Below are 57,671 nucleotides of genomic sequence, written 5' to 3' on the forward strand. Positions count from 1 at the left end.
GCAAGATTAAACGACAATGAGATAAGTCGTTATACGCCTTACAAAACTGTAAAGCGTATATTGCAAGAACGGACTGATCGCTATAAGTCGGAACTGACCGACTCAGGCTCTAGTTACACGCTTGGCAACAAGACATTAACAGAGTGCGAATTAGTCCTTGAGTATGTTTGAATACATTTTAAGGAACAGATAAGCCCTCTCTCTAACTCTCTCCCAAAGGGAGAGAGGACAATTGTGGGTTCTACTTTTAAATAGCAGCCAATATACTTACAGCAATGGGGGCAAGGACTGACAATACAAATCCACTGACCATTGCATGTGGAATAAAATCATTACCACAGGCTTGTTTGACCATGGGTAAAGTCACATCCATTGCTGTTGCACCTGCAGCTGAAATTGCAGCACGTGGATAACGCCAGCCAAGTGCATACATCAACAATATTGCAAAAATCTCTCTGAATAAGTCATTCATTAACGCAATGCTACCCAACTCAGGTGTACGTAGTTCAGATACGACAATGCCACTCATAGAATAAAAGCCATAACCTTGTGACAACATCAGTAAATCTTTGAGCTGGATGGGTAGCCATAGTGCACAAAGTAACACGCCAGCGACAGAACCCATGATGCATCCAGCAGGAACCAACAATATTTTCCAATTCAACCAAGCGCGATCCAATGGTGAATAGGCAAGATCGAGTCCAATCATCCACATAAAAAATAACAGTAAGTACCACGTTTGTATCTGTGCTTGAAAATTCAAGCTATCTGTAATTTGATGCAGTGCATAACCAGCAAACAACACTAGAAATGCATAACTGATGTTCAGGCAGGATTTGCGTAATAAATGGAGTGACACTTTACCGTGTGTGGTTTGTATTCCAATACCTTTAAATAAAAGATAACAGCATAGAAATGCACCCATTGAGGTGGCAAATGCAATTTGCATCGCCGTAGATAGAATCTGCACGGGTTGCTGTAGTGTGCTAAATGTCTGTGCAAATTCAAATGCAATTGCAACGAGTAAGATATAGCTAAAATATGGCAGTAATTGAAATACAATTTTTTCAACGATAACGGGCAAGCGTTTAGCGAGTACAAAGCCTAAAAATAAACAAAATAATAATTGGAAAATCAGCCAAAGAGATTGCATGACATCAACAGGTGAGAAGGTGGATTGAACACCTGTTGATTATGCCTATTCAAATGACAAAGCGGAACTTTATGCTGCTTTACTGATTAATCTAAAATCACTTGGATGCAGGGATTTGGTTTGAAGCCAGTATTTCCAAGTATAAGTTGGCCAAAGCGCAAAGTTTTTGCCACCATCTTGTTGATACCAACTCACACAGCCAGATTGCCAAACGGTGTTGTTTAGCATTGCTTCAACTTTTTGATTAAATTGATCTTGCACTTGATCTTTAACCACAATCGCCTGAGCATGTGATTGATTCACTAAATCTATCATTTGCAAAATATAATCGACTTGCGCTTCAATCATAAAGATAACTGAGTTATGTGCTAACACTGTATTTGGTCCAAGTAACTGGAACAAGTTTGGAAACCCTTTGTGGCTAATGCCGTAATAGCTTTCTGCGCCATCTTTCCAAGCATGTTTAAGATCAATGCCATGCTCGCCAATACAACTAAATGGCTGTAAATAAATACGTGGGTCGGTAATAAAACCTGTGCCATAAATCAAACAATCTATTTTACGTGTTTGACCATCGGCAGTAATGATACTGTCCTCAGTTAACTCTTGAATGGCATCAGTGACTAGCTCAACATTTTTACGGTTAAAGGTCGGAAAGTATTTGTTAGAGACCAAAATGCGTTTGCATCCCATAATATAATCAGGGATGAGCTTTTCTGCCAATTGTTTGTCTTTGACCTGATAACGGATATACGCTTCTGCTAGCTTCTGAGTGTATTTCATCACACTGGGTTGCATGATTGGAATTGCACGTGATTCATTTGACCAATATAAACGAGCGCGATGCAGCTTTCTAAACCAGTCTAGTCGCTGAAAGATTTTTTTCTCTAAAGCTAAATACTTACGTTCATCCCTCGGAATAACCCAAGCTGCGGTCCGTTGCATTACATACAATTGTTTGACTGTTGGTGCAATTTCGGGAATATACTGAATGGCGCTACCGCCTGTGCCAATAGAGGCCACCACTTTGCCGTTTAAGTTGTATTGATGATCCCATTGCGAGGAATGAAAAACTTTGCCCTTAAATTTTTCAATGCCTTTAATTTTAGGAATTTGCGGAACATGCAGTGGGCCAGAGGCCAAAATTAAATATTGGCAACTTAATTGTTTGCCATCTTTTAAAGCAATGTGCCACACACAGTCTTTTTCCTGATATTCGGTATGCACCACTTCGCTATTGAATTGACAATAGTCACGTAAATTAAACTGTTGCACCACATCCTGAATATATTGAAAAATTTCTGGTGCTTCTGCGTAGCGTTTGCTCCAGTCGGTTTTTGGTGCAAAAGACAATGAATATAGATGCGATTGCACATCACAAGCAGCACCAGGGTATTGGTTTTCACGCCAAGTTCCGCCCACTTCATTGGATTTTTCTAAAATCACAAAATTTTGAATATTGCGTTGTAATAGACGAATCGCCATGGCTAAGCCACCAAAGCCTGCACCAATAATTGCGACTTGATAATGAGCTACTGCATCCTGCATGAAGACATCCTTATATTTATTTTGTTTGACTCAGGATAGAATAACCCGATGCCTGACAACATGATCGTGCTGACATAAAAATTGATATTTTCGGCAATTTCTATCTGTGGGAGAATCAGGTAAAAAGGATATTCTATTTCGCACTGTTCATTTTATGAAAAGATCTATACTTGGCTTGATGTATTTAATACAAGGCATGCGTAAAGCAGGCGTTGATGTCGATGCAAAATTGCAAAGTATCGGCTTGCGTGCAGACGCATTGGACACCAGTTCGGTGATTCATCCAAGTCTGGAATGGGATATTTTAAAAGTCATTGGAGCGGATGTTGAACCTGAAATGGGGCTGTTTATTGGACAGCATTATGCCTTGGCAGGTTATGGTCCTTTGCTGATGTTATTGGTGACCAGTCCTAATATTGCAACAGCATTAGAAAAGGGGATTCAATATCAGGGCTTGACCCATTTGAGTGGTCAATTGAGTTTGCAGCATCAAGCACAACAGATTGCACTGTGCTATCAACCGAACGATCTGCACAGCAGTTTAGGGATACTACGCGCACAATGTGAAATTTCAGGCACATTTAAGTTTATTCAAGACCTTTATAAAATGATGGGCTTGAGCGCACCACGTATTCGCATAGAATTACCCTTTGCACAGCCGCAGCAAAGTGAAGTGTTGCAAACCTTTTATGATTATTATGGCCAAGACATTGTCTTTAATCAGCCTCAAGCCGCATTTTGGTTTGATGATGTAGTGTTGAATGCACGTATTCCATCTGCAGATGCAGTAACGTTTAGTAGCTACGAAGCTAAATGTATTGTAGAGCTAGACCGCTTAAAATTAGAAGACAATACGCCTTCAGTGGTGCAACGTGTTAAAGATTATTTAGAGCTGCAACAGGGCAGTATGCCTAGCATGGCAGAAACAGCACAGGCCTTACAAATTCCAGAGCGGACGTTAAGGCATCAACTGCAACAATTGAACACCAGTTACAAACAAATTCGTGAAGATTTAATCAAAGATAAAGCACTGCGTTTAATTGAATATCAGGAGTATTCAATTGAAGTGATTGCAGAACTGTTGGGTTATTCGGAGCCTGCGGCATTTAACCATGCCTTTAAGCGCTGGTTTGGCCAAAGCCCACGCCAATATACCAAATAGCCTGTGTTTAGCCGAAGTATTCAGCAAACCTATGCCAAAGTGTTATATCTCGTGATTCGATCTTCGTTATAATCTATTTGCCCAAACAAGTATCCATGAATATGTCTGATTTTAATTCACCACACAATACAGCCTTTAATCCACTGTCACCTGCAGAGCGTTATGCGCAAGCGATTGCATCTGGGCAGTTCATGCCAGATGATGCACAGGCGCAGGCTGTACACGAACTTGACCGTGTGTGGCAGGAATTAATTCAACGCTATAAAGCTTCAAAAAAAGCATTTCGACGTTTTCGTCGTCAGACTGCGCCACAAGGTGTTTATATGTGGGGCGGTGTAGGTCGTGGTAAAACATGGTTGATGGATCAGTTCTATGATTCAGTTCCGTTTCGTCGCAAAACCCGCATGCACTTTCACCATTTTATGCAATATGTGCATCGTGAACTCAACAAACTTTCAGGGCAGCGTAATCCCTTAGACTCTGTTGCAGATCAAATTTATAAAGATGCAGTGGTGATTTGTTTTGATGAGTTTTTCGTTTCAAACGTCACCGATGCGATGATTTTGAGTGATTTATTCCAGAAACTGTTCCATCGTGGGATTACTTTGGTCGCAACTTCAAATATTGCTCCAGATGGTTTGTATAAAAATGGCATCCACCGTGACCGTTTTATTCCAACCATTGAAATGGTGAAAAAGCATTGTCAGGTACTCAATGTCGATGCTGGGGTAGATTATCGTTTACGTGTATTAAAACAAGCTCAGTTGTTTAAATCGCCACTCAGCCATGATAACCAAAACTGGATGGCGCAGCGTTTCAGTGCATTGACCAATACCCAGCAGCATTCATCTGAACCGATTATTATTAATCAGCGTACTGTAGAAACCATTGCACATACTGAAGATGTGTTGTGGTGTGAGTTTTCTGAACTGTGCTTTAAGCCACGTAGTCCTGCAGACTTTATTGAAATTGCCAATATCTATAATACAGTATTGGTCAGCAATGTACCGCATTTGACTGATTTCTTGTCTGAAGGCACACGTCGTTTTATTTACTTGGTTGATGAATTCTATGACCGTGGGGTAAAACTGTTATTGACCTCAGAAGATTCAATTATCGAAATTTATCAGGGCGAAAAGTTAGCATTTGAAATTGAACGCACGCGTTCACGTTTATTGGAAATGCAATCCGATGACTATTTAAATGCAGAACACCGCCAAATACAGGCAACAGAAGCCGAACAGCAAATGAGTTGATTTTAAAGCGCCTAGAATTAGGCGCTTTTTTATGTTAGAAATTCAGTGACTGCTGGTTTTATCGACATTTTGTCATAAACATGGCTTAATCTTGTGGTGTTGAAACAGGACTGTCGATGGTTTTTACAACAAAATCTGAACTTAAGTCTAATTTCGACATTTCAAAAACTTTATACACTGTGAAAGTGTATTTATATGAATAATAATGTCATGTTTCAGATCAGAATTTCAGGTGTTTATTGTCACTCATCTTGTAATAAATGATCGTTATTTTGAAATGTGATAATACTATTCAGCTAAATATAAATCAGTATACTAGAATCTCTTGTATAAAAAGTAGCAATATCAGGAAAGACAATGACTGCACGTATTCAAAAAGGCAAGTTAGCGATTGCTAAAGAACTTTACGATTTCATCGAAAATGAAGCACTACCAGGTTCTGGTTTAGACAGTAATGCATACTGGAAAAACTTTGAACAAGTCGTTGTCGATCTTAGCCCTAAGAACAAAGCGTTACTTGCAAAGCGTGACGAGCTTCAGGCTAAAATTGATGAATGGCACCGCAATAATACATTTGAATTAGAAGCTTACAAAGCTTTCTTGACTGAAATTGGCTACTTATTACCAGAAGTAGAAGATTTTCAAATTACCACCGAAAATGTTGATGAAGAAATCTCATTATTGGCTGGTCCACAACTCGTAGTACCTGTACGTAACGCACGTTACTGCTTGAACGCAGCAAACGCACGTTGGGGTTCGTTATACGACGCACTTTACGGTTTTGACGTTATTTCTGAAGATAATGGCGCAGAAAAAGGTAAAGGCTATAACCCAGTTCGTGGTGAAAAAGTAATTGCATTTGCGAAAAACTTCTTAAATGAAACTTTCCCATTGGCGCAAGGCTCACATGCCGATGCGACTAAATATGCTGTAGATGCAAACAAACTTGTAGTAAGCCTTAAAGATGGTTCTACAACAACACTTGCAAATGAAGCATTATTTGTTGGTTATAATGGCGAAGCTGCTGCTCCAACAGAAATCGTATTCAAAAATAATGGTCTACACGTTGTAGTTCAAATTGATGCAACTAGTCCAATTGGCCAAACAGATGCAGCTGGTGTAAAAGATGTTGTTCTAGAAGCTGCTGTAACGACAATTCAAGACTTAGAAGACTCAATTGCAGCTGTAGATGCTGAAGAAAAAGTTGAAGGCTACCGTAACTGGTTAGGTCTAATGAAAGGTACATTATCAGAGTCAATCGAGAAAAATGGCAAAACCATGACTCGTACATTGAACGCTGACCGTACTTTCAAAAACCTAGAAGGCGGTGAAACTAAAGTTCATGGTCGTTCATTAATGTTACTACGTAACGTAGGTCACTTAATGACTAACCCTGCAATTTTGGTTGATGGTCAAGAAATCTATGAAGGGATCATGGATGCATTGATCACTCCATTATTGACTTTTGCTGACATTCGCGGTGAAAACACGATCAAGAACTCACGTCAAGGTTCTATGTACATCGTGAAGCCAAAAATGCATGGTCCAGATGAAGTTGCATTTGCAGTTGAATTGTTTGAACGTGCTGAACAAGTACTTGGCTTGCCTGCGAAGACTTTAAAAATCGGTATCATGGATGAAGAACGTCGTACTTCTGTAAACTTGAAAAACTGTATTGCTCAAGCTAAAGACCGTACTATCTTCATTAACACGGGTTTCATGGACCGTACAGGTGACGAAATCCATACCTTCATGGAAGCAGGTCCATTCGTTCGTAAAGGCGAAGTAAAAGGTCAAATTTGGTTCCCAGCGTATGAAAACCGTAACGTGATGATCGGTTTGAAAGCAGGTTTACGTGGTAAAGCACAAATTGGTAAAGGCATGTGGCCAAAACCAGACATGCTTTTAGACATGTACAAAACCAAAACTGAACATCCTGAAGCGGGTGCAAGCTGTGCATGGGTTCCATCACCTACAGGTGCTGTGATTCATGCTATTCACTATCACCAAGTGAACGTAGCAGACCGTCAACAAGAATTATTGGCAACTGAGCCTTTATCTTTAGATGACTTGTTAACTCCACCATTGGCAAAAGACACTAACTGGTCTGACGAAGAAAAAACTAAAGAGCTTGAAAACAACTGTCAAGGTATCTTGGGTTACGTTGTACGTTGGGTAGATTTGGGTGTAGGTTGTTCTAAAGTTCCAGACATCAACGATGTTGGTTTGATGGAAGACCGTGCAACTTTACGTATTTCTTCACAACACGTTGCCAACTGGTTACGTCACGGTATCGTGACACGTGAGCAAGTTGAAGAAGTAATGCAACGTATGGCTAAAATTGTGGATCAGCAAAACGCTAATGATCCATTATATACGCCAATGTCTAACGACTTTGAGAACAACATCGCATTCCAAGCTGCGTCTGACTTAATCTTTAAAGGTGGTGAGCAACCTTCTGGTTATACAGAGCCACTTTTACACGCTGCGCGTTTAAAATTAAAAGGTTATACAGGTGACTAATCCTTTGGGAATGAATGTTCACTGATTGTGTAATACAAACAAATGAGCCTCTTCGGAGGCTTTTTTGTTGTCTGTATTTTGCCTATGGTTTATTGAAAATTTTGCAGCTGAATAGTTACAGGATGTACTCGCAGCTAGAAAAACATCAAGCTGCGGAGTAGAGTGAAAGCCATATATAAAAAGTATCGCAAGGACAAATACATGCCAGCATATCAGGGTTTGAATCAACAATTTATTGGTGGACATTGGACGACTGGCACATCAACCAAGACCATAACCAATAGCAATCCTTATCAGCAAACAGTCATTTTTGAGATGCAGTTTGCCAGTGTGGTAGATGTTGATAGTGCCTATAGTGCGGCACAAAAAGCCTTTGATGAACAAGTGATTAAATCTGCCGAAGTGCGTAAGCAAGTCATTACCAAATTACAGCAAGTCATTCAGCAGCGACGGGAGGAAATTGTTCAGTGGCTGATTGATGAGTCAGGCAGTACTCGATTAAAAGCCAATATTGAGGTGGATGCTGCACTAGGGGTTATTCAAGAAGCTGCACAATTTCCTGATCAAATGACGACCACACTATTAGAAAGTAAAGATCCTCATGTGCGCAGTTTTGTTTTACGCAAGCCTTTGGGTGTTATTGCAGTGATTAGCCCTTGGAATTTTCCTTTTCATTTATCTATGCGTTCGGTGGTCACAGCAATTGCTTGCGCCAATAGTGTAGTGTTGAAACCTGCCAGCGACACACCAGTCACAGGTGGAACACTCTTGGGTAAATTGTTTGAAGAGGCAGGTTTGCCTGCAGGCGTGCTGAATGTCGTGGTTGGAGCTAGCCGTGAAATAGGTGATTATTTTGTTGAGCATGCTACGCCTAAAATGATTTCCTTTACTGGTTCTACAGCAGTTGGGCAGCGTGTAGGGCAAAAGGCAGTAGGGGGAGAAACACTGAAACGTGTCGCGTTAGAACTTGGTGGCAATGCACCTTTGGTCATTTTAGATGATGCCAATGTCGATTTAGCTGTGGAACTTACGATAATGGGGCGATTTTTGCATCAGGGGCAAATTTGCATGAGTACCAATCGGGTTATTGTCGATGAGTCTATTTATGCTGTGTATATCGATAAGTTGTTAGCTCGTGTGCAGCAATTAGTGGTGGGTGATCCTAATGCACAAAATACACTTATTGGTCCAATCATTAATTCAGAGCAAGTGAAAAAACATCAGCAAATCATTCAAAAAGCAAAAGCTCAGGGCGCTGAATTAATTTATGAAGGTGGCATAAACGGAAATCTAGTGGCACCACATATTTTTGTAAATGTTGATGCCAAGGCTGAGATTGTGCAGCATGAAAGTTTTGGGCCAATATTACCAATTTTGCAGGCCGAAAATGAAGCACATGCTTTGCAATTGGCAAATCAGACCCAATACGGGTTATCAGCAGCAGTATGTACAGCAAATTTAGAGCGTGGCAGTGATTTTGCTGCGCAGCTCGATGTGGGGATGACGCATATAAACGGTATTACCGTTGCAGATCATGCGAATGCACCGTTTGGTGGAGAGAAGAACTCAGGTTTAGGTCGTTTTAATGGTCGCTGGATATTTGAAGGGTTTACTCGAACACATTGGATGACGTGTCCCGCTTAAAGATGGCTGTTTGCAAGCATATTGCGCTTAAACATGCTAGTGCATGGGTAAGCGATACTATGCGTGATATAGTAAATTTGTCTTTTTATACAAGTTAAATATGTGTGCCAATTTTAAACCGTTGAGCCTAACGCAGTTATCTGCTTTAGGTTTACCAGAAATACCTTTTGAATATCCTGACGAAGTTTATCCGAACAGTACTGCGCCTTTATTATTTAAGTCTGAGACGGGTTTGGAGTGGCGTTTGGTAAATTTTGGCCTGATTCCAAAATGGGCCGAAGACAAAAGCATTGCTTTAAAAACTTATAACTGTCGTAATGAAACTATACTGGAAAAGCCCAGTTTTAGCGAAGCAGCCTATAAGTGCAAATTTGGCGTAATTCCAGTATCAGAATTTTATGAGTCAAAATATATTGAAGGTAAAGCTCAGCGCTGGGGTGTACGACGTAAAGATGGGCAGGCATTCTTTATAGCAGCACTATACGAAATTTCTAGGCTAAATGTGGGGCAAGAAAATGAAGAGGTTGTACGCTCAGCCAGTATGATTACCATGGACGCAATTGACCATGACATGATGAAAGATTTTCATGTGCCTGGCCCTGTGAAGCGTTCAGTTATTGTGATTCCACATGCACGTTTGGATGAATGGTTAAGCCTGAAAACGCCCAATATACAAAGTTTTGTACAAGGCTTTCCTGTAGATGAGTTTGAATGTTCCTTTGTTCCAAAAGCAAAGATCGAAAAAGTAAGTCCCCAACTCAACTTTTTCGATCTTTAACAGTATTTCAATGGCTTGTGATATAGCTTCTTAGCGAGCTAAGTTGTTAAAAATTTGACGTAAGCTTTCCATCATTTTTTCAATTTGTAGTGGTGTCAAGCCATCAAAGGATTGCTCTAGCACAACACTAGTCAAATCATTGATTTTATTGGTCATGTCGTCACCTTTTTCTGTGAGTACAACACGAGTAATACGCGCATCATCATCACAGGAATAAGTTTCCACTAAGCCTTCATCTTTAAGACGATAAACAATTTTAGTGGTGGTTGACATTTTAGATACCACCATATCAGACAAGTCAGATACACTTGCATGCGGTTTAGAACGTAGCGCCAATAAAATACGGCGACGTGAATTGTCTAAACCATATTTCTTTAAAGCGTGATCAACATTTTGCACATATTGTGCATGCACTTGTGTCACCCAATAATATGGAAATTGTTCAAGATCGTAATGATCAGTTGAAGGCAGAAATTTAGAATATTTCTTGGACATTGCATATTCCTTGCATTGTTTTAATTGTATTTTTTGATATTTCACATTTTATGTGAAAACTCATGTGCTTAGCAAGACGTTTTTATTACTTAAAGTTAGTGTGAAGCTAAACTTAATAAAATAAAGGTCCAATAAATAAAAAATTCTTAAACAGATTCACGTAAATTTTGCGTTGTAAATGCAAGATCGTGATTGCCATTAGCGTGAATTCAGCATTGTTTTGAGTGTAAATTTTTAATTGTATTTTGGCGTTTGAACAGAAAGTTCAATGTTTGGTTGTAGCTTGTAGGTCTGTCATACCACATATTTATTAATCCTCTAGAATTTTTTTAGTACGGGGATTAGCAATTCATTGTTGTTATCTAGCAATCACATTGTGTGTGCCACAATGAATATTCATAATTAGGCAGCATTTTAGTCAAAAAAATACATTTGTACACTTCGCATTTCATTCAAAAGGTTGCGTGAATCTGATCATGATACGCAGAAGATATGGGTTCGAAATCTTAAAATATTAATATCACTTAAATAACAATAGCTTGTAATGTATTTGTTTTGAATAAAAAGTAAATTTTGCTCAAATGACTCATTCGTCAAATTTATTGCCTAAAATGGGTTTGACTTTTTATCTTATTTTTCAATGTTATGATTTTGTGCTAATCACTCCATATTTAGTTTATGGTTGAAAAATACAATAAAAAAGAAAGACCGATTGCTTTGTTTAGTTTTTTTCAAAATTTTCAAAAATATAATTACAAATCTTCAAGATTGTGCATAATTAATCTATCAATTGCTAAAAAGGTTACTTTTATGGATCCGTCGCCGTGCGCAGGTCTACTTTATATTTCGATTTCTGCTAACTTTCTCGGAGATTTAAACTAATGGAGTTTTTATTAGATCCGGGAATATGGGTTGGTTTAATTACACTTATTATTTTAGAAATCGTACTGGGTATTGATAACCTAGTTTTTATTGCTATTCTTGCAGAAAAATTACCACCTGAACAACGTGATAAAGCCCGTGTGATCGGTTTGTCTTTGGCGTTGTTTATGCGTTTAGGATTGCTATTTGCAATCTCTTGGTTGGTGACCCTAACCGAACCTTTAATTACCATATTTGATAAAACCTTCTCTGGGCGAGATTTGATTCTCTTGGGCGGTGGTCTATTCCTGGTCTATAAGGCCGTGGGGGAGCTGCACGAGAAGATGGAAGGCAAGCCTGAAGTCAAAGTCACAACCAATGTCGTGTACGCAGGTTTTGCAGCTGTTGTGGCTCAAATTGTCATTCTAGATGCTGTGTTCTCACTGGATTCGGTCATTACCGCAATTGGTATGGTTGACAACATCTATGTGATGATGGTGGCAATGGTTGTGGCAATGTTGGTAATGTTACTTGCATCTAAGCCTTTAACAGCCTTTGTTAACCGACATCCGACCGTAGTAATTTTGTGTTTAAGTTTCTTACTGCTAATTGGTATCAGCTTAATTGCAGAAGGTTTTGGCTTCCATATTCCAAAAGGCTATATCTATTCTGGTATTGGTGTTGCGATTGCAATTGAAGCGTTTAACCAGTTCGGTCAGCGCAATGTTGCAAAACATGAAGCAAAAATTCCATTACGTCATCGTACTGCCGACTCAATTTTAAAATTGATGGGCGGCAGATTGGAAACCAGCAGCCCAGATATGAATGTCGAAGCACAAGAAGCATTTGCTGATGAAGAGCGTTATATGATTGGCGGTGTATTAACACTTGCAGAGCGTTCTGTGGCTTCGATTATGACGCCACGCAGTCAAATTTCATGGGTAGACATTGAAGATTCGCCTGAACAAATCCGTGAACAGATTTTGTCAGTACCACACAGCTTATTTCCAGTGTGTCGTGGCAGTTTAGATAAAGTCATCAGCATTGTTCGTGCAAAAGAATTGTTAGATGTTGTAGATGATGAAGTTGAACTTAAAGCTTTAATTAAACGTCAGCGTCCAATTTACATTTTTGAAAAAATGAAAGTGATTGATGCCATCAATACTTTACGTACCTCTAAAGGCTCATTGGTGTTGGTTAGCGATGAGTTCGGTAACGTTCAAGGCCTCATTTCACCATTAGACGTGTTTGAAGCGATTGCGGGTGAGTTCCCTGATGCAGATGAACAGTTGGATTTAATTAAAATTAATGACAACGAGTGGAAAGCAACAGGCATGCTGGATTTGTATCAGCTTGAACTTGAGTTGGGTATGTTAGATTTAGTTGAAGAAGATGCGGGATATATTAGTGTCGCAGGTTTGATTCTAGATAAAACCCAAGGTGAAGTGCAGGTAGGTACACAGTTGGATTATCAAGGGGTGCACTTTGAAGTAACAGAACTTGATGCAAACCGCATTAAAACTGTGATGATTCGTTTGCCTTAATCAGCATCATCCCTAATTAATAAAAAGCTCTGCCAAATTGGCGGAGCTTTTTTTGTCATCTGAATGAAAATTACGACTACATGGGGGTGAGTTATTGTGTTAAAGAATAATCAACATCCATAAAAAAGAAGCAACCAAACAGGATTATAAATTTGGTTGCTTAAACTGGAACAAGCATCTACAGCAGTGTATATCCATCAATTTGTAGCTGTTTAAACCACCAACTGATCGGCAATAATTTCCCATAAGTTCTGATGTGATTTTTTAAACATTGCCATGTGTCCAATAGATTTATGTGAGAAACGATGCGGTTCTAATTCAATCATGCTAGTTGCAGCATTCGGATACAAGCGCAGTAAATCCTGCACATTGGCTTCAGTGGCAATTTCATCATCTGTAGTCCAAATGGCTGTAATTGGGCATTGAATTTCTGTGTGGAAATCACGCTGCACAGTTTTACCGACTGCGTTAATGACATAGCCAGGTTTACTGCAAAATTGAGCCCATTGTTGTGCGACATTTTTAGGTAAGTTCTCACCCATGCCAATTGCATTGGTTGGGCCATAACCATGGGTTAATCGGGCAATTGGGAAGATTAAATTAAACATGACAGGTGCGAGTAGGCGAGTACGTCCCTTTAAACCTTTTACGTGCCCTGTAGAGCCAGAAACAGCTACCACTTTGGCGACTTTATGGTATTCAGGATTAATTCCCAGAAGTTGTCCACCAGCGCTGTGACCCAACAAGATGACTTGTTCAGCCTGTGATTTTTGCAATAGTGAATTCACAGCGGCAGGAATATCAAGTTGTCCCCAATCGACAATACTGGCTTCACATTGTTTTAAGGGTTGATGCAAAGAGTCGCCAATACCACGAAAATCAAAGCATAATACTGCGTGACCGTGTTCGCTTAACCATGCAGCAAATGCATGATAGAAGCTTTTGGTTATGCCTGTTGCAGGGCAAATTAGTACTGGCAACCGTTGGGTATGGTTGTATTGATTTGGGTAATATCGTGCAGCTAAAGAATAACCGTCTGAACAAATAATATTTAAATTTTCAAAAGTACTCATAATGCTTTAACACAGTTTTGAATAAACTCACTTTACACGAGTTCCAAAAAGAAACTTGATATTTATGCTGACTCTAAAGTCAGATAAGTTGGCAGTGACTGTAGTTAAATAGCAGAATGAAAATAACAGAGTAACTTACATGGATGGTTTGTCTTGGGCAGTGCGTCTGGCCATTATTTTTAGTGGGATTTTTTTATGGGTGGGAATGCTGACAGGTGTCTGGAAATATTGGCAAATTAGGAATTCAGCTCAAGCACGTGCACATTATTATGTTGATATTGCACACCGAAGTAGTTTGCTCTATGCACCTGCAAGTTTAATTTTAGCGGTATTGGCTTATTTTTGTATTTGGGATACCACTGTTATTTTAGTTTGTGTGATCTTGAATTTAGCATTTTTTAGCTTTTCAATTTTAAGTTATATCTTGCATGGGCTATTAAAAGATACCACGAATCAATTTAAACAACCGCATCAGCTTGCAAAGTGGCAACTACCAGCGTGGTGTATGAGTTTGGCAATGTTGTTGTTAATAGGTGCGGAACTTGGAGGAACAAGCGTGTTATTGCTTGGTGCAATCTACGGATTATTATAGATTTATGGCTAGATCGGCAGCTATTGAATTTTAGAATTATTTTGAGAGTTGGCGGCAGTGGAATAATCCAACTGCCGCAGAATGTTAGATGATGGCTTAATTTTTAGCAGTGCAGGGCTAAAAATTAACGAGCTTCGGCGTTTTGGCTTTGGCGGAACTTTTGATCAATTGATGTCCAAATTGCAAAGGCAATACATACCAAAAAGGCATATAAGAAATAGGTTGGTTTCAAGTTACCTTGAATTGTACCTTGTAGCAATAAGGTTAGCATCAATGCAAAAGTGGTGCTTAAAAATGTGACTAAGTTTTGGTTAGCCTTCAGAGCGCTAATGAAGACTTGCGTATTGAAATGTGAAAACATCTCCATCCCTCCTTGTTATAAATCACTAAAATCAGAGCGTTTTAGTCAGATTGCTTTTAATGTTGTACTGCTTTATGAGAACTATTTCAAGCCCTTATGGTTATATTTCCTTAGAAAACGTCATTTTGTTGAAAAATACCTGATTTCCATATCATTTATTTACAAAATGAAACAAAGGGTGACATTTTTCAGCCCATGAAAAGTGCTTTTTGAATCACTTGCATATTTTATGCCAGCTAATTTTGCAGCAGACTATACGACTTTAGCGTTAATTTTTCTTAGGGTATAAAGTTGAATTTAAGCATAATTTTTGAAATTTTTATTTTAAAATTTGCTAATTCAGTTATTTATTTTAACTTTGTGAAGTCATGACTTTGCTACAACAACTGACATAAAACAGCATGCTTAATTGCACCATAAAACAATAAATGTCTGTTTGGGTAAAACCTGACAATTATTGTTTATTTGCGAACTTCCTTCACATCATATTTGGGTAAAACATGATTCTAAGGCGATCAAGTCTCTTATTTTTTTAAGCGATCACGAAATGTTGCCAGCAAAAATATTAGCAAGGCGGGAATTAGCCAAGCAAGATTTTGTTCGCTGAGTGGAAGACTGGTGAGTTCATTTGGCAAGTAAGAGCTTAGATTTGCAGCTTTCATGGCATCAATTAACCCGAAAAGTAAAGCGACCGCTGCAGTTGGAGCAATAACACGTGTGGGAATACGGAAAAACTTCCAAAAAAAGCTAAGTAGAATGACCACAATTGCAGGTGGGTAAATTGCACTTAAAATGGGCACAGATATAGCGATGAGCTTAGTAAGCCCCAAATTGGATATGACAAACGCAAAACCTACCAGTATAAAGACCCAGCGTCGGTAATGAATTTTAGTAATCTGTTCAAAGTAACCTGCACAGGCACAGGTGAGGCCAATTGCAGTCACGATACAGGCAATAAAGATCATAGCAGCAAGAAAAATAGCGCCAAAAGGACCAAATGCATGTTGCACATAGGCATGTAAAATAATCGCACCATTGCTGGCATTTGTTGCAATTTCATGACTGCCCATCCCCAGTTTAAACAGGCTAATATAAACAAGCGTGAGTCCAATACCTGAAATTAAACTGGCCCAAACCGCATAGCGTGTAATGAGTTTTTTATTGGTAACGCCACGTGAGCGGATTGCATTGATAATCACGATACCAAAAACCAGAGCACCCAAAGTATCCATGGTGAGATAACCATTAATAAAGCCTTCAGACACAGGTCGATTTATATAATGATCTACTGCTGGTGCAATTTGCCCTGTTGGGAGTAAAAAGGCACTTATACCTAAAATAAGTAATGCCAAAATTTTAAGTGGCGACAGCACATAACCCACAGTGTCTAAAATTTTGTGTGGGTAGAGTGATACCAACATCACCAAAGCAAAATAAATTGCGCTATAAATGAATAATGTCTGTGCAGAATCGCCCCAATAGGCTGAAAAACCAATTTCATAAGACACGGTTGCGGTACGGGGTGTTGCAAATAGTGGCCCAACGGCTAAGTAACAGATGATTGTTAAAATTAAACTTGCGGCTTTGCCTAAGGGTGAACTTAAAATTTGAATTGAGCCTTCTACACGCGATAAGGCCATGATGGTAATCACAGGTAAGCCCACAGCAGTGATTAAAAAACCGAATGCAGCCAGCCAAACATGTTCGCCGGCCTGCTGAGCAACAATAGGAGGAAAGATAATATTACCCGCACCAATAAATAGTGCAAAGGTCATAAAACCTAAGGCAATAATATCCCGTGTACGTAAACTGGTCATGGGAGAGTAAGCAAACAAAAGAAGCGATTCTAGTAGAACAAAGCATGATTTTCTAATTTATTTTATAAATAGTATAAAAAATAGTTATCATAATGCATGTAGTTTAATGGTTAGTCTGTGGTTCATATCATTATGATTTATCAGTTAAAAATTATACTTGAACAGCTGAGTGTATTCGGCACTTAAGGTTTCATTGGGCTATTTAAAATGTTATCTAAGTGTTCAGTTCTTATACATTGTTCCAGTGTTGAGCCGTGCCATAGGTCACACAAAGCTGATTTTAAAAGGTGAAAGGGCTATAATCTTGAACTTCAGATCAGGAGTTCACTATGCGCGCCCTTAAAGTCAGTTTAAAAACCGAGCAAGATATAGAAAAATTACGCGTTTCAGGACGCTTGGCAGCTCAGGTTTTGGCGATGATAGGCGAGCATGTCAAACCTGGGGTGAGCACAGAATATTTAGATGATTTGTGTAATGACTATATTGTGAACACACTTAAAGTCATTCCTGCCAATGTGGGCTATCACGGCTATACCAAAACCACTTGTATTTCTCCAAATGAGGTAGTTTGTCATGGCATCCCATCAGCTAAAACTATTTTAAAAGATGGTGACATTATTAATATTGATGTTGCAGTCATTAAAGATGGATTTTATGGCGATACCAGTCGTATGTACTATGTAGGGCAAGTGAAGCCAGAAGCTAAAAAACTGGTGGATACGACCTATGAGGCAATGCGTGCAGGCATTCATGCGGTTAAACCCGGCGCAACTTTGGGGGATATTGGTTTCGCTATTCAGAGTGTGGCACATCGCGAAGGTTATAGTATTGTGCGCGAATATTGTGGGCACGGTATTGGGCAGGTATATCACGAACAACCGAGTGTGTTGCATTATGGGCAACCTGGGCAAGGCTTGGTGCTTAAAAAAGGTATGGTGTTTACCATTGAACCAATGGTGAATGCAGGTAAGGCACGAGTTAAAGAGCTAAAAGATGGCTGGACGGTAGTGACCACCGACAAATCACTTTCTGCACAGTGGGAACACATGGTGGCAGTAACCGATACTGGTTTTGAAGTGTTATCACCATGGCCTGAAGGTACGGGAGATTATCCTGAAATTTAATCTTTGTATCATTCAGTGCGAAAGACTTATTGAAAAAACATCTTAGACTTTAGTTTTAAACTATTTGTTAAAAAATGAACAATCGCTATAATAATAACCACAGATACTTGCTGTAGTTTCTTTGTTTTATATTTCTTATGTTCTTATGTTTTTATTTTAGATTGTAGTTTTCAAAGCTTATCTACCTTAGATAAGCTTTTTTTTGCTTATTATTTGCATGATTAGTAAAACTTGTTTACTAGCGAATGGTGAGCTTTTCAACCAGATAATCAATAAATACACGTACTGCAGGTAACAAACCACGACGTGAAGGGTAGACGGCATGGAAAATTCCATGCGGCGCATGCCAGTCTGGTAACACACGCACCAATTCTCCAGAAGCTACATAATCTTCTACAATGGTGTCGGGGAGTAAAACAATGCCACAGTTTTGTCGTGCCAATTGAGCCAGCATCATTAAATCTGAACCCATGACAGTTGGATTAACTTTAACTTTTTTCGGTTGTTGCTGTTGGTCGTGTACCACCATGAATTGGTCTAAATGCTCATCTGCCATGCTTAAAATTTTATGCTGACTTAAATCTTCAGGTTTTTTCAAATCACCAAATTCATTTAAATAGGCTTGACTGGCGAATAAATGTTGCTCGATATGGCTAAATTTACGAATCACTAAACTTGGGTCGTCATCCAAATTTGAGCGAACACGAAGGGCAATGTCGAGGCCTTCATTGACAATATCCACACGGCGGTTACTGACAATTAGCTGCACTTTAATTTCAGGATAGGTCTTTAAGAACTCAGGCAGAATTTTGGCAATTTCATTTTGCGCAATTGAAACCGGAAGGCTGACTTTAATTACCCCACGTGGCTGAATACTTAAGTAATCAACCAGATCATGTGCAGCTTGGGCAGCATTCATCATAACCTGTGCATGACGATAGACGTTCATGCCAATTTCTGTCACCGCAAAATGGCGTGAGCTGCGTTGAATTAAACGTACACCTAAGCGTTCTTCCAGATTATGGACTCTGCGGCTCAGTTTGGATTTTGGAATATCCGTTGCACGTTCTGCAGCACTGAAACCACCGTGTTCGACCACTTGGGCAAAACAATAAAAATCATCCAAATCTGTGAGCATGACTAAATTCCATTTGTGCAACAATGTTTAAATTAAAGAGGCATCGTTGCATGATGTCAATTATTAATTGCACTTTGTTGCTGCGCTTTTTGCAGAATATCTAAAACTTGTCTGTATTCTTCTAAACGTGCTAAATCTCGTGTTGTTGGATGTGAGATACGCGCAAGATTCATATTGTCTTGCACATCCAATATTTTCACGCTGCGTGCGAGTGAATTACACGCCGTACGCTGTGCGGCTTGGATGCGGGTTTCATGTGGTTGTTTAGTCAGTGCTTGAATCGCTTGAATAATATGTGCTTGAAAGCCCAAGTTGTGCAGGTCTTCTGCCGTAGTGGAGGTATCTTCAAGGATATCGTGTAGCACTGCCACAATTTGTTGATCAGGGTGCTGTAATTGCAGCATTAAGCGTAGCGGATGCAAAATATAAGGTTGACCGCCTTTATCGACCTGACCTGCATGCTGTTGTACTGCCAATGTAATTGCGTTTTCTAGAGTGCTCATGATTTTTTGAAGAAAATTTTTGATGATTATAAGTGGCTGATACCACAAAATATAGCAATTGCTTGCTATGATGCGAACGATATAGCGTATTTTACGCATTTTATTTTTATTTTTGGTGACGACACGCTATGCCATATCAACTGATTGAATTGAATACACCCGCCACAGAAAATTTGCTTTGTCCACATTGTAAGAATGCCGTGATCAATTGGGCTGAAGAGCAATATATTCAGCCTTGTGAGCATACTTTATTTGTGGCAATGGACTTGGGTTTTGAATTCGTGGCAGATGTATTTGAACAGAGTATGCTGCGTAGTGTTGATGATATTCATGCACATGACGATCAGTTGGATATGTGGCAGGAATTGACATCTAGCCAATACCCGCAATATTTAATTTATAAGACTGACTTAGGTGTGCAGGATTTATCTCGTTATATTGGTTTTACTGCTGCCTAATTGACTTGATCTTAAAGCACATCTAAGCCTATAAAAAGGGAAACTCAGGCATTGAGTTTCCCTATGTGATGAAGCATCAGATATCTTTATTGCTGCTTATCTGATTTAGCTCTCAATTTCTTCTTCTACTTCATCATCGGCACTGTCCATACCTAACTCTTTGAGCTTTCGAGTTAGAGTATTGCGTCCCCAACCTAATAGTTCTGCTGCATGGCGTTTACGCCCACGGGTTTGTTGTAGTGCGGCATTAATCAAAGTACGTTCAAACATTGGAATGGCAATATCCAGAAGTTTCATCTCACCATTTTTGAGTTTTTGAACCGCCCATTGACCCAACAATTCATCCCAGTGGTGCATAGACACTCGATCTACCAAGTGCTGTGCAGGATGCTCACCTAATTTTTCAATTGGAATTTGCTTGAGTTCAGTGGGTAAGTCTTCAGGATAGACCTCACGACCTGTAATCATGACTGTTAGCCAACGGCAGGTATTTTCCAGCTGGCGTACATTACCTTGCCAAGGCAGTTGTTGCATGTATTCAACAGTTTCAGGACGCAATATTTTTGGACTCACGCCCAATTCTTTGCCCGCACGTGCCAAAAAGTGTTGCGCCAACATTGGAATATCTTCGCTGCGATGCGCCAGTTTAGGAATGTGAATACGAATGACATTCAGGCGGTGATACAAGTCTTCACGAAAGCGACCATCCTGTACCAGTTTTTCTAAGTCCTGATGCGTCGCTGCAACAATACGCACATCCACTTTGACAGGTATATGCCCACCAACACGGTAAAACTCACCGTCGGCCAAGACACGCAATAAACGGGTTTGAGTTTCAAAAGGCATATCGCCAATTTCATCTAAAAACAGTGTGCCGCCGTTGGCTTGTTCAAAGCGCCCTTGACGTTGCGTATTGGCACCCGTAAACGCACCTTTTTCGTGTCCAAAAAGTTCGGTTTCAATCAAATCTTTAGGAATGGCCGCCATATTTAGCGCAATAAATGGTTTGCTGCTACGTGGTGAGTGGCGATGCAGTGCATGTGCCACCAGCTCTTTACCTGTACCAGATTCACCATTAATCAGCACGGTAATGTGTGATTGTGATAATCGTCCAATGGCGCGGAATACTTCCTGCATAGCAGGCGATTCACCGATAATTTCTGTCGATTGAATTGGCTGTACTGTAGATTTTGCAGATTCTTGCTGTTGTAATTTGGTGATGTGCAAAATCGCTCGGTTAACCAATGCCAAAGCTTCATCAATATCGAAAGGTTTAGGCAGGTATTCAAATGCACCTGTTTGGTAGCTTGAAACTGCTGACTCTAAATCAGAGTGTGCAGTCATAATAATGACAGGTAGGTCTGGGTAGTTTGCTTTGACTTTGGCTAAGAAGGTCAGACCATCCACCCCAGGCATGCGAATGTCGGTCAAAATTACATCGGGTGCATCTTGGCTGAGTTCATCCAGTGCAGATTGAGCCTCTTCAAAACTGGTGACTTCAAAACCTTCTTCTCTAAAGGTTTTTTCCAGTACCCAGCGCATTGCACGGTCATCATCAATCACCCAAATTTTATTTCGCGACATGACTCGCCTCCCAAGGTAAATATAAGCTAAATATTGTTTTTCCTGGAATGGATTGGCATTCAATCATTCCGTTGTGTTGATGCATAATATTTTGTGCGATGCTCAAACCAAGCCCTGTACCGTTAGCTCGTCCAGTCACCAGCGGATAAAACACAGACTCTAAAATGTCTTCAGGCACACCAGGGCCGTTATCTTCAATATCAACACGCACCGTAGAGCGGTTCAGTACACCATTAATGGTGACTAAGCGCTGAATACGGGTTCTTAAAACCAATTCAGGTTGATGCTCGATAAAGAAATCAGCATTTTCAGTCATGGCTTGCACCGCATTGGCACAAATATTCAGCATGACTTGAATCAATTGATCACGGTCTGCCATGACTTCAGGTAAGGAAAGGTCATAGTCACGAATGATTTTTATTTTATTTTTGGTTTGATTGACAATTAAACTGCGTACACGTTCCAAAGGCTCGTGCACATTGACCAATTCATAACTTGGTAATTGGCGTGAACCGAGCATGGTGTCTGCCAAGTTTCTTAAACGATCGACTTCACTAATAATAATGTCAGTAAATTCGTCATATTTTGGGTCATTCAAGCTGCGTGCTAAAAGTTGAGTCGCACCACGGATCCCTGCAAGTGGATTTTTAATTTCATGTGCCACACCGCGAATAAGCTGCCGTGCTACCTGATGCTGCTGAATAAAGTTCTCTTCTTTGGAAATTTTGAGCATCCGATCAATCGGATTTAATTCAATCAGCAATAAGGGATGATAAGGCTTGCCTGAATTTAGCTGTGATGCGGTGTAGTCGACATGAATATCTTTAAAATTGACATTAATTGTTGCTTCACGGCGTGTATAAGGTTGACCCGTTTTGAGTGTGTTTAGAAAAGCCTCTTGAGTATTAAACTCATCATTAGGCATGTGCAGCAAATTTAAAACAGGTTGTCCTGATGCACGAATTAAACTGATGTCAAACAAGGCTTCACACGAAGAATTTAAATAAAAAATATTCAGGTCACGGTCAACCAATAAAATTGCAGTGCTTAAGTTGTCTACCAAAAGGCGGTAGTCAATGCTCTGGGTTTGATCCATTAGCGAATACTTCCTGTATTAAAATAGCGCAAGGGTATTATCATGTAGCAGCCATGTTCCAAATTTGGATCGAAGTGAGGCGAATTAAGCAAAATGCACGCCAACTTTAAGTTTTTAGTGCATTTATCTTCGCAAGTTCAAAAAAATGCGCTGCAACTGGACTGAATTTTCAAGATATAACGGATAACAGAAACACTGTAAATAAAAAATGCATTAAAATGGTGCGATAAATAAATCATTCAGCCTGAATGGTTGTATTTTGGTGCATTATGCAAAGAGTCGGCTATTTCTCTATTTTTATGCAAAGAAAAGTCATACAATACGCGCATTCTAGTGGAGTGCAGATTCTATGAAATCCCCCAAAGTCGGTTTTGTTTCTTTAGGTTGTCCTAAGGCATTGGTAGATTCCGAACGAATTTTAACTCAGTTAAAAACTGAAGGTTACGATGTTGCATCTGATTATGATGGTGCAGACTTAGTTGTTGTCAATACATGTGGTTTTATTGAATCTGCAGTACAAGAGTCCTTAGACGCGATTGGCGAAGCAATGAATGCCAATGGCCGTGTGATTGTGACAGGCTGTTTGGGTAAAGATGAAGACAAGATTCGTCAAATGCACCCGAATGTATTAAAAGTCACAGGCGCGGCAGCGTATCAGGAAGTTATGGAAGCGGTACACCAGTATGTACCTGAGCCGCCAAAGCATAATCCATTCATCGATTTGGTTCCTGAACAAGGCATCCGTTTGACGCCTAAGCATTATGCTTACCTTAAAATTTCTGAAGGCTGTAACCATCGTTGTACCTTCTGTATTATTCCAAGCATGCGTGGTGATTTGGTTTCACGTCCTGTGGGTTCAGTTTTAGAAGAAGCTGCTGCACTCAAACGTGCGGGCGTAAAAGAAGTACTTGTGATTTCTCAAGATACTTCTGCCTATGGTGTAGATACCAAGTACAAATTAGATTTTTGGAATGGTCAGCCGGTTAAAACCAAATTCTATGATATGTGTGAAGCCTTAGGGCAGTTGGGCATTTGGGTGCGTTTGCACTATGTCTATCCATATCCGCATGTCGATGCTGTGATTGACTTAATGGCTCAAGGCAAGATTTTGCCTTATTTAGATATTCCGTTTCAGCATGCCAGCCCGAAAGTGTTAAAGCTAATGAAGCGTCCTGCACACAGCGAAAACACTTTAGAGCGTTTAAAGCTGTGGCGTGAAAAATGCCCTGAGTTAGTTATTCGTTCTACCTTTGTGGTGGGTTTCCCTGGTGAAACAGAAGAAGATTTCCAAATCTTGCTGGATTGGCTCAAAGAAGCGCAACTAGACCGTGTGGGTTGTTTTACCTATTCACCAGTTGAAGGTGCCGCAGCAAACGATTTACCTGATCATGTGCCTGAAGAAATTAAACAAGAACGCTATGAGCGTTTTATGCAGGTTCAGCAAGAAATTTCTGCAGCCAAACTTCAAAAGCGTATTGGTCAAACTATGACGGTATTGGTTGATGATTTGGAAGAGGAATTTCCAGTGGCAGTAGCACGCTCTTATGCCGATGCACCAGAAATTGATGGCAACGTATTTGTAGAAGATATCGACAAGAATTTAATTAAAGCAGGTGATTTGCTTGAAGTTGAAATCACCGATGCCGATGAATACGACTTATTTGCCAAACTGATTCAGGTCAAGTCTGCTTAGGGTTTCTCTGACTAAGATTTCAAGTTGTAAATCAGACGAATTGTAAGAATTTAAAGTTTAGAATTTAGAATTGGAGTAATGACAATGTTAGATTCAAAAAAGCCACGTTATGCACGTATCTTGTTGAAACTATCGGGTGAAGCGCTTGCAGGCAATAAAGACATGGGGATTGATGCGCAAGTGCTCGATCAAATGTCTTTGGCTATTGCACACTTGGTTGGTTTAGGTGTGGAAGTTGGTATTGTTGTGGGCGGTGGTAACTTGTATCGTGGCAGCCAATTACAAAAAGATGGCTTAGTCGGTCGTGTAACTGGTGACCAAATGGGTATGTTGGCAACTGTGATGAATGGTTTGGCCATGCGTGATGCTTTGGTACGCCGTAACATCAAAACTCGTTTAATGTCAGCATTACCAATTGGCACTGTGGTTGAGTCTTACTCAAGCCGAGATGCAATTCGTCACCTGACACAAGGTGAAGTATGCGTATTTGTTGCAGGCACGGGTAATCCATTCTTTACAACAGATACTGCAGCTTGTTTACGTGGTATCGAAATTGAAGCCAACTTAATCTTAAAAGCAACTAAGGTAGATGGCGTTTACAATAAAGACCCAAGCAAATACGAAGATGCTGTGAAATACGACACCTTAACTTTTGACCAAGTTTTAGATGAAAAGTTAGGTGTAATGGATTTAACTGCAATCTGCTTGTGCCGCGACCACAATGTGCCGCTACAAGTATTTGATATGAATAAAGCAGGTGCGTTGCTTTCTGTAGTCATGGGTGAAAAAGAAGGGACTCACGTTACGAACTAATGTACGTGAGCCTGAAAGCTCTTTATACTACAGACTAATTTAACCCTATATTTTGACTCAAATTTTAGAATACAGTAAGGAAGATCTTATGATTAACGATCTTAAAAAAGACAGCGAAGAACGTATGAGCAAGACTTTAGAGTCTTTAGAACATGGTTTTGCCAAAGTGCGTACAGGTCGTGCACATCCATCTATTTTAAATGGTGTGATGGTTTCTTACTACGGTTCCGATGTGCCATTAAACCAAGTTGCTAACATTGGTGTTGAAGATTCACGTACCTTATTGGTTCAGCCATTTGAGCGTTCAATGGTGTCTGCAATTGATAAAGCTATTCGTGAGTCAGATTTGGGTCTAAACCCAATTACAGCAGACGCGATTCGTGTACCACTTGCTGCATTGACTGAAGAAACTCGTCGTGATATGCAAAAAGTGGCGCGTTCTGAAGCTGAAAATGCCAAAGTCGCGATTCGTAACATCCGTCGTGATGTATTGGGCGACATCAAAGCTTTATTGAAAGAAAAAGAAATTTCTGAGGATGATGAGCGCCGTGCAGCAGATGATATTCAAAAAATCACAGACAAATACGTTGCAGAAGTAGATAAGCGTCTTGCTGCAAAAGAAGCTGAGTTGATGAAGGTCTAATCAATGACCACATCTGAAGACTGTTTGTCTTTGCCAAAACATGTTGCCATCATTATGGATGGCAACAATCGTTTTGCAAAAAAAAATCAAATGCAAAAAGGGGAAGGACATCGCTCTGGCAAAGATGTGCTTGACCCGATTGTTGAACACTGTAGAAAAAAACATATTCAAGCTTTAACCGTTTTTGCTTTTTCGAGTGAAAACTGGAACCGTCCACAGTTTGAAGTGGATTTACTCATGCAATTGCTGGAAACCACAATTCATGAGCAACTTCCACGCATGGAAAAATTCAATATTGCCTTACGTTTTATTGGTGACCGTTCACGTTTGTCACCGCATTTGCGCGAGTTAATGTTGCATGCTGAACAAAGGACTGCTAATTTCAATAGCATGACACTCACAATTGCCATTAGTTATGGTGGTATGTGGGATATGGCACAAGCTGCGAAACAAATTGCAGCAGATGTTGTGGCAAATAAAATCGAAATTGAACAGATAGATACACATTTGTTTGGTCAATACGTCAGTCTGGCAGACTTACCACCTGTAGATCTTCTGATTCGTACAGGCGGCGATTTTAGATTGTCCAACTTTCTACTTTGGCAAGCTGCGTATGCTGAATTGTATTTTACCCAAACCTTGTGGCCTGAATTTTGTATAGAAGAATTTGACGATGCGCTGGCCGTATTTGGTGGTCGTGAACGTCGTTTTGGTAAAACTTCTGAGCAAATTCAGCAAGAGAAAATTGAGAATTAATACATGTTAGAGCGGATTATTACCGCATTGGTATTGGTCGCTGTAGTATTGAGTTGCATGTTTGCAACTCAGTCTCATTATCCAATGTTTATGCTGATGATTGTTGCAGCAGGGGTTGCGGGCTATGAGTGGTTCAAACTCATGCCAAGAAAAACAAATTACGTACTCAAGCCTATGGCTTGGGGCTTTGGTGTATTGACTGCCGCTTTGGCAGCGATGGCACTATATTTTAGTGATATTGCCTTATTACTTTGGGCAGCTTCAATTTTTACATGGTTACTCAGTATTTATTGGGTTAAATCTTATCCAGATTATGACGCATGGTATAACCCGAGCTTAAGCTTTATTGGTTTCATTTTAATTTCTGCCGCAGTCACCGCTATTTTTTCAGTTTGGGAAAGCTCACCGTGGTGGTTGATGTACCTATTCCTGTTGGTATGGGGTGCAGACTCTGGTGCTTATTTTGTTGGGCGTAAACTGGGCAAGAAAAAACTTGCACCGAATGTCAGCCCAAACAAGTCCGTAGAAGGCTTATATGGTGGTGTGTTCACTGCTATGCTAATCGTGATTGTGGTTGAGGTGGTATATTTAGACCTGACCTTGGCACAACACATCTTATTCCTGCTTCTTTCAGTCATTACAGTATTTAGCTCAGTATTGGGTGATTTATTTGAATCTATGATCAAACGCCGTGCAGGAATTAAAGACTCTGGACGTGTTTTGCCAGGTCATGGCGGTGTGCTAGATCGTATTGATTCTTTACTTGCGGCAGCTCCAATTTTTGCTGCAGGTATGTATGTTTTAAAACTTATTGGCGTAGATTTATAAATGTCACAAGCTGTTTGTATCTTGGGTGTGACAGGTTCAATTGGACAAAGCACCCTAAAAGTACTGCAACAACATCCTGAGCAGTATTCAGTTTTTGCAGTCACGGCCCATAGCCGAATTCAAGAACTGGTTCAAATATGCAAACAGTACCATCCTAAAGTTGTGGTTGTACCTGCCGCCAAAGTAGATGAATTGCATCAACTGTTTCGCCAAAATCAAATTTCAAATATTGAAATTTTAAGTGATGAAGTGGGGCTAATTGCGGTTGCTGAACATCCTGAAGTGGATGTGGTCATGGCAGCTATTGTAGGTGCTGCAGGCTTATTGCCAACATTGGCAGCAGTTAAAGCAGGTAAGCGTGTATTATTGGCCAATAAAGAAGCATTGGTGATGTCGGGTGATATCATGATGCAGGCAGCACGTGAACATGGCGCTTTGTTGTTGCCAGTAGACTCTGAACATAATGCGATTTTTCAGTGTTTACCTGAACATTATTTACAAGCAGAACGCAATGGACAGCCTAAATTGGGCGTATCGCAAATTTTATTGACTGCTTCAGGTGGTCCATTTTTAAAACATAGCCTAGAAGAATTACAACATGTTACTCCTGCGCAAGCCTGCAAACATCCAAACTGGTCTATGGGACAAAAAATTTCAGTTGATTCTGCAACCTTAATGAATAAAGGGTTGGAATTAATCGAAGCGTGCCATCTTTTTGCAATTTCAGAACATTTTGTTACAGTCGTTGTGCATCCACAGAGTATTATTCACTCCATGGTTCAATATGTGGATGGTTCAACTTTGGCGCAAATGGGTAATCCTGATATGTGTACGCCAATTGCGCATGCTTTGGCATGGCCGCAGCGTATTCAAACGCATGTACCACCATTAGATTTGTTTGTGAATCATCAGCTGGATTTTCAGGCGCCAGATACTACACGTTTCCCAGCCTTAAGTTTGGCACGTCAAGCCATGCAAGAAAGTGGTTTGGCTCCTGCTATTTTAAATGCAGCCAATGAAATTGCTGTCGATGCTTTTTTAAAGCAACAGATTCGTTTTACCGAAATTGCGACAGTGGTTGAGCATACATTGAATCAGATACAAAATTCAGCCGCTGAAAGCATTGAGCTGATTTTGCAGGCAGATCAAAACGCTCGTGCGATTGCACAGCATTTTGTATTAAATAAAGGAAGCTAAAGCATGAGTGCCTTATTTATTGTGGTTGCTGCGATTCTTTTGCTTGGCCCTTTAATTGCAATACATGAATTTGGGCACTATTTTGTTGCACGTAAGCTTGGTGTCAAAGTTTTAGTATATTCCATTGGCTTTGGACCAACTATTTTAAAATGGACTTCTAAAAAGTCGGGTATTCAATATCAGCTTTCGGCATTGCCTTTAGGTGGCTATGTCAAAATGCTAGATGAGCGTGAAGAAAGCGTTGCTGAAGAAGACCTACCTTATGCTTTTAACCGTCAGCATCCGTGGAAACGGATTGCAATTGTGGCAGCAGGGCCGCTCATTAACTTGGTTTTTGCCATTTTATTGTTTTGGGTTTTATTTTTACCTGCTCAAGAGCAGCTGAATACGCGCGTAGGTAAAGTATTGGCAGACACACCTGCAGCAGCTGCACAAATGCAAGTAGGTGATAAAATCACAGCCATTGATGGTACATCTGTAAGTACGTGGGAAAAACTTAACTTTGCTCTAGTTGATCGTGTGGGTGAAACAGGCAATATTCAGGTAAAGGCTGAACGTGCAGGTGAAATCAAAACCTTTAATCTTCCGATTCATAATTTTATTAACGATCAATCTCAGTCGCCTTTAGATGTACTGGGTTTTACACCTTATCGTCCACAAATTCCAGCTATTGTCAGCAAATTAAGTGAAGATGGTGCAGCGATTCGTCAAGGCATGAAAGAGGGCGATCAAATTGTGGCAATTGATGGCGTAAAAATGAATGACTGGTACGACGTGGTACAAGTGGTTCAGGCATCGCCAGAAAAATTACTGAAAGTTGATGTGCTCCGCAATAATCAAATACAGCAACTGGAAGTCATGCCGCAAGGTAAACGCGATAACATGGGTAATGTTTCGGGTGTATTGGGTGTGCAAAGCGATCCTGGAAAAATTGTAATTCCAGATGACTATAAGCAAACCATTCAGTATAGCCCAAGCGAAGCATTATTGATGGCTGTAGATAAAACAGGTCAGCTATCAAGCATGATTCTGAACTCTATTGTCAAAATGGTACGTGGTCTAATTGGTTTAGATAACTTATCTGGCCCAATTACCATTGCCAAAGTAGCAGGACAAAGTGCAGAGATGGGGTGGCAAACCTTCATTTCCTTTATGGCACTCATGAGCGTAAGCTTAGGAATTCTAAATTTATTGCCAATTCCAATGTTGGATGGCGGACATTTAGTTTATTATTTTATCGAGCTGATTCGTGGTAAACCTGTTTCTGAACAAATACAATTAGTTGGTTTGAAAATTGGTATGGTACTGCTTGGAAGTATGATGCTTCTGGCATTATTTAATGACATTATGCGTTTATAACAACGTAGATACGAAATAAATTTAACATTGGAAAAGACTGGCATGCAGCACACACATTTATTTATGCCCTTGGCACTCATCAGTGCAATGGCGGCAACACAACAAGTATATGCAGCAGATGAATTCATTGTACGAGATATAAAAATAGATGGTCTTGTTCGTTTAACGCCAGCCAATGTCTATGGAATGATTCCAGTCAATAGTGGTGATCGGGTCAATGAGGCCGTTTTAGCCAATGCGATTCGCTCACTGTATGCCACAGGTTTGTTTGATGATATTCAAGCTACGCGTGAATCAGACACGCTGGTTTTTAAAGTGGTTGAACGTCCAATCATTTCTAAAGTTGAATTTAAGGGCAATAAACTGATTCCAAAAGAAGCATTGGAAGATGGTTTAAAGAAAATGGGCGTGGCTGAAGGTGAAGTGCTAAAAAAATCTGCATTGCAAACTTTAGAGTCTGAGCTTGAACAGCAATATATGCAGCAGGGTCGTTATGATGCAGATGTGCGCGTCATCACCACGGCACGTCCTAATAACCGTGTAGATTTAACCGTTGAGTTTGTTGAAGGTAAAGCCGCTAAAGTGGTGGATATCAACATCATTGGCAATACGGTTTTCAAAGAAAGTGAAATTAAACAGGCTTTTGCGGTAAAAGAAAGTAGCTGGAGTTCAATAGTTACCCGTAATGACCGCTATGCACGCGAAAAAATGGCGGCAAGTCTTGAAGCATTGCGAGCTCTATACCTCAATAAAGGTTACATCAACTTCAATATTACCAATTCAAGTTTGAACTTGAGCGAAGATAAAAAGCATATCTTTGTTGAAGTGTCTGTAGATGAAGGTGAGCAATTTAAGTTCGGTGAGAGTAAATTCTTGGGAGATGCGTTATATAAGCCTGAAGAACTGACCGCACTGCAAATTTACAAAGATGGTGAAACCTATTCACAAGAAAAAGTGAATGCAGTAAAACAATTGTTGCTGCGTAAATATGGTAATGCAGGCTATTACTATGCCGAAGTCAATATTGTTCCGCAAATTGACAAAGAAACCAAACTTGTCGATTTAAACTACTACATTAACCCAGGTCAGCAAGTAACTGTGCGTCGTATTAACTTCGCAGGCAACAGCAAAACTGCCGATGAAGTTTTACGTCGTGAAATGCGCCAAATGGAAGGTGCATTGGCAAGTAATGAAAAAATTGACTTGTCCAAAGTGCGTTTAGAACGTACTGGCTTCTTTAAAACGGTTGATGTTAAGCCAGTGCGTATTCCAAATGTGCCAGACCAAATTGACTTAAATGTAAATGTAGAAGAACAGCACTCAGGTACCAGTACCTTAGCGGTCGGTTTCTCTCAAAGTGGTGGTGTGACATTCCAGGCAGGTTTAAGTCAAACTAACTTCTTGGGTACAGGTAATGCTGTTTCGATTGATTTATCACGTTCTGAAACGCAAGACTATTATAACCTGAGTGTGACTGACCCATACTTTACCATTGATGGTGTACGTCGTGGTTATAACATGTACTACCGCAAAACCAAGTTGGATGATGACTATAACGTTAACAACTATGTGACAGACAGTTTTGGTGGTGGTATTAACTTTGGTTACCCAATTGATGAGAACCAAAGTATTAGTGCAGGTTTAAACATTGACCAAACTGAAGTGACTACAGGGCCTTATGTTTCGACTTATGTGGCAGATTATTTAGAAAGAAATGGCGGGAAAGAAACAGTAAAAGGTGACCATTGTCCAGGTGCAATAGAGGCAACATCTGGGCAATGCGTAGATAAAGATGGCGTGCCAATTAAGACAATTACGTATGGTAAAGAGTTTAAAGGAGACTTCCTAACTTATAACTTAAATTTAGGCTGGTCATATAACACTTTAAACCGTCCGATTTTCCCAACCAATGGTATGTCGCATCGTGTTAATGCTGAAATTGCCTTACCGGGCAGTGATGTAGAATTTCAAAAAGTCACTTATGATGCTCAAGCTTACTTTCCATTAGGTAAAGATTTTGTCTTACGTGGCTATGGTAAGATAGGTTTTGGTAATGATTTGCCGTTCTATAAAAACTTCTATGCAGGTGGTTATGGTTCGGTGCGTGGTTACGACAACAGTACCCTAGGACCAAAATATCCAGGCGTATATTTCTCTGATACGGAACAATCAGATCTATCTCCAGAAGAAGTGGGTGGTAATGCCTTAGTACAATTTGGTACAGAATTGGCTCTACCAGTGCCATTTAAAGGGGATTGGACACGTCAAGTTCGTCCAGTGATTTTTGCAGAAGGCGCACAAGTTTTTGATACTCAGTGTAATGTTTCTGATTCAAATATTTTTGTGAATGGGGCTTCTGTGAATGCGAAGCAATATTGTAAAGACAACTACGGCTTTGACTTCGGCGAGATGCGTTATAGCGTGGGTGTAGGCTTTACTTGGATTACCATGATTGGTCCATTGTCACTTAGCTATGCATATCCATTGAATGATAAACAAGGCGATGACACCAAAAATATCCAATTTGAAATTGGTCGTACTTTCTAAGTACGACCCAAATTGGATCGTTTAAACACAGGATGTAGCACATGAAAAAAACAATATTGAGTTTGGCATTGTTTGGTTTGTCTAGCATGGCTGCTGTGGCGCATGCTGCAGGTTATGGTGTGGTGAGCTTGGAACGTGTTGTTGAAAGCAGCAGTTATCTCAAACAGCAAAATTTGGCATTGCAACAATCAGTTAAACCGCAAACCACTAAACTTGAGCAATTGGCCAAAGAGTTAGAAACCATGCAGCAGCGTGCGCAACAATCTAACAATTTATCTGATGCTGAAAAGCAGAAAATGAATACCCAATTCCAAGCCAAGCTAAAAGAATTTAATGGTTTGCAGCAAGTTGTACAAACCCGTGTTCAGGCAGAATTGCAGAAAATTAACGATGGTTTTGAAACACGTTTGAAGCAAATTGCTGAACAATTGCGTAAAGAAAATGGTTTAGATGTGGTTTTGAATAAAAACTCAGCACTTGCCTATGACCCGAAGCATGATTTAACTGATAAAATGATTCAAAAGGTTAACGCAATTAAATAATCAATGAGTTCTCAATATTATCGCTTAGAAGACATTGCTGCTCTAGTTCAAGGTCAATACATTGGACAGGCCGATTTACGTTTGCGAGGTTTGGCAAGCCTTGAGTGTGCTCAAGCAGATCAACTTACATTCGTAAATGGCGATAAGTATTTAGCACAAGCACGTAGCTCCCAAGCGGGGGCTTTTATTGTGACTGCTCAACTGCAAGCTGAGTTAGACAACCATCATAACTTTATTGTGGTGGATAACCCGTATTTGGCTTTTGCAATTCTGACTCATGTGTTTGAGCGCAAACATACTCAACGTGGTATTGAAAGCACTGCACAAATTCATCCATCTGCCATGATTGCCGATAGTGCCTATATTGGTCATTATGTGGTGATTGGTGAAAACTGTGTTGTGGGTGACAATACGATTGTGCAATCGCATTGTAAAATTGATGATTTTGTTGAAATTGGTCAACAGTGTTTTATCGATTCTCACGTGACCTTAACAGGTGAGGCTAAACTGGGGGATCGGGTACGTATTCATGCCAACACGGTAATTGGTAGTGAAGGCTTTGGCTTTGCGCCTTATCAGGGAAAATGGCATCGTATCGCACAACTCGGTTCAGTCATTATTGGCAACGATGTCCGTATTGGCTCGAACAGCAGCATCGACCGTGGCGCATTAAACGATACAATTTTGGAAGATGGCGTCATTGTTGATAATCTTGTGCAAATCGCACATAACGTCAAACTTGGTGCACATACCGCAATTGCGGCAAAGACTGCCGTTGCAGGAAGTGTGACGATTGGCAAAAACTGTATCATTGGTGGTGGAAGTGCAATTTCAGGGCACTTAAATATTGCCGATAATGTGACTTTGACGGGAATGTCAATGGTCACAAATAATATTTCTGAAGCAGGGAAATATTCTTCAGGTATTGGCTTGTTTGAAAATCAAAAGTGGAAACGTACCGTTGTGCGTCTCAGACAATTAGCAGATGTGCCATTGACCCAATTGGTGAAAAGACTTGATGATATGCAATCTCAAATTGAGTCCCTTGAATCAACTTTTAAATTGCGTAAATAATTATGATGACTGAGTCGAATTCTAGCACCTTCACTAAACCTGAATTGCCAATGCACATTCAAACTATTCGTGAATATTTACCCCATCGTTATCCATTTTTATTGGTCGATCGCATTGTCGAAGTGACTGATAACGGTATCGTGGGTTATAAAAATGTATCTATTAACGAAGAATTCTTGCAAGGCCACTTCCCGAATTATCCGATCATGCCTGGCGTTTTAATCGTTGAAGCATTGGCACAAGTGTCGGGTATTCTAGGTTTTATCATGAATAATGAGAAACCAAGCGCAGGTTCACTGTTTCTTTTTGCAGGCGCAGAAAAAGTTCGATTTAAAAAACAAGTCGTTGCAGGCGATCAACTTGTATTAAAATCGGAATTAGTTATGCAAAAACGAGGCATTTACAAATATAATTGTATCGCCACCGTTGATGGCGTTGTCGCAGCAACCGCGGAAATTATGGTTTCGCATCAGAAAACAGAGCAAGCATGAGCAATAACCCACTCATTCACCCAACCGCTATAATTGACTCATCTGCAGTAATTGCTTCAGATGTGACAATTGGACCATATTGTATTGTTGGCCCAAATGTAACGATTGGTGAGGGTACAAAACTTCATTCACATGTGGTGATTGGGGGTTATACCCGTATTGGTCAGCACAATGAAATCTTCCAGTTCGCAAGCGTAGGCGAAGTCTGCCAAGACTTGAAATATGCGGGCGAGGAAACTTGGTTAGAAATTGGTGATCACAACAAGATTCGTGAACATTGCAGTCTGCATCGTGGTACGGTACAAGATAACAGCCTGACCAAAATTGGTAGTCACAATCTACTCATGGTGAATACGCATATTGCTCACGACTGTATGGTGGGTGATCACAATATTTTTGCCAATAATGTTGGCGTGGCAGGCCATGTGCATGTGGGTGATTATGTAGTTGTGGGTGGAAACTCGGGTATTCATCAGTTCTGTAAAATTGATTCTTTCAGCATGATTGGTGGTGCATCACTTATTCTTAAAGATGTACCTGCATATGTAATGGTGTCTGGTAATCCTGCACATGCGTTTGCAATGAATGTGGAAGGCATGCGTCGTAAAGGTTGGTCGAAGGATGTGATTCAAGGTCTTCGAGAAGCCTTTAAACTGATTTATAAATCTGGATTAACGACAGAGCAGGCCATTCAACAAATTCGTGATGATATTTTGCCAAATGTGGCAGAAGCACAGCGTTTGATTGATTCTCTGGAACAGTCTGAACGTGGTATCGTACGTTAAGATATAAATTTGTTTAATGCTCATTGCATCAAAAAATTAAAAGACATCCTCGGATGTCTTTTTTTATTGGCTTAAATTTGCAATAGCTTAAGTTTATTTTACGAAGCCTGCTTCTTCAGATTGAGGATATTGACTGAGAATTTTGCTTCTATATTGGCCTGCTAAAGCAGGTTTATGGTCAACATCTTTGGCAATACTATATAAGCGGTATAAAGCACTGGCAGCTTTTGCAGATTGCGGGTATTTAGTTGCTACAATTTCAAAATTCTTTTTAGCTTCCGTGTAATTGGTAGGTTCAATTGCTAAATTAAACTCAGCCAACCAGAAGTAAGCATTACTGATATACACGCTGTCTGGATGGTTTTTAATGAAATTTTGCATGGGTGCAATGGCTTTTTTGGCCCCACCTTGCTTATAAGCATCTAGTGCGATGGTATATGCTGCTTTTTCCTGCTCAATATTGGCATTTAAGCCTTGTGCCGTTGGTGTCGCATTGTTTGCAGACTGAGGCGCTGGAATGTTTAACTGGTTGTTACTGGGGCTGGGAGAGCTATCCTTTTGGTTATCCTCCTCAGACATTGGTGCAGACTCAGGATCGACTTTTTGCTGTAGTAATTCTAAGCGTTGATCTAAATCTGTATAACGGTTTTGTAATTCGTGCTTGAGCTGTGAAATTTCATTTTCCTGCTCTTCCATTTTGCCACGTAATTGACGGATATCATTTTCTAATTGTTGATTTTTTTGCATTAATTGCCAATTTACATTGGTAGGAACATTGGCTGTTCCCATGTTTGTTGTCCCGATTGCGGGGCTGTTGGCATAGTTGGCACTGCTTTGGCTAAGGTTGTGACTTTCAATTGGAATATTAGCAAATACAGATGTAGAGCACAGTAGGGCAAGGGCACAGAGTGCATGCTTTTTTAGCATAGTTGAATATCCATTTAAATCTTGTGTGAATTGCGCACCCCTATATGAAAAGGCACAATCCGTTAATCTTGTCATTTTGACATTTAAAACGTCCGTGCAGGGAAATGCAATAAGCTTTTACAAACTTATTATCAATCTGTGCTGATTGTGAATTTGATATATCTAAACCAAGTAAATTTAATTTGAATGGTATGCTGTTAAAGCAAGAGGTTTGATTTTGTCACTATAAATACATCAAATTGATTGAGTTGTTTTTAAAATAATCAAATGGATAGCTTTAACGCAGGAAATTTTGTTCAACACTTGCAAGTTTGCTAAAAATCTCTATACTCTGTTTTGCAATGGTAGCCCTGCCGGTTACTTCGCAATTGTACTCTACGAACCCCGTCAGGACCGGAAGGTAGCAGCGGTAGTAGAACTATGATGTGCCGAAGTCTTGCTGGTAGGGTTGCCACCAGATTTAAAAATTATAATTATTTATCTTCTTTATTCAATTTAAAATTCTTGTTCCTGTCTACGAATTGCTTTCATAATCGCATCCATATCAAAACCTCGATATTGTAAAAACCGAATTTGTTTGGCTTTTAGTTTTGGTTCTTTGGCAACCTCTGTGCCGAATTTTTTCACTTTGAGTTGATAGGCCTGTTCTGTCCAATCGGTTTCTTTGAGTTCTTCTGAGATCAAAGCTGTATCTACTTTTTTATTTTTAAGTGCCATTTTTATGCGATTTGGCCCTTTGCCTTTGCGTTTCTGACTGGCCAAGAGCATTTCTGCAAGACGCTGATCACTTTGATAATTTTCTTGTGCTAATTCATTGACTAATGCAATCACTTCCTCGCGGTTGTCTGCATAGAGTGCTAATTTTTCAATTAAGTCATTTTTAGAATATTCTTTGCGTGTGAGCACGGCAAAGGCATAACTGCGTAAACGAGAACCTGTAAGCCCTGGACGTTTTGTTTGTTGTGTTTGATCGTTGCTTGCACCTTCATCTTCATAAGCTACTGCATCTTTATGATCGCTATTATTTTGAGACAGTGGTTGGATATGAGTGGAAGTAAAACGTAGTGTAGCGTCTGTATCTTGATGCGTATGCACGGTTTGCGATGTCGCTGCATCCTCGCCAAATTGTTGTTTTAAGGCTGCGTAATCAATCAGTTTGGGAAATTTGGGCTCAGACATAATAAGGGGCATCCATATACAATAAAACGCCCCGTAGAGCGTTTTATTTAAATCGGTCTGTGTTCATCTTACTGCATGCTTAAACATCAAGTAAGTCAAACTCTTCTTCGTCTTTATCTTCTACTGGGGCAGCTTGACCTGTAGTCAACAGTTGTTCACGAATAATCGCTTCAATGCCTTTTGCAAGCTCAGGATGCTCTTCAAGGTGGCGAATGGTGTTGTTTTTACCTTGACCAATTTTATCGCCTTGATAAGAGTACCAAGCACCTGCTTTTTGTACGATATTTTGTTGAACGGCTAAATCGACCAACTCGCCCAAGTGGTTAACGCCTTTACCATAAAGAATTTGGAATAACGCTTCTTTAAATGGAGGTGCCATTTTATTTTTAACGACTTTAACTTTGGTTTCTGAACCAATAATTTCGTCACCTTCTTTAACCTGACCTACACGACGAATATCTAAACGAACAGAGGCATAGAATTTCAGTGCGTTACCGCCCGTGGTCGTTTCAGGGCTACCAAACATTACACCAATTTTCATACGAATTTGGTTAATGAAAATCACCATACAGTTCGAGCGTTTAGCATTACCCGTGATTTTACGTAAGGCCTGACTCATTAAACGTGCTTGTAAGCCCATGTGTGAGTCACCCATTTCGCCTTCAATTTCGGCACGAGGGGTTAAGGCTGCAACGGAGTCGACAACAATCAGGTCAATTGCACCTGAACGTACCAACATATCTGCAATTTCAAGGGCTTGTTCACCATTGTCAGGCTGAGATACCAATAAGTTGTCAATATCTACACCAAGTTTACGTGCATATTGAGGGTCAAGTGCGTGTTCGGCATCAATAAAGGCACAGGTTCCACCTGCTTTTTGACACTCTGCAATAGCTTGCAGAGTCATAGTAGTTTTACCTGATGATTCAGGACCGTAAATTTCAATGATACGGCCTTTAGGTAAACCGCCAATGCCCAAGGCGATGTCTAGGGTCAATGAGCCTGTAGATACTGCTTCTACCGCTTGCACAGTGTTGTCGCCTAGACGCATCACAGTGTTCTTGCCAAATTGCTTTTCAATCTGGCTTAAAGCGGCATTCAGCGCCTTGCTTTTATTCTCATCCATCTTACAACCTCAATACGATGTCACTAAATAATATACTTAAGTGGATGTATTTACTTAAATCGTTTCCACGTGCATATAGTGACAGAATTTGTCCTGTAGTTCTATTTATATCACGAGCTGTACGACAGCCTGTGACGCTCTATTTAATCATCATTATATGACCAAAATTGGTCAAATTGCTGATCATTCTCTTGTTTAAATCTGCTGATGTCACGACGGTCTTTTTTACTTGGTCGATGATCAGGGCGTGCTAGATTATGCAACTTTCTTTGGGTGGCAATCAATTCCCTGCGCGCAATACTCACTTCAGTTTCTTCATAAAGTTGTTGTGCGATAGGAGCAGGGCCACGTACTCCTGACAGGGCTTTGACCAATACCGTTTTTTTATCAAAGCCTTGTTGAATAGTCAGTTCAGTACCTACACGAATTTCTTTGGAAACTTTCACGCGTTCGCCATTGTGATGAACTTTACCGCCTTCAATGGCCGCTTTTGCAATAGAGCGGGTTTTAAAAAAACGTGCAGCCCATAGCCATTTATCAATTCGGATGCTTTCGATTGCTTCGTGTGACGAAGTTTTAGGCATATTTTTGAGTGTCCTCAAATTGTTCTAAGACAGGAATTAAATCTGTTAATTGGTGCAGCATAGGGTAATTACAAGTCTGGCGAGCAGGCTTTGCCGAAGAAGGCTGAGCAATACTTAACAAGCGACCAATGCCAAAGCTTTTGGCACCATTTAACACTTTTTCAGTGTCATCTATAAAATAGCAGTCTTCGGCTTGAAAAGGATGCAACTGTTGTAACTTTTGCCAAAATTCAATCCGTTCTTTGGCGTAACCAATACTCTCAGAGCTAACAATAACTTCAAAATAATGCGCTAAACCTGTATGCGCTAATTTAAAATCTAAGCCTGCGCAGTCGGCATTAGTTGTGAGCCAAAGTCGGTAGCCCTTATTTTTTAAGTAGTCTAATAGTTCAATTGCCTGTGGACGCAAGGTGACTTGGTTTTTGTATTCAAGTTGCATGGCAAGCATGTCAATTCCAACCTTTGCAGTCCAAAAGCTGGATGAGTACCATTCGAGGGTGTGACTATGTGCCTGATAAAAATCATATAAAATTTCTTTACTGCGTGCTAAAGAACAGCCATGAACTTCTGCATAACGAATAGGCAGTTGTTCATTCCAGATAAAATCATCATAAGCGAGGTCTAACAGTGTGCCATCCATGTCAAACATGATGATATTTTTTTGCATTGAGCTACCCTGAAATATTGCCAATAGGTAAAGTAAACAGGCTCATTTAAGCATGCTTGGCGAATAACACAAAATACTGTCCGATTATTTGAGGTTTTATGTTAGGCTGAATGTGTGAAATTTATGCAGTTTTGAATTTGAAATTCTAAGATTCAGTCAATTTTTTAAAATCTTACTGTAGCGTTCACAAAAACTATTTTTTTGACATAGTGCTGTATTTTTTAAACTGTATAAGCGTAGCAATAGAATGCAAAACTTAGCTTAATTAGGGAGTCAGCTATGGCTGAACAACAGTATTTAGATTTGAAGTATTTAGATAAGCAGTTAGATGAATTTGAGAAAAAGAAGAAAAAAATTAAGAAAATGCGTATAGGGTATAAACTATTTACGCATTTGATGGGAGATGAAAAATTTGCTCATCATGTTTCAGAGTCTGCTTTAAACCCTGATAAACGCAGTTACCGTAAAGTTAAAATTAAAATCACGTCAGATGAAGGTGAATTGACTTTCCTTGAAAAAGATTAAACGCTTTTAAAAGCATATATTTTTTATATGTACAAATTTGTGTACATAAATAAGAGCCTGATATTTTTATATCAGGCTTTTTATTTGATGGGTTTGTGATTTAAGACATAAATTTGACCTAACACTGCTGATTAATCTTTGTGATCAAGCAAAATGCACAAAGCTGTCATAATTATTATTTAAGCTTCAAGTTACCAAAGTGAAATCATCATGCTTTATAGTGATTATTCTTAGTATGGGTTCTGTATATAAATGTGAATTATCACATGCAAATGTTACGTTTTAACTATCAAAATTGGCATGAATGTGACAGAGTGATCGCTGATAATAATCACAATTTTTAGTCATTAAATAAAATAAAGGAACTGTGATGTCTATTTTAGGAATTGCCATTACTACGATTTTAGGACTTTTAGGTATTGCTGCAATTATTCTCGGTTTTATTGGTGGCGAAACTTATTTGGTGATTGTGGGAATTTTATTAGTGGTAAGTGGCGGATTGGCTTTATCAATGTTTAAGAAAAGTTTATCCAATCCATTTAAAGATTAATCGGATATTTACATTTTTTTATTTATAGATATTGCAAACAAGAAATTATATTTTAGATAAATGATTTTCATAAAATATACGTCAGTGTGAACATTAATGAATTGGTCATAAGCGCTAAATAAATTTAGGGTTTTAGACATCGCATAGCTCATAAATTTTATTACAATAGAACCCATGTAATGCGTAAGAAGTGTCAAAATGACACTGATCAAGGATAATCTATGTTTATAAAAACAACGCAACCGCAGCATGCACTGATTGAGCAGTTGCTTCCCGTGATGGTGCAAGCATGTGACATTCTCAATCAGGAGTTTCAGCAATATTGCTCGGGTGCGACATTTGATGTAGAGAAAAAAAACGACAATTCACCTGTTACTCAAGCAGATTATCGAGTAAATCATTATTTAACGCAGGCTTTGGCTGAAATTTCTACTTTGCCGTTGCTGTCAGAAGAAGGTGAGCAAAGCCAACGGCAAGCATGGCATGAGTTTTGGTTGCTTGATCCTTTAGATGGAACCAAAGAGTTTTTACACCAACGCCCTGAATTTACAATTAACCTGAGTCTAATTCGTGGTGCGGTAACGACTTTTGCAGTGTTAGCAGTACCTGGGGAACACAATATTTACTTTTGCCCAGAACAAGGCATGCCGTTGAAATATCATATTTTGACGCAGCAGTGGTATGTGTATCAAGCAAATGATCATACAACATCAATTTTGAATATAGGCCTAAGTCATAGCAGTCAAAGCAAACCACAGTACAGCGCATATTTACAGGCTTTGGCAGAGTTGACCGAGTATGTAGAGTTAAAAGCAGGTAGTGCCTACAAATTTTGTATGATTTTGGAAGACCGTGTCGATATTTATCCGCGTTTTCACCCAACTTCAGAATGGGACACCAGTGCAGGACAATGTTTATTGGAGCGAATTGGTGGAGGCTTAGTCGATTTTCAAGGTCGTGCATTTTTATATAATCAGCGTGATACCTTGCTTAATGGCGGTTTTATTGCCTATAAAAATGCCAAGATGAAGCAGATTGCTTTGCAGGCACTAGGACTTATGGCGAAGTGAGATTGAGCAAAGTGCTGAACATGGTATAGTGTCAGCTAACCAATTTAAAATTTTGGCTAGATCATGGCATTAGAATTACTCCCTGCAAGTATGCTTAAAGCAATTGATTTATTGCCTGATGCTCAGACTCCTGTAACTTTATTTACTCGTCATTCTATACGTGAAATTGTGGTGGGTCAGGGGTTGGCAGGCTATAACTTGCAATTGACTGAGCAAGGGCGTGATCTGGCGGAAGCTTGGGGCGGTTACTTGGTTGGAAATACAGACCGTGTGATTCAGCATTGTATTTCAAGTCCAATTCAACGTTGTGTCGATACCGCTGCTTTGATGATTCAAGGCGCAGATGGTATTACCCTTGAGCCGAATACCCATCATATTGAAATTGTAGAGCAGGGCTTATTGGTGGAGCCGGGCAGTTTTGTCTTGGACATTAAACAGGCGGGCCCATATTTTCAGAAGCAAGGTGCTTTGGGTTTTATTAATAGCTTTGTGAATAATGCTTTGCCTGGCATGAAGCATCCAATACATGGCGTGGTGGATGTGCTTGAACTGATTTATAACACGCATCCAACCAATCAATATGGTCTTAGTTTGGCCGTAAGTCACGACACAATTTTAGCTGCAATTATTGCCGTTATTTCTGGACGAAATGAAGTTACCCAAAGCGATTGGCCTGACATGATGGAAGGGCTTTTTGTCTGGTTTGAGGGCGATGAGTTCTTGGAATCTAAATTAAAATGGATTTGGCGTGGTCAAATTCATACTTTAGATATCTCACAATTTCGGCAAAAAGTTTAGACAAAACGCTGTTTATATCTGAAGTGCATACATGGCTAAAATATAGCTACAGTTCGAATCATGAATTATTGCGGATACGAATTCTTATTGCCTTAGACATTCCTCATACCGTTCGTCTAAAACCTAAAAATATTCAAAAATTTTTCTCTTATTTTCTTTTATCACTTTTTATTTAGATTGTTGACTCGGTCAAAAATCAGGGTTCAATACGTGCGCTATTGTTAAATTATTTACGCCAATTTTTAAGAAAAAATAACAAGTTTATTGCTTTGAGTTAAATGCTGCATTTTTCAGTAGATTGCATAAATTTTATAACCTTATTAATATGATTTTATAAGCCATTGAATAATATGTGTTTATTGTTTTGTTTTTAGTCAATAATTGACATTGGGGTAAAAAAATTAATGAAAAATGTGACTCGGTTTTCGCTTAGTCTATTAAGTGTATGTGTATTATCATCTATGCTTGCAGCATGTGGCGGCGGCGGTGGCGGTGGGGATGAGGCGACTAATTCAAATCATGCCAATCCATATCCTGAACCCAAGCAAGATGTGATTAATCAGTCTGCACTCGGTTTTTTTGATTACAACGCTAATTCTGAATCACGTGAAGTGCGTAATGATTTAGAAGGTGATTTACAGGCGATGATTCAATTCGCGCAAGGGCATGTGGTCGATCCGAATGGCAACGAAGCAAAAAAATGCCGCGTTTGACCTCAGAAAAAGAAGCATTGTTATTGGTCACGCCAAATCAGGGTATGGAGAATATCAGCGCCTTACAAGTTGAAGTCTATCAAAATGAACGCTTGTTACGTCGTATTGCATTGGCTGATCCAGCTCAGTTACCTGCTTCAGATCAGAGCAATCAGGATGGTCGTGCAGAGGTGCTATACAGTAAACGTGCATGGTCAGCTAAATTAAACTGGGATGAAATACGCCCTGGTTTGAAATTACGTTTGGTGGATTCTAAGCAGCGTAGCGGAACTTTGCCAGCAGAAAAAATTGATTTTGCCGCACCGGGTGAGTTGGTGCTGAATAATATTCGTATTGGTTTATTAACTGCACCACCAAAATCTGGTGGGCATTATATGTTGCTTGAACCAGAAAAAGCGGGCACCGATTATTTTCAGACCATTCCTGCCGCACAAATGACTGTAGCGAAATATGATGATATTCAATTAGATCGGGTGATGGTGGAAAATGGTACCATTTACGATACGCAAAGTGCGGGTGAAGGAGGTGTCTACTCGGGGGATATGCGGGAAAATACTGCAAAATCGACCTTTAGTGTGGGCATTAACCTTGCGAATTGGGGGGTGACCAGTGCCTCCATGTTGAGCCATCAACAACCCCAACTGACACAAACAGTCATTACTCACCATGCGCGTGGTAAATACAGCAATGGTGATCAAAGTCATGGCTTAAGTGGGGGTAATGGTATGCTCACACTCTATGATTCGGTGGGGAATGAGTTTAGCCATGAAATTGGGCATCATTATGGTTTAGGGCATTATCCTGGCTCTCAAGGCGAGAACATGTTTTGGGCTGCGCACCATGCCGACAGTGGGTGGGGCTATATTAGCTATCGTAATAAAATGCGCGGAAATTTAGCATGGCATTCTCGAAATTTGGGTGATGGAAAAAATGGTGTTCCAAACTTCTTAAAACAATATGCTTATGGTTGGGATGCCATGTCTGGCGGTGCAACCAATAGTAGTATTTCCCGTTATACCCACTACACTGGTTATAGTACGCATATCCGAATTCAGCCACATTTTGGCGCACGTCACGTGTGGGATCAAAGTTCGCCAAGTGGTTATAAATTGTGGAATAAAGACACGCGCCAAATGGAAGTGGTGTATCCTAAAGTGCCAAACTCAAGTGAGGTTTGGTATAACAGTGCTGATGGTTATTATTTAAAACCACGCTTGTTTGGTGTGCCTGTCATTACAATTATTGGTGGCTATGACCCTGAAACTCAGCAAGGGGTGTTATATCCTGCTGCGCGTAGTAACTGGGGGAATGTCTATAACTTACCTGCTGCACAACGTGGTTTGGAAAATTCCGCATGTTGGTTAGATGTTAAATACGCCAATCGGAACCAAAACGTGGCTTTGTCTCCTAATCGTATGCGAGGCAATGCCAACAAGTTACACGTGAATTTAGCCCTGAATGAGCAGCCGCAACAAGTACAGTTGTACTGTAAAAAAGCCAATGAAACTGAAAAACTATTATCTACGCTGAATATTCCACAATATACCGACAGCATAAAACCTGCAGTGAAAATTGGGCGTGAGAACGGTTATGATGCACTGAGAAAAATTGAATTACCTGAGTTTCAGGCACAGTTGGAGGCTCAAGCCAATCAACCCGTTGTCGCTTTAAAACCTGCAGCACAGCTGTTATATGATTCTTATGCAGCTCACCGTCAGGAATTAAGTTCTATTGCACAGCAACAGTTACAGCGTTACGAGCAGCAACAAAATGTCATCTACCGATTAAACCGTTGGATGAATGTTTACCGTGCTGACTTAGAAAAAGCAAAACCAGAAGCCACAAGGGCTTTGAGCAGTTTTGTCACGCAACTTGGTTTAGATAATGAAGATGTAGTGGCTGAAACCACACTCATGAAAAATCGAAATAACTGTTTGAAAGTTGAAACATTGGCAAGTGGTCAGAAAAATGCCTATATCAGTGGTGCAAGTGCTTGTACGGGTGATGAAACTGAACAATGGATATATGATGGTTTAGGGCGTATTCATAGCAAAGCTGAGATGGATCAATGTTTGACCAATAACGGCAATGTGGTGTCATTGGCAAGTTGTAGTACCTCTAAAGACAGCCAAGTATGGGAAATGCACACTGCTTCGGGGACGATTCGTCAGGGCAGCCAATGTTTTGACTTAGAACATGGCTATTTAAAAGAAAATCGTGCACGTTTAATTCGCTACGGTTGTACGGGCGGAGCTAACCAGCAATGGACACAATTAAAAGCCAACAACAGCTTGCAACTGGCGTATTTAAGTCCACAAAATTTAAGGCTAATGCTGAAGTAAATTGTTGCTAGACGTTAAATAATCATCTTGCATTCCAAACACCTTTTGACTTGTTCAGGAGGTGTTTTTTATTTTGAGGATATAATTGCTTAGCGGTATGTACAAAGCTTTTATTGTCCGAGCGGGTGTTAAAGATTAGATATGCCAAATAACAGACACAAAAAAAGCCCTAACGGGCTTCTTTTGCTGATAACACTTAGTTAGAAGCTAAAGCTTTAACTTGAGCGTTTAAACGGCTCTTATGACGAGCTGCTTTGTTCTTATGGATGATGCCTTTATCAGCCATACGGTCAATTACTGGAACAGCTTTTTTGTAAGCTTCAGTAGCAACCGCGTAATCACCAGCAGCAATAGCAGCGATTGTGCGTTTTAAATAAGTACGAACCATAGAACGTAAGCTTGCGTTGTGTTTACGTGCTTTAACGTTTTGACGAGCACGTTTTCTAGCTTGAGCAGAGTTTGCCACTCGTGCACTCCTTGAAATAGATTGGTCTGGGCGGGCTGCAATTACTTCCGAAAACCAACATCAGAAGAATTATCACCAGCCCGTAAACAAGTGCCATATTTTGATGAAACTAGGCAGTTAAGTCAAGTCTTGACATGCTTTGACAACATATTAGATGCAGAAAAATCAGAAAGAAACAGGTAGATTAAGGCTAAGCCTCAGAGATTGTTTAAAAAATGACAAATTTTATTCAAAATGCAATTGTAATTGGTGCAAATGGTTTGGTTGGGCAGCACTTGGTTAAACAGCTTAATCTGCTTCCTGAATGTGAAAAAATTACCGTAGTTTTACGTAAGCCTTGTGCAGCATTAGAAAGCTTAGAAAAAGTCCAAAGTCTGATACTAGAAGATTTTTTGTTGCTCAATGATGAAGACGTGAGTGGCTATAGCCATGCATTTAGTTGTTTAGGCACCACCTTAAAAAAGGCGGGTTCTCAACAAGCATTTTATGCGGTGGATTACAGTATGAATGTACATTTCGCAGAATTACTACAGGCAAAAGGTACGCATTATCTCTTGGTCAGTGCTTTAGGTGCCGATGCCAACTCTAAATTGTTTTATAACCGCGTAAAAGGCGAATTAGAACAATATATTGAAATGCTAGATTTAGATAAAGTCTCAATTTTGCGTCCATCTTTATTGTTGGGGGAGCGTCACGAACAGCGCCGTTTAGAAGGACTAGGTCAAAAGCTATATCATAAAATATCGCATTTTATCCCGCAGCATTTTCAATATAAGCCAGTGACAGCCAAGCAAGTGGCTCATACTATGGTCGAGGCAGCGCAATCACAAATTCATAAATACCAAATCTATGATAATTTACAAATACAAAAAACCAAGTAAAAGGGGAAAGACGTGTCTACAGTACCATTTGTGACCTGTGACTTATTAGATGACCATCCTGACCACAACCTTCAAGTGGTGATTCCATCTTTAGATGGCAAATTTTTCAAAAGTTACGGTGCTCGAAAAACCTTTGGCGGACAAGTTGTCACAGTAAAATGTTTTGAAGATAACTCACGTGTGAAAGAGTTACTTGCTACAGATGGCACGGGTAAAGTGTTGGTGGTAGATGGTGGTGCATCTATGCGCTGCGCATTAATGGGGGACTTGATTGCAGAATCTGCAGTAAAAAATCACTGGAATGGTGTGATCATTTACGGCTGTGTACGTGATGTCGATGCAATTGCAGCACTTGATCTAGGCGTACATGCTTTAGCTTCAATTCCACAAAAAAGTAACCGTAAAGGTGTAGGTGAAGTCGATGTGGCTTTGCATTTTGGACAAGTGACTTTTAATTCGGGCGATTACGTCTATGCCGATAACAACGGTATTATTGTGGCAAAGGAAAAACTGGTAGAGCTATAAGCCACTTGCTTAAGTGATTGACAGTTTTGCATATAAAAAGGAAAACAAAATGGTGCATCATCAAATTAAAGTGATACAGGCTTTGGCATCCATGCTGACTGAAGGTGGGCGTGGTGTGAACGGTACTGCTTTTCCTAAGCAACCTGAAAAAGCTTTAAAGTTATATGAGTTTGAGGGTTCACCATTTTGCCGTCGTGTGCGAGAAGTCATGACCTTATTAAATTTAGATTATGAGGTCTATCCATGTCCCAAAGGCGGTACAAAATATCGACCTTTGGTGAAAGAATTGGGTGGTAAAACTCAATTTCCATTTTTAATAGATGAAAATACTGGTGATCAACTTTATGAGTCTGAGCAGATCATCCAGCATTTATTCAAACATTATGGTAAAAAAGGCACAACACCGAAAAAATATGCGCATTACCCAAAAATTCCTTATGTGGCTTTAGCGGGTACGTTGCTGAATGGCGCACGTGGTGTTTGGGTGAATCAAAAGATTACTCAGCGTGCTGCACCTAAGCAATTACTTGAATTATGGGGTTTTGAAAGTAGTCCTTATACGCGAATTGTACGAGGTGTACTTACAGAGCTTGAATTGCCTTATAAGTTCCATAATGTCGCTAAAGAGCGTTGGCAAGATCAGGGTTTGGCAAAACTACGCTTAAAACCCGGTAAATATGTACCTTTGGCGGGTGGTAAGCGAGAACAAGTTTTAAAGGTCATGGGGAATAATATTCAAGTCCCATTTTTAATCGATCCAAATACACAAACACGCTTGTTTGAGTCTGCAAAAATAGTGAAATATTTGCAGAAAACTTACGGCAAATAAGTTGTAAAAACTTTTAATGGATTGAAAAGCATCTTCAGGATGCTTTTTGCATTTTTAGGGTGGGAAATAATAGCGTTGAAAATAAAAGTCTATTACAAATAGCCTAAGCACAGTCATTCTTTGCTAAATACAGTGAACGCCTATAAAACTCGATCAGTTGCATCCAGTTCAGTGTAGCCTTTAAACTGTGCAGCACTTTGCTAGATTCATCCCATCCGAAGGTTCAATATGCTCAATAAGCTGACAGGTTTATTTAAAAATAAAGCGCAAGCAGAAGAAGAGGCTTATCTTGAAGCACATCAAATACAATGGGATGCTGAGCAGGGGTATATTGTAGAAGGGATTGTTTTAAACAAAATTTTGGCAGAACGATTAAATTATTTGTCAAACCGCCGTATGCAGCAGTTTGATGATTTAGCACAGCTGTATTCTACAGCCATGATTATCAATGAAAAAATTGATCTTGAAATTGCACAGCAGCGGTTTAATGAAATGGTGGGCAATACAGAAGAAAATTTGCTTGAATTTAAGGTAATTGTTAAAAAATTGAATGATTATTATCGACAGTTCTTACGTGATAAAAAGTAAGGTCTGCATAGCACAAAATTAGTGAATACAATTTTAAAGTCATTCCCAGATATAAAACCTAACTCAAAATCGCGTGCCAGTACGAGAAAGATACAGGCTTTAGGATTAATAAAAATTACGCAAATCCGTCAATTCATCGTGCTAGTATAAGCCCCATGTTGTTTAGATCCTATAGCTATATACATGTTCCAACACGAAATTTCTCAACTCAACTTAGCGCAACTTAAAGCGGGTGAAAAACGCTGGATTGGCAATCTACAAGGTTCTGCTGCGGCATTATTGTTTAAAGAAATTGGTCAGCAGAGTCGGCATTTATTTGTCATTGTGGCGCGGAATCAACAACACTTGGCGCAGTTGGAAAGTGAATTAGAGTTTTATGGGGTTAAACCGACCATTTTCCCAGATTGGGAAATTTTACCGTATGACCGTCTATCACCTCATCAAGACATTGTCTCAGAGCGTTTGGCAATTTTGTCCAATATGCCACAGCAAGGTGTGTTACTGGTATCTGCAACGACTTTGGCGCAGCGTGTTGCACCAACTACGTGGGTACTCGGTGAGCATTTTGATATCCGTGTTGGGCAAAAATTTGCTTTAGAACAACAAAAACAGCGTTTGGTACAAGCAGGCTATCATTTGGTTGATACAGTCTATGATCACGGCGAGTTTGCCGTACGTGGCAGTATTATGGATATTTATGCTTCGGGACAGGAAGCCCCCATTCGTATTGACTTATTTGATGATGAAGTTGAAACCTTAAAGTTTTTTGATCCAGAAACGCAGCGTACCACGCAAAGTCTGAAAAACTTTACAGTTTTACCCGCGAAAGAGTTTCCGTTAAAAGAAGGTCGTGCAGTTTTCCGTGACCGATATGCAGAGAGTTTTCCAACAGCCAACCCAAAAAAGAACCCAGTGTATCAGGATGTGTTGGAAGGTATCGCATCACCAGGTTTAGAGTTTTATTTCCCGCTATTTTTCACTAATGAACAGCTTGAAGGTCAAAACACACTGCTTTCGTACTTACCTAAGCATTGCATTGTCATTACAGATAAGGCTGTGGATGAAGGACTGACTCAATTTTGGAAAGATGTATTGTATCGTTATGAAGACCGACGTCATAACATCGACCAGCCAATTTTGCCACCTGAACAATTATTTCTACAACCGAACCAATTATTAGAACAGCTGAATCAGTTTGGACGAGTGATTGCATCTCCCGAAGCTTTTGAGCAAAAAGTAGGTGTAGTGAATCTTAATACCTTAACACCACCACGTTTAGCTGTAGATCCAAAACAAGAAAAACCCTTTCATGCAGTGAAGCAATATATTGATGCTGCTAATCATCCTGTCTTATTGGTAGCAGAAAGTGCAGGCCGTCGAGAAACTTTAAAAGATGCGTTACGAGCCGCTTTGGGTGAAATTCCACAAGTCGACAGTTTTGAGGCCTTTCAGCAGTCATTACAAGCCATTGCAATCACCAATGCACCATTAGATCGTGGTTTAGTCATTCAAGATAAACTCAGTGTTATTTCAGAAAATCAGCTTTATGAGCATCGGGTAGTACAACGCCGTCGTAAACGCCAGCAGGAAGTTTCTGAAGAGTTTTTAATTCGCAGTTTGACCGAATTAAGCATTGGTGCACCTGTGGTACATATTGATTATGGTGTGGGGCGCTATGCAGGTTTAATCACTTTAAGCATCGATGAACAAGAGCATGAATTTTTGCAGCTCGATTATGCAGATGCAGCTAAAGTGTATGTGCCTGTGACCAATTTACACCTAATTAGCCGCTATAGTGGTGGTGATCCAGACCTTGCACCTTTGCATAAGTTGGGTACAGATGCGTGGAATAAAGCCAAGCGCAAAGCTTTGGAGCAAATTCATGATGTGGCGGCTGAATTGCTGCATATTCAGGCACGTCGCCAATCTAAACCTGGCTTTGCTTTTGAGTTAGATCATAGCTTGTATATGCAATTTGCTAGCGGCTTTGCCTATGAAGAAACCCTAGATCAAGCCAATGCCATTGAAGCGACCTTGCACGACATGCAATTGGCGAAACCTATGGATCGTTTGGTGTGTGGTGATGTCGGTTTTGGTAAAACTGAAGTGGCGATGCGTGCTGCATTTGTAGCAGTACAGAACAATAAACAAGTGGCTGTACTGGTTCCAACGACTTTGTTGGCACAACAGCACTATGAATCATTTAAAGATCGTTTTGCCGATTGGCCAGTACGTATAGAAGTCTTATCACGGTTTGGTTCGAGCAAATCACATCAAAAAACCATTGAAGATTTAGCCGAAGGCAAAGTCGATATTGTGATTGGCACGCATAAAATTCTGCAAGAAAATATTCAGTTCAAGCAATTAGGCTTAATGATTGTCGATGAAGAACACCGTTTTGGTGTGCGTGATAAAGAACGGATTAAAGCGCTGCGTGCTGATGTAGATATGCTGACGCTTACTGCGACACCTATTCCGCGTACCTTAAATATGGCATTTAGTGGTATGCGTGATTTGTCGATTATTGCAACGCCACCAGCTCGCCGTTTAGCAGTCAAAACCTTTGTGCAGGAACATACGGGCGATACCGTAAAAGAAGCTATTTTACGTGAGTTATTACGCGGTGGTCAGGTGTACTTCCTGCACAATGAAGTAGAAACTATAGAGCGTAGTGCACAAACGATTCGTGAGTTAGTGCCCGAAGCACGGGTGGCTGTGGCGCATGGACAGATGCGAGAGCGTGAACTAGAACAGGTCATGCAGCAGTTTTATCATAAAGAATACAATGTTTTGGTATGCTCAACCATTATTGAAACAGGGATTGATGTTCCAAATGCCAACACCATTTTAATTGAACGTGCCGACAAACTTGGATTGGCACAGCTGCATCAGTTACGTGGACGTGTTGGGCGCTCACATCACCAAGCCTATGCTTATTTACTTGTGCCGTCTATCAAGGGCTTAAAAGGTGATGCTGAAAAACGCCTAGATGCAATTCAACGTGCATCAACCTTGGGCGCAGGTTTTATGCTTGCGACAGAAGATTTAGAAATTCGTGGTGCAGGTGAGCTCTTAGGTGAGCAACAAAGTGGTTCAATGCAAGCCATTGGCTATAGCTTGTATATGGAAATGTTGGAAAAAGCCACCAAAGCCATTCAAAAAGGTAAGACTCCGAACTTTGATGCACCGTTGTCATTGACTGCTGAAATTAACCTACACATGCCTGCGTTAATTCCTGATGATTATTTGGGTGACGTACATCAACGCTTATTGTTCTATAAGCGTATTAGTAATACCGATACCCAAGACAAACTCGATCATATTCGTATGGAGTTAATAGACCGTTTTGGTATTCCACCACAAGCAGTGAAGCAATTGTTTGCAGTGCATCAACTACGTTTAAAAGCAGAACAGTTGGGTATTACCAAAATAGATATTGGCAGTAATGGTGGTCATATCGAATTTTCACCAGACACGCCAGTGCAAGCCATCAGCATCATTCAAATGATGCAAAAACATCCGACTTATTTCCGTATGGATGGCGGGCAGCGTTTAAAAGTCATGGTGATGTTGGAAGAGCCTGAAAAGCGGATTCAGTTTATCGCTGACATGCTGAACAGCTTGTTAAAAACCTTGCACAACTGAGTTTAAAACCTGCAATTGAAACACGAAGTTTAAACACAAGTTTATGAAAACTTTATCTAGAAGCTTATGATTCTATGATGAAAATTTTTCATGATAATATTGTGATTAAATTATGTTTTATTTGTACTGAAACACGATGGGAATCATACTCAGTTCAATAGGGATGTGATAGTATTACCCATCATTACAATTTGCGTCATTTATAAAGATATGTTTAGTTTGCATCCACAACTTGCTCAAGATACTTTTTTTGTAGGCGACTTTCCTCTGTCAACATGTCGTTTAATGAATGATATGCAATTCCCTTGGTTAATTCTAATTCCACGTGTGCCAGGGGTTACAGAACTATATGAATTAAGTCAGGCAGACCAAGAACAATTTTTACGTGAATCGAGCTGGTTATCTAGCCAGTTATCACGTGTATTCCGTGCCGATAAAATGAATGTTGCTGCATTGGGTAATATGGTTCCACAATTGCATTTTCATCATGTTGTGCGTTATCAAAATGACGTGGCATGGCCTAAACCTGTTTGGGGTACACCAGCAGTTCCTTATAGCAATGAAGTGTTAGCGCACATGCGTCAAACTTTAATGCTTGCGCTACGTGGTCAAGGGGATATGCCTTTTGACTGGAGAATGGATTAATTCTAAACACGGGTGCCACGCAGGAAGCGTGGCATTTTAATCCTAAATCGGAGTAGGTTGCGGCGTTCATGTATAATTGGATGGAAAAAGATCCCAAACAATTCGAATTCCTGCATCGTTTAGTCGGGTATGCGAGTTTATCCCTGATTATGGTGGTATACCACTACACCTATGCCGATACCAATTACCAAATCTATCTTCCTATTTTTCTTATTTTTCTTTTATTAATTATTCCTAAACTCTCACGCTGGATTCAATACAAACGAAATCATCAAGCTAAGCGTAACTTATTATTTATTATTGATATTGTTGTCGTAGCTACCTGTCTTTCTGCAGTACATTTAAACTTGGTTCTGACTTTTGTGGCGTTGTTTGCGCTGTTATACACTGCAATTTATATTAAAGTTTCCTTCTTTTTAGTGGCCTTAGCGTCTTTACTTGCTGTTAGCGTTTTTTATCTTTGTAATATTTTTATTTTTGGTTTTCATGAGTACTTTGAACAAAGTAGTACCGAACTGACCATTTTATCTTTTCTGTGCATGATTTTTTATTTTGGTATGGGCAGTGCATATCAAGCGCAGCGAATTCGTTTCACGATGGCAAAAAAAGACCATTATTATAGCCAAATGAACCGTTATATGGAGTTTGCCAATCAGTTAAGCCGTTATGCACCATTGCAGCTTTGGCAATCTATTATGAAAGGGGAATCTGAAGCAAAAATTGAATATAAACGTAAGAAAATGACGATTTTCTTTTCAGATATTCAGGGTTTCACAGAGCTTTCTGAAACCTTAATTCCAGACGATTTAGCATTTTTACTCAATGATTATTTGAGTCACATGACTGAAATTGCCAAGCAATATGAAGCGACGGTAGATAAGTTCATGGGTGATGCGATTTTAATTTTCTTTGGAGACCCGAATACTCAAGGCGTAGAACAAGACGCAAAAACTTGTGTGGAAATGGCAATTGCCATGCGTCAGCAAATGAAATTATTGCGCGAGCGCTGGGTTAAAATGGGGTATCCACCGTTGCATATTCGTATGGGCATTAGTACGGGTTATTGCCACGTAGGGAATTATGGCGCAGCACATCGTATGGCCTATACCATTGTAGGGCGTGATGCCAACTTAGCTGCACGTTTGCAAAGTGCAGCAGAGGTGGATGAAATTTTATTATCAGATGACACTTATAAATTAATTAAAGATGATTATTTGTGTGCGCCTAAAGCGCCGATCTTTTTAAAAGGAATTCAGGGGCCAGTCAGAACATGGCAGGTGATGGAAAAATATGCCGCCAGTAAGTCTGATTATCAGCGTTGGTTTGACTACGAATACAAAGGTTTTCATTTATTGCTGAACTTAGATGAAGTGCAAAACTTTGAGTATCCTGAACTGATTACGGTACTGGAAAAAATGATCAAGCGTATTCAAACCCAGCAACATCTGACCAACTCTCAAGGCATCGTGAAACTGAATCTTGAAGATGAAGTGATTGAAACCACACCAGAACCGAGCCAACCAGAACAATATCATTAGCACTAAAATAAAACAGCAGTTCTGCATCAGGAAATTATTAAACAAGCGTTTAACATAGGCCAATTCCATCCAGTCTGAGTTGAATGAAATTAGCACTTAGTTAAAATATTGTTATTGCCTGTGAGTAACTAACTCCGAAAGCTATTGAATTTTCACTAATTCTACACGTCTATTCAAGGCTTTGCCTTCATCCGTTGTGTTGTCAGCAATGGGTTGTGACGCACCGAAACCTCGTGGCTGTAAACGATCTGCCTGAATATCTGCTTGTATGAGCGCATTTTTAACAGCTTCAGCTCTTGATTCAGAAAGTTTTAAATTGTGCTGCGCTAGACCTGTATTATCTGTATGCCCATCAATAGATAATTTTAATTGTGGATCCTGTTGCAGTAGTTTCACTATTTCATGAATAGCTGTTTGGCTAGATGCTTCAATTTTGGCGCTATCTACAGCAAAATTAATATGCACAATTGCTTTGCCTGTTTCAGCAATAGATTGAGCTAATTCATCCGATTGTGGTTGCATGTTCAGTTGCACTTTTTGCATTTTTGCTTCAAATGGTTTGAGTTCCATAACCACAATTTTAGGTGAGTTTAGGCTAAGCTGGGCAATTACAGCTTGTTCTGCATTGTTTTTAAACCCGTATGTATATGTTTTTTGGCCAATATTCAGCTCTATATTAGAGTCGGTGTAAGCTATTTTTTCTGTTAGCTGAAAAGGAATTTCAGTATCATTTAATTTTTACGCACCTATGGTTTGCATATTTTGTTCAAAACTTTTAATTAAAATGAGTTCTGAAATATTGTTTGAAGTTTTAGATAATGGAACTTTATAGAGTTTTCCTTCGGTAATCCTCCCATAAATAACCGAAGTTAAAAGTAGAGGTTAAGCAGCCATTAGAGGTGGCCTTCCTTTGTTTGCTTGGTGTGGTCTTTCATAGTTGTAATGCCACAGCCAACTCGTTGCATAATCTTGTACTTCTTCCAGTGTGTCAAATAGATGCTTGCTTAGCCAGCTATAACGTATAGTCCGATTATAACGTTCAATATACGCATTCTGCTGTGGCTTACCTGGTTGAATATATTCAATACGAATACCTTGTTCAGTTGCCCAGCGTACAAATTCATGACTGATAAACTCCGGGCCATTGTCACACCGAATAACTAACGGCTTTTCTCGCCACTCCAGCAACTGATTCAACGTACGAATAACTCGGATTGTAGGTAATGAGAATCCTGCTTCAATCGCTAAGCCTTCTCGACGGTAGTCATCAATCACATTTAATAATCGGAACTTTCGACCATCGATCAGCTGATCATGCATAAAATCTAATGACCAGACCTGATTTTCTCGGATTGGTTCTTTCAATGGTTCAGGCGCGTGCCGTTTTAGTCTTCTTCTCGGTTTAATACGCAGATTCAGTGCCAACTCACAGTAAATGCGGTAAACCCGCTTGTGATTCCAGCAGCAACTCTCAACATGCCGTAAATACGAGAAGCACAAACCAAAGCCCCAATCGGAATTTTCCTCAGTGAGTTCAATGAGCTGTTCAGCAATGAGTGCATTGTCATCGCTGAGTTTGGCTTGATAGCGGTAGCAGGTTTCACTAATGCCAAATGCTTTACAAGCCAAACGAATACTAATGGCATGCTGGGCAACTGCCTGTTGTGCCATCTTACGCCGGCAAGATGGCTTTACCACTTTTTTGCCATCGCTTCCTGGATGATTTCGGCCTTTAATCGCTCTTCAGCATACATTTTTTTAGTCTGGTATTTTCTGCTTCCAGCTCTTTCAGTCGAGCCATCAATGAGGTATCCATACCGCCATATTTGGCACGCCATTTACAAAACGTGGCATTACTCATGCCATGTTCACGACAAAGGGTCGCTACAGGTGTGCCAGACTTCGCCTGTTTTAAAATGGACATGATCTGGCTGTCAGTAAATTTAGATGTTTTCATGCAGAATCTCCTGCTCGTATCTTAAGAGAAAATTCTACTTTTAGATCCTTTTATTTTTAGGGGGGATTACCTATTTCTGGACACCCCCAGTTCACGAGTAATGGCTTTAATAGATTTACCTTGCTGATGAAGTATTTGGATTGTCACTGCTTGCTCCAAAGTTAACATGTTGAGCAGTCCAAAATGACCGCTATATTAACCAAGGGGGTCAGTTTTTAAATGCCATTAGGGGGTCATTTTTACACTGCCGCTAACAGCAGCATATTGGCAGAATACTCAAGTTATCATTTTGTTATTCGCAAAATAAAAAAGACTGCCGAGGCAGCCTTTTAAGTTCTTTATAACAAAAAGAATTAGTGATTTTCAGAAGCATGGTTAATCGTGTATTTTGGAATCTCAACTTCTAAATCTTCATCCACAACTTTAACTTGGCAAGACAGACGAGAGTCAGGCTCCAAGCCCCAAGCACGGTCTAGTAAGTCAGCTTCTACATCATCCATTTCTTCTAGGCTGTCAAAACCTTTACGTACAACAACGTGGCAGGTAGTACATGCACAAGACATATCACAGGCATGTTCAATTTTAATGCCATTTTTTAAAAGGCTTTCGCATAAATTTGCATTTTGTTCGACTTCAAACTCAGCACCTTCTGGGCAGAATTGCGCATGTGGAAGTACT

50 protein-coding genes, 1 other RNA gene and 3 pseudogenes (1 of these 54 running past the window's edge) are annotated in these 57,671 nt (G+C 39.9%); 34 read left to right on the forward strand and 20 right to left on the reverse strand.

Annotated elements, in window-relative coordinates:
* Positions 1 to 247: 247 nt before the first annotated feature.
* The gene (locus HHA42_RS03895) at positions 248 to 1,153 is read right to left on the reverse strand and encodes a lysine exporter LysO family protein (protein WP_168418914.1); all 906 of its coding nucleotides are present in this window, start codon (positions 1,151 to 1,153) and stop codon (positions 248 to 250) included.
* A gap of 69 nt (positions 1,154 to 1,222) precedes the next feature.
* Positions 1,223 to 2,701, reverse strand: a complete 1,479-nt coding sequence (locus tag HHA42_RS03900) for an NAD(P)/FAD-dependent oxidoreductase (RefSeq protein WP_168525460.1) — start codon at positions 2,699 to 2,701, stop codon at positions 1,223 to 1,225.
* A gap of 154 nt (positions 2,702 to 2,855) precedes the next feature.
* Here HHA42_RS03900 and HHA42_RS03905 point away from each other — a divergent pair, with 154 nt between their 5' ends.
* The 5 genes from HHA42_RS03905 (at position 2,856) to HHA42_RS03925 (ending at position 10,064) form a co-directional block, all read left to right on the forward strand.
* Positions 2,856 to 3,863 carry an AraC family transcriptional regulator gene (locus tag HHA42_RS03905; protein ID WP_168525462.1) on the forward strand — a complete coding sequence of 336 codons (1,008 nt, stop codon included), beginning with the start codon at positions 2,856 to 2,858 and terminating at the stop codon, positions 3,861 to 3,863.
* Between the two features lie 101 nt (positions 3,864 to 3,964).
* Positions 3,965 to 5,119, forward strand: coding sequence for a cell division protein ZapE (gene zapE / locus HHA42_RS03910; RefSeq protein WP_168460272.1), 1,155 nt, complete (start codon positions 3,965 to 3,967; stop codon positions 5,117 to 5,119).
* A 357-nt stretch (positions 5,120 to 5,476) separates the two neighbouring features.
* A complete protein-coding gene (locus HHA42_RS03915; RefSeq protein WP_168418918.1) occupies positions 5,477 to 7,642 on the forward strand; it encodes a malate synthase G in 2,166 nt (721 codons plus the stop codon).
* 201 nt (positions 7,643 to 7,843) lie between these two features.
* A complete protein-coding gene (locus HHA42_RS03920; protein WP_168525464.1) occupies positions 7,844 to 9,286 on the forward strand; it encodes an aldehyde dehydrogenase family protein in 1,443 nt (480 codons plus the stop codon).
* A gap of 100 nt (positions 9,287 to 9,386) precedes the next feature.
* The gene (locus HHA42_RS03925) at positions 9,387 to 10,064 is read left to right on the forward strand and encodes an SOS response-associated peptidase family protein (RefSeq protein ID WP_168460274.1); all 678 of its coding nucleotides are present in this window, start codon (positions 9,387 to 9,389) and stop codon (positions 10,062 to 10,064) included.
* A gap of 30 nt (positions 10,065 to 10,094) precedes the next feature.
* On the opposite strand, the gene HHA42_RS03930 is transcribed toward HHA42_RS03925, so the two are convergent.
* On the reverse strand, positions 10,095 to 10,559 hold the full coding sequence (locus HHA42_RS03930; protein WP_168418921.1) for a MarR family winged helix-turn-helix transcriptional regulator: 465 nt from the start codon (positions 10,557 to 10,559) through the stop codon (positions 10,095 to 10,097).
* A gap of 881 nt (positions 10,560 to 11,440) precedes the next feature.
* On the opposite strand from HHA42_RS03930, the gene HHA42_RS03935 reads away from it, so the two are divergent.
* Positions 11,441 to 12,964 (forward strand): transporter associated domain-containing protein, encoded by a 1,524-nt coding sequence (locus HHA42_RS03935; protein WP_168525466.1) that lies wholly within the window; start codon positions 11,441 to 11,443, stop codon positions 12,962 to 12,964.
* A gap of 212 nt (positions 12,965 to 13,176) precedes the next feature.
* Here the strand turns inward: HHA42_RS03935 and HHA42_RS03940 are convergent, their stop codons facing one another.
* A complete protein-coding gene (locus HHA42_RS03940) occupies positions 13,177 to 14,037 on the reverse strand; it encodes an alpha/beta fold hydrolase (RefSeq protein ID WP_168460277.1) in 861 nt (286 codons plus the stop codon).
* A gap of 139 nt (positions 14,038 to 14,176) precedes the next feature.
* On the opposite strand from HHA42_RS03940, the gene HHA42_RS03945 reads away from it, so the two are divergent.
* Positions 14,177 to 14,629: a hypothetical protein gene (locus HHA42_RS03945; RefSeq protein ID WP_168460279.1), complete on the forward strand. Its 453-nt coding sequence runs from the start codon at positions 14,177 to 14,179 to the stop codon at positions 14,627 to 14,629.
* Positions 14,630 to 14,753: 124 nt separating this feature from the next.
* Here HHA42_RS03945 and HHA42_RS03950 read toward each other — a convergent pair whose 3' ends face one another.
* Both HHA42_RS03950 and brnQ read right to left on the reverse strand, forming a co-directional pair.
* On the reverse strand, positions 14,754 to 14,990 hold the full coding sequence (locus tag HHA42_RS03950; RefSeq protein WP_168418925.1) for a hypothetical protein: 237 nt from the start codon (positions 14,988 to 14,990) through the stop codon (positions 14,754 to 14,756).
* Between the two features lie 524 nt (positions 14,991 to 15,514).
* Positions 15,515 to 16,807 (reverse strand): branched-chain amino acid transport system II carrier protein, encoded by a 1,293-nt coding sequence (brnQ, locus tag HHA42_RS03955; RefSeq protein ID WP_168525468.1) that lies wholly within the window; start codon positions 16,805 to 16,807, stop codon positions 15,515 to 15,517.
* Positions 16,808 to 17,136: 329 nt separating this feature from the next.
* On the opposite strand from brnQ, the gene map reads away from it, so the two are divergent.
* Positions 17,137 to 17,931 (forward strand): type I methionyl aminopeptidase, encoded by a 795-nt coding sequence (gene map, locus HHA42_RS03960; RefSeq protein WP_168460282.1) that lies wholly within the window; start codon positions 17,137 to 17,139, stop codon positions 17,929 to 17,931.
* 238 nt (positions 17,932 to 18,169) lie between these two features.
* On the opposite strand, the gene HHA42_RS03965 is transcribed toward map, so the two are convergent.
* Together HHA42_RS03965 and HHA42_RS03970 are read right to left on the reverse strand one after the other, a co-directional pair.
* A complete protein-coding gene (locus HHA42_RS03965) occupies positions 18,170 to 19,069 on the reverse strand; it encodes a LysR substrate-binding domain-containing protein (RefSeq protein WP_168525470.1) in 900 nt (299 codons plus the stop codon).
* Between the two features lie 56 nt (positions 19,070 to 19,125).
* Positions 19,126 to 19,572, reverse strand: a complete 447-nt coding sequence (locus HHA42_RS03970; protein ID WP_168525472.1) for a guanosine-3',5'-bis(diphosphate) 3'-pyrophosphohydrolase — start codon at positions 19,570 to 19,572, stop codon at positions 19,126 to 19,128.
* A 128-nt stretch (positions 19,573 to 19,700) separates the two neighbouring features.
* Here HHA42_RS03970 and HHA42_RS03975 point away from each other — a divergent pair, with 128 nt between their 5' ends.
* A complete protein-coding gene (locus tag HHA42_RS03975) occupies positions 19,701 to 20,030 on the forward strand; it encodes a hypothetical protein (RefSeq protein ID WP_168418930.1) in 330 nt (109 codons plus the stop codon).
* A 105-nt stretch (positions 20,031 to 20,135) separates the two neighbouring features.
* Here HHA42_RS03975 and glnG read toward each other — a convergent pair whose 3' ends face one another.
* Both glnG and glnL read right to left on the reverse strand, forming a co-directional pair.
* Positions 20,136 to 21,614, reverse strand: a complete 1,479-nt coding sequence (glnG, locus tag HHA42_RS03980; RefSeq protein ID WP_168418931.1) for a nitrogen regulation protein NR(I) — start codon at positions 21,612 to 21,614, stop codon at positions 20,136 to 20,138.
* Positions 21,601 to 22,710, reverse strand: coding sequence for a nitrogen regulation protein NR(II) (glnL, locus tag HHA42_RS03985; RefSeq protein ID WP_168418932.1), 1,110 nt, complete (start codon positions 22,708 to 22,710; stop codon positions 21,601 to 21,603). Before glnL ends, glnG begins: the two co-directional genes overlap by 14 nt.
* Positions 22,711 to 23,059: 349 nt before the next feature.
* Between glnL and rimO the strand changes: the two genes are divergently transcribed.
* The 12 genes from rimO to lpxA all read left to right on the forward strand — a co-directional run bounded on the left by rimO (position 23,060) and on the right by lpxA (position 35,438).
* Positions 23,060 to 24,403: a 30S ribosomal protein S12 methylthiotransferase RimO gene (rimO, locus tag HHA42_RS03990; RefSeq protein WP_168525474.1), complete on the forward strand. Its 1,344-nt coding sequence runs from the start codon at positions 23,060 to 23,062 to the stop codon at positions 24,401 to 24,403.
* A gap of 84 nt (positions 24,404 to 24,487) precedes the next feature.
* A complete protein-coding gene (pyrH, locus tag HHA42_RS03995; RefSeq protein ID WP_019836498.1) occupies positions 24,488 to 25,216 on the forward strand; it encodes a UMP kinase in 729 nt (242 codons plus the stop codon).
* Between the two features lie 88 nt (positions 25,217 to 25,304).
* Positions 25,305 to 25,859, forward strand: a complete 555-nt coding sequence (frr, locus tag HHA42_RS04000; RefSeq protein WP_004976711.1) for a ribosome recycling factor — start codon at positions 25,305 to 25,307, stop codon at positions 25,857 to 25,859.
* 3 nt (positions 25,860 to 25,862) lie between these two features.
* Complete coding sequence (gene uppS / locus HHA42_RS04005) at positions 25,863 to 26,615, forward strand: polyprenyl diphosphate synthase (protein WP_168418934.1); 753 nt, start codon at positions 25,863 to 25,865, stop codon at positions 26,613 to 26,615.
* Between the two features lie 3 nt (positions 26,616 to 26,618).
* Complete coding sequence (locus HHA42_RS04010) at positions 26,619 to 27,443, forward strand: phosphatidate cytidylyltransferase (RefSeq protein ID WP_168418935.1); 825 nt, start codon at positions 26,619 to 26,621, stop codon at positions 27,441 to 27,443.
* A complete protein-coding gene (gene ispC, locus HHA42_RS04015; protein WP_168525476.1) occupies positions 27,444 to 28,640 on the forward strand; it encodes a 1-deoxy-D-xylulose-5-phosphate reductoisomerase in 1,197 nt (398 codons plus the stop codon). It abuts the gene before it with no gap.
* Positions 28,641 to 28,643: 3 nt separating this feature from the next.
* Positions 28,644 to 29,999 (forward strand): RIP metalloprotease RseP, encoded by a 1,356-nt coding sequence (gene rseP / locus HHA42_RS04020; RefSeq protein WP_168418937.1) that lies wholly within the window; start codon positions 28,644 to 28,646, stop codon positions 29,997 to 29,999.
* 42 nt (positions 30,000 to 30,041) lie between these two features.
* Positions 30,042 to 32,546 carry an outer membrane protein assembly factor BamA gene (gene bamA / locus HHA42_RS04025; RefSeq protein ID WP_216076198.1) on the forward strand — a complete coding sequence of 835 codons (2,505 nt, stop codon included), beginning with the start codon at positions 30,042 to 30,044 and terminating at the stop codon, positions 32,544 to 32,546.
* A 41-nt stretch (positions 32,547 to 32,587) separates the two neighbouring features.
* Positions 32,588 to 33,088 (forward strand): OmpH family outer membrane protein, encoded by a 501-nt coding sequence (locus HHA42_RS04030; protein ID WP_168460293.1) that lies wholly within the window; start codon positions 32,588 to 32,590, stop codon positions 33,086 to 33,088.
* 3 nt (positions 33,089 to 33,091) lie between these two features.
* Positions 33,092 to 34,162 (forward strand): UDP-3-O-(3-hydroxymyristoyl)glucosamine N-acyltransferase, encoded by a 1,071-nt coding sequence (gene lpxD, locus HHA42_RS04035; RefSeq protein ID WP_168418939.1) that lies wholly within the window; start codon positions 33,092 to 33,094, stop codon positions 34,160 to 34,162.
* A 5-nt stretch (positions 34,163 to 34,167) separates the two neighbouring features.
* Complete coding sequence (gene fabZ, locus HHA42_RS04040; RefSeq protein WP_168418940.1) at positions 34,168 to 34,653, forward strand: 3-hydroxyacyl-ACP dehydratase FabZ; 486 nt, start codon at positions 34,168 to 34,170, stop codon at positions 34,651 to 34,653.
* On the forward strand, positions 34,650 to 35,438 hold the full coding sequence (lpxA, locus tag HHA42_RS04045; protein ID WP_168460295.1) for an acyl-ACP--UDP-N-acetylglucosamine O-acyltransferase: 789 nt from the start codon (positions 34,650 to 34,652) through the stop codon (positions 35,436 to 35,438). The genes fabZ and lpxA overlap by 4 nt, the downstream gene beginning before the upstream one ends.
* A 93-nt stretch (positions 35,439 to 35,531) precedes the next feature.
* On the opposite strand, the gene HHA42_RS04050 is transcribed toward lpxA, so the two are convergent.
* Positions 35,532 to 36,365 (reverse strand): YbgF trimerization domain-containing protein, encoded by an 834-nt coding sequence (locus tag HHA42_RS04050; protein WP_168525478.1) that lies wholly within the window; start codon positions 36,363 to 36,365, stop codon positions 35,532 to 35,534.
* Between the two features lie 351 nt (positions 36,366 to 36,716).
* On the opposite strand from HHA42_RS04050, the gene ffs reads away from it, so the two are divergent.
* An RNA gene (gene ffs / locus HHA42_RS04055) (signal recognition particle sRNA small type) lies at positions 36,717 to 36,813 on the forward strand.
* A 47-nt stretch (positions 36,814 to 36,860) separates the two neighbouring features.
* Here ffs and HHA42_RS04060 read toward each other — a convergent pair.
* From HHA42_RS04060 to HHA42_RS04075, 4 genes are all read right to left on the reverse strand, one after another.
* Positions 36,861 to 37,544, reverse strand: a complete 684-nt coding sequence (locus HHA42_RS04060; protein ID WP_168525480.1) for a regulatory protein RecX — start codon at positions 37,542 to 37,544, stop codon at positions 36,861 to 36,863.
* A gap of 79 nt (positions 37,545 to 37,623) precedes the next feature.
* Positions 37,624 to 38,670, reverse strand: coding sequence for a recombinase RecA (recA, locus tag HHA42_RS04065; RefSeq protein WP_104851910.1), 1,047 nt, complete (start codon positions 38,668 to 38,670; stop codon positions 37,624 to 37,626).
* Between the two features lie 143 nt (positions 38,671 to 38,813).
* A complete protein-coding gene (locus tag HHA42_RS04070) occupies positions 38,814 to 39,254 on the reverse strand; it encodes a S4 domain-containing protein (RefSeq protein ID WP_104851911.1) in 441 nt (146 codons plus the stop codon).
* Complete coding sequence (locus HHA42_RS04075) at positions 39,247 to 39,921, reverse strand: HAD-IA family hydrolase (RefSeq protein ID WP_168525482.1); 675 nt, start codon at positions 39,919 to 39,921, stop codon at positions 39,247 to 39,249. Before HHA42_RS04075 ends, HHA42_RS04070 begins: the two co-directional genes overlap by 8 nt.
* A 279-nt stretch (positions 39,922 to 40,200) precedes the next feature.
* Here HHA42_RS04075 and HHA42_RS04080 point away from each other — a divergent pair, with 279 nt between their 5' ends.
* From HHA42_RS04080 to HHA42_RS04100, 5 genes and pseudogenes are all read left to right on the forward strand, one after another.
* Complete coding sequence (locus HHA42_RS04080; RefSeq protein ID WP_104851912.1) at positions 40,201 to 40,446, forward strand: hypothetical protein; 246 nt, start codon at positions 40,201 to 40,203, stop codon at positions 40,444 to 40,446.
* Positions 40,447 to 40,816: 370 nt separating this feature from the next.
* Entirely contained in the window at positions 40,817 to 40,996 is a 180-nt protein-coding gene (locus tag HHA42_RS04085) for a hypothetical protein (RefSeq protein WP_168419371.1), read from the forward strand.
* A 221-nt stretch (positions 40,997 to 41,217) separates the two neighbouring features.
* Positions 41,218 to 42,066, forward strand: a complete 849-nt coding sequence (locus tag HHA42_RS04090) for a 3'(2'),5'-bisphosphate nucleotidase CysQ (protein ID WP_168525484.1) — start codon at positions 41,218 to 41,220, stop codon at positions 42,064 to 42,066.
* A gap of 63 nt (positions 42,067 to 42,129) precedes the next feature.
* The gene (locus HHA42_RS04095) at positions 42,130 to 42,864 is read left to right on the forward strand and encodes a histidine phosphatase family protein (RefSeq protein ID WP_168419373.1); all 735 of its coding nucleotides are present in this window, start codon (positions 42,130 to 42,132) and stop codon (positions 42,862 to 42,864) included.
* A 404-nt stretch (positions 42,865 to 43,268) separates the two neighbouring features.
* Positions 43,269 to 45,919: pseudogene (locus HHA42_RS04100) on the forward strand (M66 family metalloprotease).
* A gap of 196 nt (positions 45,920 to 46,115) precedes the next feature.
* Here HHA42_RS04100 and rpsT read toward each other — a convergent pair.
* Positions 46,116 to 46,385: a 30S ribosomal protein S20 gene (gene rpsT / locus HHA42_RS04105; RefSeq protein WP_004976669.1), complete on the reverse strand. Its 270-nt coding sequence runs from the start codon at positions 46,383 to 46,385 to the stop codon at positions 46,116 to 46,118.
* Positions 46,386 to 46,600: 215 nt separating this feature from the next.
* On the opposite strand from rpsT, the gene HHA42_RS04110 reads away from it, so the two are divergent.
* The 7 genes from HHA42_RS04110 to HHA42_RS04140 all read left to right on the forward strand — a co-directional run bounded on the left by HHA42_RS04110 (position 46,601) and on the right by HHA42_RS04140 (position 55,036).
* The gene (locus HHA42_RS04110; protein ID WP_168525486.1) at positions 46,601 to 47,266 is read left to right on the forward strand and encodes an NAD(P)H-binding protein; all 666 of its coding nucleotides are present in this window, start codon (positions 46,601 to 46,603) and stop codon (positions 47,264 to 47,266) included.
* A gap of 12 nt (positions 47,267 to 47,278) precedes the next feature.
* Positions 47,279 to 47,791, forward strand: coding sequence for a ribonuclease E activity regulator RraA (gene rraA / locus HHA42_RS04115; RefSeq protein ID WP_168419375.1), 513 nt, complete (start codon positions 47,279 to 47,281; stop codon positions 47,789 to 47,791).
* A 49-nt stretch (positions 47,792 to 47,840) separates the two neighbouring features.
* Entirely contained in the window at positions 47,841 to 48,620 is a 780-nt protein-coding gene (locus tag HHA42_RS04120; RefSeq protein ID WP_168525488.1) for a glutathione S-transferase N-terminal domain-containing protein, read from the forward strand.
* 228 nt (positions 48,621 to 48,848) lie between these two features.
* Positions 48,849 to 49,208, forward strand: a complete 360-nt coding sequence (locus tag HHA42_RS04125; protein ID WP_168419377.1) for a hypothetical protein — start codon at positions 48,849 to 48,851, stop codon at positions 49,206 to 49,208.
* Between the two features lie 183 nt (positions 49,209 to 49,391).
* On the forward strand, positions 49,392 to 52,853 hold the full coding sequence (gene mfd / locus HHA42_RS04130) for a transcription-repair coupling factor (protein WP_168419378.1): 3,462 nt from the start codon (positions 49,392 to 49,394) through the stop codon (positions 52,851 to 52,853).
* Between the two features lie 210 nt (positions 52,854 to 53,063).
* A complete protein-coding gene (locus tag HHA42_RS04135; RefSeq protein ID WP_004976660.1) occupies positions 53,064 to 53,498 on the forward strand; it encodes an HIT family protein in 435 nt (144 codons plus the stop codon).
* A 68-nt stretch (positions 53,499 to 53,566) separates the two neighbouring features.
* Positions 53,567 to 55,036, forward strand: coding sequence for an adenylate/guanylate cyclase domain-containing protein (locus tag HHA42_RS04140; RefSeq protein WP_168419379.1), 1,470 nt, complete (start codon positions 53,567 to 53,569; stop codon positions 55,034 to 55,036).
* Positions 55,037 to 55,177: 141 nt separating this feature from the next.
* Here the strand turns inward: HHA42_RS04140 and HHA42_RS04145 are convergent, their stop codons facing one another.
* The 4 genes and pseudogenes from HHA42_RS04145 to fdx form a co-directional block, all read right to left on the reverse strand.
* Positions 55,178 to 55,558, reverse strand: a complete 381-nt coding sequence (locus HHA42_RS04145) for an OmpA family protein (protein WP_168525490.1) — start codon at positions 55,556 to 55,558, stop codon at positions 55,178 to 55,180.
* A gap of 360 nt (positions 55,559 to 55,918) precedes the next feature.
* A pseudogene (locus HHA42_RS04150) lies at positions 55,919 to 56,993 on the reverse strand (IS3 family transposase).
* 72 nt (positions 56,994 to 57,065) lie between these two features.
* A pseudogene (locus HHA42_RS04155) lies at positions 57,066 to 57,161 on the reverse strand (helix-turn-helix domain-containing protein); the annotation flags it as partial.
* Between the two features lie 185 nt (positions 57,162 to 57,346).
* Positions 57,347 to 57,671 carry the 3' portion of an ISC system 2Fe-2S type ferredoxin gene (gene fdx / locus HHA42_RS04160; protein ID WP_168419041.1) on the reverse strand. The gene runs 14 nt beyond the window's last position, so the window shows 325 of its 339 coding nt (coding positions 15-339); its start codon lies beyond the right edge, outside the window; it ends in the stop codon at positions 57,347 to 57,349.

The organism is Acinetobacter sp. A3, assembly GCF_012371415.1.
Classification (GTDB): domain Bacteria; phylum Pseudomonadota; class Gammaproteobacteria; order Pseudomonadales; family Moraxellaceae; genus Acinetobacter.

Bases quoted from the DNA above. Each gene is read 5' to 3' on its own strand.
- HHA42_RS03895 (WP_168418914.1), bottom strand. From the start codon at position 1,153: ATGCAATCTCTTTGGCTGATTTTCCAATTATTATTTTGTTTATTTTTA.
- HHA42_RS03900 (WP_168525460.1), bottom strand. From the start codon at position 2,701: ATGCAGGATGCAGTAGCTCATTATCAAGTCGCAATTATTGGTGCAGGC.
- HHA42_RS03905 (WP_168525462.1), top strand. From the start codon at position 2,856: ATGAAAAGATCTATACTTGGCTTGATGTATTTAATACAAGGCATGCGT.
- zapE (WP_168460272.1), top strand. From the start codon at position 3,965: ATGTCTGATTTTAATTCACCACACAATACAGCCTTTAATCCACTGTCA.
- HHA42_RS03915 (WP_168418918.1), top strand. From the start codon at position 5,477: ATGACTGCACGTATTCAAAAAGGCAAGTTAGCGATTGCTAAAGAACTT.
- HHA42_RS03920 (WP_168525464.1), top strand. From the start codon at position 7,844: ATGCCAGCATATCAGGGTTTGAATCAACAATTTATTGGTGGACATTGG.
- HHA42_RS03925 (WP_168460274.1), top strand. From the start codon at position 9,387: ATGTGTGCCAATTTTAAACCGTTGAGCCTAACGCAGTTATCTGCTTTA.
- HHA42_RS03930 (WP_168418921.1), bottom strand. From the start codon at position 10,559: ATGTCCAAGAAATATTCTAAATTTCTGCCTTCAACTGATCATTACGAT.
- HHA42_RS03935 (WP_168525466.1), top strand. From the start codon at position 11,441: ATGGAGTTTTTATTAGATCCGGGAATATGGGTTGGTTTAATTACACTT.
- HHA42_RS03940 (WP_168460277.1), bottom strand. From the start codon at position 14,037: ATGAGTACTTTTGAAAATTTAAATATTATTTGTTCAGACGGTTATTCT.
- HHA42_RS03945 (WP_168460279.1), top strand. From the start codon at position 14,177: ATGGATGGTTTGTCTTGGGCAGTGCGTCTGGCCATTATTTTTAGTGGG.
- HHA42_RS03950 (WP_168418925.1), bottom strand. From the start codon at position 14,990: ATGTTTTCACATTTCAATACGCAAGTCTTCATTAGCGCTCTGAAGGCT.
- brnQ (WP_168525468.1), bottom strand. From the start codon at position 16,807: ATGACCAGTTTACGTACACGGGATATTATTGCCTTAGGTTTTATGACC.
- map (WP_168460282.1), top strand. From the start codon at position 17,137: ATGCGCGCCCTTAAAGTCAGTTTAAAAACCGAGCAAGATATAGAAAAA.
- HHA42_RS03965 (WP_168525470.1), bottom strand. From the start codon at position 19,069: ATGCTCACAGATTTGGATGATTTTTATTGTTTTGCCCAAGTGGTCGAA.
- HHA42_RS03970 (WP_168525472.1), bottom strand. From the start codon at position 19,572: ATGAGCACTCTAGAAAACGCAATTACATTGGCAGTACAACAGCATGCA.
- HHA42_RS03975 (WP_168418930.1), top strand. From the start codon at position 19,701: ATGCCATATCAACTGATTGAATTGAATACACCCGCCACAGAAAATTTG.
- glnG (WP_168418931.1), bottom strand. From the start codon at position 21,614: ATGTCGCGAAATAAAATTTGGGTGATTGATGATGACCGTGCAATGCGC.
- glnL (WP_168418932.1), bottom strand. From the start codon at position 22,710: ATGGATCAAACCCAGAGCATTGACTACCGCCTTTTGGTAGACAACTTA.
- rimO (WP_168525474.1), top strand. From the start codon at position 23,060: ATGAAATCCCCCAAAGTCGGTTTTGTTTCTTTAGGTTGTCCTAAGGCA.
- pyrH (WP_019836498.1), top strand. From the start codon at position 24,488: ATGTTAGATTCAAAAAAGCCACGTTATGCACGTATCTTGTTGAAACTA.
- frr (WP_004976711.1), top strand. From the start codon at position 25,305: ATGATTAACGATCTTAAAAAAGACAGCGAAGAACGTATGAGCAAGACT.
- uppS (WP_168418934.1), top strand. From the start codon at position 25,863: ATGACCACATCTGAAGACTGTTTGTCTTTGCCAAAACATGTTGCCATC.
- HHA42_RS04010 (WP_168418935.1), top strand. From the start codon at position 26,619: ATGTTAGAGCGGATTATTACCGCATTGGTATTGGTCGCTGTAGTATTG.
- ispC (WP_168525476.1), top strand. From the start codon at position 27,444: ATGTCACAAGCTGTTTGTATCTTGGGTGTGACAGGTTCAATTGGACAA.
- rseP (WP_168418937.1), top strand. From the start codon at position 28,644: ATGAGTGCCTTATTTATTGTGGTTGCTGCGATTCTTTTGCTTGGCCCT.
- bamA (WP_216076198.1), top strand. From the start codon at position 30,042: ATGCAGCACACACATTTATTTATGCCCTTGGCACTCATCAGTGCAATG.
- HHA42_RS04030 (WP_168460293.1), top strand. From the start codon at position 32,588: ATGAAAAAAACAATATTGAGTTTGGCATTGTTTGGTTTGTCTAGCATG.
- lpxD (WP_168418939.1), top strand. From the start codon at position 33,092: ATGAGTTCTCAATATTATCGCTTAGAAGACATTGCTGCTCTAGTTCAA.
- fabZ (WP_168418940.1), top strand. From the start codon at position 34,168: ATGACTGAGTCGAATTCTAGCACCTTCACTAAACCTGAATTGCCAATG.
- lpxA (WP_168460295.1), top strand. From the start codon at position 34,650: ATGAGCAATAACCCACTCATTCACCCAACCGCTATAATTGACTCATCT.
- HHA42_RS04050 (WP_168525478.1), bottom strand. From the start codon at position 36,365: ATGCTAAAAAAGCATGCACTCTGTGCCCTTGCCCTACTGTGCTCTACA.
- HHA42_RS04060 (WP_168525480.1), bottom strand. From the start codon at position 37,544: ATGTCTGAGCCCAAATTTCCCAAACTGATTGATTACGCAGCCTTAAAA.
- recA (WP_104851910.1), bottom strand. From the start codon at position 38,670: ATGGATGAGAATAAAAGCAAGGCGCTGAATGCCGCTTTAAGCCAGATT.
- HHA42_RS04070 (WP_104851911.1), bottom strand. From the start codon at position 39,254: ATGCCTAAAACTTCGTCACACGAAGCAATCGAAAGCATCCGAATTGAT.
- HHA42_RS04075 (WP_168525482.1), bottom strand. From the start codon at position 39,921: ATGCAAAAAAATATCATCATGTTTGACATGGATGGCACACTGTTAGAC.
- HHA42_RS04080 (WP_104851912.1), top strand. From the start codon at position 40,201: ATGGCTGAACAACAGTATTTAGATTTGAAGTATTTAGATAAGCAGTTA.
- HHA42_RS04085 (WP_168419371.1), top strand. From the start codon at position 40,817: ATGTCTATTTTAGGAATTGCCATTACTACGATTTTAGGACTTTTAGGT.
- HHA42_RS04090 (WP_168525484.1), top strand. From the start codon at position 41,218: ATGTTTATAAAAACAACGCAACCGCAGCATGCACTGATTGAGCAGTTG.
- HHA42_RS04095 (WP_168419373.1), top strand. From the start codon at position 42,130: ATGGCATTAGAATTACTCCCTGCAAGTATGCTTAAAGCAATTGATTTA.
- HHA42_RS04110 (WP_168525486.1), top strand. From the start codon at position 46,601: ATGACAAATTTTATTCAAAATGCAATTGTAATTGGTGCAAATGGTTTG.
- HHA42_RS04120 (WP_168525488.1), top strand. From the start codon at position 47,841: ATGGTGCATCATCAAATTAAAGTGATACAGGCTTTGGCATCCATGCTG.
- HHA42_RS04125 (WP_168419377.1), top strand. From the start codon at position 48,849: ATGCTCAATAAGCTGACAGGTTTATTTAAAAATAAAGCGCAAGCAGAA.
- mfd (WP_168419378.1), top strand. From the start codon at position 49,392: ATGTTCCAACACGAAATTTCTCAACTCAACTTAGCGCAACTTAAAGCG.
- HHA42_RS04135 (WP_004976660.1), top strand. From the start codon at position 53,064: ATGTTTAGTTTGCATCCACAACTTGCTCAAGATACTTTTTTTGTAGGC.
- HHA42_RS04140 (WP_168419379.1), top strand. From the start codon at position 53,567: ATGTATAATTGGATGGAAAAAGATCCCAAACAATTCGAATTCCTGCAT.
- HHA42_RS04145 (WP_168525490.1), bottom strand. From the start codon at position 55,558: ATGCAACCACAATCGGATGAATTAGCTCAATCTATTGCTGAAACAGGC.